This is a genomic window from Citrobacter sp. KTE30 (assembly GCF_000398825.1).
Lineage (GTDB): Bacteria > Pseudomonadota > Gammaproteobacteria > Enterobacterales > Enterobacteriaceae > Citrobacter > Citrobacter freundii.
This window is the reverse complement of record NZ_KB976055.1, coordinates 880716-938386: the sequence shown is the minus strand read 5'-3', so window position 1 is coordinate 938386 and position 57671 is coordinate 880716. Positions and strand designations below refer to the sequence as shown.

58 protein-coding genes (2 of these 58 cut by a window edge) are annotated in these 57671 nt (G+C 52.7%); 21 read left to right on the top strand and 37 right to left on the bottom strand.

Going from position 1 to position 57671, the window contains the following annotated elements; genetic code table 11:
• On the top strand, positions 1-329 hold the end of the coding sequence (locus tag WC1_RS18395; protein WP_016149700.1) for an MFS transporter. 1036 nt of this gene lie to the left of the window's left edge; only the last 329 of its 1365 coding nucleotides appear in the window; the start codon falls outside the window, past its left edge; the stop codon is at positions 327-329.
• An 80-nt stretch (positions 330-409) separates the two neighbouring features.
• On the opposite strand, the gene WC1_RS18400 is transcribed toward WC1_RS18395, so the two are convergent.
• A complete protein-coding gene (locus WC1_RS18400; protein WP_003831002.1) occupies positions 410-901 on the bottom strand; it encodes a YajQ family cyclic di-GMP-binding protein in 492 nt (163 codons plus the stop codon).
• Between the two features lie 174 nt (positions 902-1075).
• Between WC1_RS18400 and panE the strand changes: the two genes are divergently transcribed.
• Genes panE through WC1_RS18415 form a run of 3 tightly spaced genes read left to right on the top strand, consistent with a single transcriptional unit; the run spans position 1076 to position 3664 of the window.
• Positions 1076-1987: a 2-dehydropantoate 2-reductase gene (gene panE / locus WC1_RS18405; RefSeq protein ID WP_003021593.1), complete on the top strand. Its 912-nt coding sequence runs from the start codon at positions 1076-1078 to the stop codon at positions 1985-1987.
• Positions 1950-2549 (top strand): protein deglycase YajL, encoded by a 600-nt coding sequence (gene yajL, locus WC1_RS18410; protein WP_016149699.1) that lies wholly within the window; start codon positions 1950-1952, stop codon positions 2547-2549. The genes panE and yajL overlap by 38 nt, the downstream gene beginning before the upstream one ends.
• A 32-nt stretch (positions 2550-2581) precedes the next feature.
• A complete protein-coding gene (locus tag WC1_RS18415) occupies positions 2582-3664 on the top strand; it encodes a hypothetical protein (RefSeq protein WP_016149698.1) in 1083 nt (360 codons plus the stop codon).
• Between the two features lie 65 nt (positions 3665-3729).
• Here the strand turns inward: WC1_RS18415 and thiI are convergent, their stop codons facing one another.
• Positions 3730-5178, bottom strand: a complete 1449-nt coding sequence (thiI, locus tag WC1_RS18420; protein ID WP_016149697.1) for a tRNA uracil 4-sulfurtransferase ThiI — start codon at positions 5176-5178, stop codon at positions 3730-3732.
• Positions 5179-5374: 196 nt separating this feature from the next.
• Between thiI and xseB the strand changes: the two genes are divergently transcribed.
• From xseB to yajO, 4 genes are read left to right on the top strand one after another with little or no spacing between them, the layout of a single operon-like run.
• Positions 5375-5617: an exodeoxyribonuclease VII small subunit gene (gene xseB / locus WC1_RS18425; RefSeq protein WP_003021586.1), complete on the top strand. Its 243-nt coding sequence runs from the start codon at positions 5375-5377 to the stop codon at positions 5615-5617.
• Positions 5618-6517 carry a (2E,6E)-farnesyl diphosphate synthase gene (gene ispA / locus WC1_RS18430; RefSeq protein ID WP_003021584.1) on the top strand — a complete coding sequence of 300 codons (900 nt, stop codon included), beginning with the start codon at positions 5618-5620 and terminating at the stop codon, positions 6515-6517.
• 24 nt (positions 6518-6541) lie between these two features.
• Positions 6542-8404, top strand: coding sequence for a 1-deoxy-D-xylulose-5-phosphate synthase (gene dxs / locus WC1_RS18435; RefSeq protein ID WP_016149696.1), 1863 nt, complete (start codon positions 6542-6544; stop codon positions 8402-8404).
• Between the two features lie 56 nt (positions 8405-8460).
• Positions 8461-9435: a 1-deoxyxylulose-5-phosphate synthase YajO gene (gene yajO / locus WC1_RS18440; protein WP_003847594.1), complete on the top strand. Its 975-nt coding sequence runs from the start codon at positions 8461-8463 to the stop codon at positions 9433-9435.
• A 103-nt stretch (positions 9436-9538) separates the two neighbouring features.
• Here yajO and pgpA read toward each other — a convergent pair whose 3' ends face one another.
• From pgpA to nrdR, 6 genes are all read right to left on the bottom strand, one after another.
• Entirely contained in the window at positions 9539-10057 is a 519-nt protein-coding gene (gene pgpA / locus WC1_RS18445; RefSeq protein ID WP_003021578.1) for a phosphatidylglycerophosphatase A, read from the bottom strand.
• Entirely contained in the window at positions 10035-11012 is a 978-nt protein-coding gene (gene thiL / locus WC1_RS18450) for a thiamine-phosphate kinase (protein WP_003835968.1), read from the bottom strand. Before thiL ends, pgpA begins: the two co-directional genes overlap by 23 nt.
• 77 nt (positions 11013-11089) lie before the next feature.
• The gene (gene nusB, locus WC1_RS18455; RefSeq protein ID WP_000801129.1) at positions 11090-11509 is read right to left on the bottom strand and encodes a transcription antitermination factor NusB; all 420 of its coding nucleotides are present in this window, start codon (positions 11507-11509) and stop codon (positions 11090-11092) included.
• 19 nt (positions 11510-11528) lie between these two features.
• A complete protein-coding gene (gene ribE / locus WC1_RS18460) occupies positions 11529-11999 on the bottom strand; it encodes a 6,7-dimethyl-8-ribityllumazine synthase (protein ID WP_003021575.1) in 471 nt (156 codons plus the stop codon).
• A 90-nt stretch (positions 12000-12089) separates the two neighbouring features.
• On the bottom strand, positions 12090-13193 hold the full coding sequence (gene ribD / locus WC1_RS18465) for a bifunctional diaminohydroxyphosphoribosylaminopyrimidine deaminase/5-amino-6-(5-phosphoribosylamino)uracil reductase RibD (protein ID WP_003021573.1): 1104 nt from the start codon (positions 13191-13193) through the stop codon (positions 12090-12092).
• Between the two features lie 3 nt (positions 13194-13196).
• Positions 13197-13646, bottom strand: a complete 450-nt coding sequence (gene nrdR / locus WC1_RS18470; protein WP_003021571.1) for a transcriptional regulator NrdR — start codon at positions 13644-13646, stop codon at positions 13197-13199.
• A 153-nt stretch (positions 13647-13799) separates the two neighbouring features.
• Here nrdR and WC1_RS18475 point away from each other — a divergent pair, with 153 nt between their 5' ends.
• Together WC1_RS18475 and WC1_RS18480 are read left to right on the top strand one after the other, a co-directional pair.
• Positions 13800-14339, top strand: a complete 540-nt coding sequence (locus WC1_RS18475; protein ID WP_003835973.1) for a SadB/YajI family lipoprotein — start codon at positions 13800-13802, stop codon at positions 14337-14339.
• Positions 14340-14637: 298 nt separating this feature from the next.
• A complete protein-coding gene (locus WC1_RS18480; RefSeq protein WP_003021561.1) occupies positions 14638-15501 on the top strand; it encodes a nucleoside-specific channel-forming protein Tsx in 864 nt (287 codons plus the stop codon).
• A gap of 45 nt (positions 15502-15546) precedes the next feature.
• On the opposite strand, the gene WC1_RS18485 is transcribed toward WC1_RS18480, so the two are convergent.
• The 7 genes from WC1_RS18485 to queA form a co-directional block, all read right to left on the bottom strand.
• A complete protein-coding gene (locus tag WC1_RS18485; RefSeq protein WP_003835974.1) occupies positions 15547-16239 on the bottom strand; it encodes a helix-turn-helix transcriptional regulator in 693 nt (230 codons plus the stop codon).
• Positions 16240-16262: 23 nt separating this feature from the next.
• Positions 16263-16628: a VOC family protein gene (locus tag WC1_RS18490; protein WP_003835976.1), complete on the bottom strand. Its 366-nt coding sequence runs from the start codon at positions 16626-16628 to the stop codon at positions 16263-16265.
• Between the two features lie 168 nt (positions 16629-16796).
• Positions 16797-17768: a protein translocase subunit SecF gene (gene secF, locus WC1_RS18495; protein WP_003021550.1), complete on the bottom strand. Its 972-nt coding sequence runs from the start codon at positions 17766-17768 to the stop codon at positions 16797-16799.
• 10 nt (positions 17769-17778) lie between these two features.
• Complete coding sequence (gene secD / locus WC1_RS18500; RefSeq protein ID WP_003021547.1) at positions 17779-19626, bottom strand: protein translocase subunit SecD; 1848 nt, start codon at positions 19624-19626, stop codon at positions 17779-17781.
• A gap of 27 nt (positions 19627-19653) precedes the next feature.
• On the bottom strand, positions 19654-19986 hold the full coding sequence (gene yajC, locus WC1_RS18505; protein ID WP_003021544.1) for a preprotein translocase subunit YajC: 333 nt from the start codon (positions 19984-19986) through the stop codon (positions 19654-19656).
• A gap of 22 nt (positions 19987-20008) precedes the next feature.
• Positions 20009-21136, bottom strand: a complete 1128-nt coding sequence (tgt, locus tag WC1_RS18510) for a tRNA guanosine(34) transglycosylase Tgt (RefSeq protein ID WP_003021535.1) — start codon at positions 21134-21136, stop codon at positions 20009-20011.
• 55 nt (positions 21137-21191) lie between these two features.
• Positions 21192-22262: a tRNA preQ1(34) S-adenosylmethionine ribosyltransferase-isomerase QueA gene (gene queA / locus WC1_RS18515; RefSeq protein WP_016149695.1), complete on the bottom strand. Its 1071-nt coding sequence runs from the start codon at positions 22260-22262 to the stop codon at positions 21192-21194.
• Between the two features lie 90 nt (positions 22263-22352).
• Between queA and acpH the strand changes: the two genes are divergently transcribed.
• Both acpH and WC1_RS18525 read left to right on the top strand, forming a co-directional pair.
• Positions 22353-22934 (top strand): ACP phosphodiesterase, encoded by a 582-nt coding sequence (acpH, locus tag WC1_RS18520; protein ID WP_016149694.1) that lies wholly within the window; start codon positions 22353-22355, stop codon positions 22932-22934.
• A gap of 168 nt (positions 22935-23102) precedes the next feature.
• A complete protein-coding gene (locus WC1_RS18525; protein ID WP_003021524.1) occupies positions 23103-23705 on the top strand; it encodes a peroxiredoxin in 603 nt (200 codons plus the stop codon).
• Between the two features lie 121 nt (positions 23706-23826).
• Here the strand turns inward: WC1_RS18525 and WC1_RS18530 are convergent, their stop codons facing one another.
• The 3 genes from WC1_RS18530 to WC1_RS18540 all read right to left on the bottom strand — a co-directional run bounded on the left by WC1_RS18530 (position 23827) and on the right by WC1_RS18540 (position 27077).
• Positions 23827-25695 carry an amidohydrolase gene (locus WC1_RS18530; RefSeq protein ID WP_003021520.1) on the bottom strand — a complete coding sequence of 623 codons (1869 nt, stop codon included), beginning with the start codon at positions 25693-25695 and terminating at the stop codon, positions 23827-23829.
• Positions 25696-25716: 21 nt separating this feature from the next.
• On the bottom strand, positions 25717-26262 hold the full coding sequence (locus tag WC1_RS18535) for an antibiotic biosynthesis monooxygenase (RefSeq protein WP_003021516.1): 546 nt from the start codon (positions 26260-26262) through the stop codon (positions 25717-25719).
• Positions 26263-26435: 173 nt separating this feature from the next.
• A complete protein-coding gene (locus tag WC1_RS18540; RefSeq protein WP_003021513.1) occupies positions 26436-27077 on the bottom strand; it encodes a hydrolase in 642 nt (213 codons plus the stop codon).
• A 273-nt stretch (positions 27078-27350) separates the two neighbouring features.
• Between WC1_RS18540 and WC1_RS18545 the strand changes: the two genes are divergently transcribed.
• Entirely contained in the window at positions 27351-28253 is a 903-nt protein-coding gene (locus WC1_RS18545) for a LysR family transcriptional regulator (protein WP_003835993.1), read from the top strand.
• On the opposite strand, the gene malZ is transcribed toward WC1_RS18545, so the two are convergent.
• The 5 genes from malZ to phoB all read right to left on the bottom strand — a co-directional run bounded on the left by malZ (position 28247) and on the right by phoB (position 35418).
• On the bottom strand, positions 28247-30064 hold the full coding sequence (gene malZ, locus WC1_RS18550; RefSeq protein WP_016149693.1) for a maltodextrin glucosidase: 1818 nt from the start codon (positions 30062-30064) through the stop codon (positions 28247-28249). The two genes, WC1_RS18545 and malZ, sit on opposite strands and share 7 nt — an antisense overlap.
• A 138-nt stretch (positions 30065-30202) precedes the next feature.
• Entirely contained in the window at positions 30203-31576 is a 1374-nt protein-coding gene (gene proY, locus WC1_RS18555; protein WP_003021504.1) for a proline-specific permease ProY, read from the bottom strand.
• Between the two features lie 81 nt (positions 31577-31657).
• Positions 31658-32977, bottom strand: coding sequence for a branched-chain amino acid transporter carrier protein BrnQ (gene brnQ, locus WC1_RS18560; protein WP_003021501.1), 1320 nt, complete (start codon positions 32975-32977; stop codon positions 31658-31660).
• Between the two features lie 405 nt (positions 32978-33382).
• Positions 33383-34678, bottom strand: a complete 1296-nt coding sequence (gene phoR, locus WC1_RS18565) for a phosphate regulon sensor histidine kinase PhoR (protein ID WP_016149692.1) — start codon at positions 34676-34678, stop codon at positions 33383-33385.
• A 50-nt stretch (positions 34679-34728) separates the two neighbouring features.
• Entirely contained in the window at positions 34729-35418 is a 690-nt protein-coding gene (phoB, locus tag WC1_RS18570; RefSeq protein ID WP_003021496.1) for a phosphate response regulator transcription factor PhoB, read from the bottom strand.
• Between the two features lie 190 nt (positions 35419-35608).
• Between phoB and sbcD the strand changes: the two genes are divergently transcribed.
• From sbcD to araJ, 3 genes are all read left to right on the top strand, one after another.
• On the top strand, positions 35609-36811 hold the full coding sequence (gene sbcD, locus WC1_RS18575) for an exonuclease subunit SbcD (RefSeq protein WP_016149691.1): 1203 nt from the start codon (positions 35609-35611) through the stop codon (positions 36809-36811).
• Positions 36808-39951, top strand: coding sequence for an exonuclease subunit SbcC (gene sbcC, locus WC1_RS18580; RefSeq protein ID WP_016149690.1), 3144 nt, complete (start codon positions 36808-36810; stop codon positions 39949-39951). The genes sbcD and sbcC overlap by 4 nt, the downstream gene beginning before the upstream one ends.
• Positions 39952-40143: 192 nt before the next feature.
• Positions 40144-41316: an MFS transporter AraJ gene (araJ, locus tag WC1_RS18585; RefSeq protein WP_032948050.1), complete on the top strand. Its 1173-nt coding sequence runs from the start codon at positions 40144-40146 to the stop codon at positions 41314-41316.
• Positions 41317-41323: 7 nt separating this feature from the next.
• Here the strand turns inward: araJ and mak are convergent, their stop codons facing one another.
• Positions 41324-42232 carry a fructokinase gene (gene mak / locus WC1_RS18590; RefSeq protein WP_003836005.1) on the bottom strand — a complete coding sequence of 303 codons (909 nt, stop codon included), beginning with the start codon at positions 42230-42232 and terminating at the stop codon, positions 41324-41326.
• 91 nt (positions 42233-42323) lie between these two features.
• On the opposite strand from mak, the gene rdgC reads away from it, so the two are divergent.
• Entirely contained in the window at positions 42324-43235 is a 912-nt protein-coding gene (gene rdgC / locus WC1_RS18595; RefSeq protein ID WP_003021479.1) for a recombination-associated protein RdgC, read from the top strand.
• Between the two features lie 49 nt (positions 43236-43284).
• Here the strand turns inward: rdgC and ppnP are convergent, their stop codons facing one another.
• The 5 genes from ppnP to WC1_RS18620 all read right to left on the bottom strand — a co-directional run bounded on the left by ppnP (position 43285) and on the right by WC1_RS18620 (position 45970).
• Positions 43285-43569, bottom strand: a complete 285-nt coding sequence (gene ppnP, locus WC1_RS18600) for a pyrimidine/purine nucleoside phosphorylase (protein ID WP_003021477.1) — start codon at positions 43567-43569, stop codon at positions 43285-43287.
• A gap of 71 nt (positions 43570-43640) precedes the next feature.
• The gene (locus WC1_RS18605) at positions 43641-44318 is read right to left on the bottom strand and encodes an AroM family protein (RefSeq protein ID WP_003021474.1); all 678 of its coding nucleotides are present in this window, start codon (positions 44316-44318) and stop codon (positions 43641-43643) included.
• Positions 44319-44564: 246 nt separating this feature from the next.
• Positions 44565-44756 (bottom strand): protein YaiA, encoded by a 192-nt coding sequence (gene yaiA, locus WC1_RS18610; protein WP_003021472.1) that lies wholly within the window; start codon positions 44754-44756, stop codon positions 44565-44567.
• A 26-nt stretch (positions 44757-44782) separates the two neighbouring features.
• Positions 44783-45328, bottom strand: a complete 546-nt coding sequence (gene aroL, locus WC1_RS18615) for a shikimate kinase AroL (protein ID WP_003836009.1) — start codon at positions 45326-45328, stop codon at positions 44783-44785.
• 186 nt (positions 45329-45514) lie between these two features.
• Positions 45515-45970, bottom strand: coding sequence for a YaiI/YqxD family protein (locus WC1_RS18620; RefSeq protein WP_003021467.1), 456 nt, complete (start codon positions 45968-45970; stop codon positions 45515-45517).
• A 189-nt stretch (positions 45971-46159) separates the two neighbouring features.
• On the opposite strand from WC1_RS18620, the gene proC reads away from it, so the two are divergent.
• Positions 46160-46969 carry a pyrroline-5-carboxylate reductase gene (gene proC / locus WC1_RS18625; protein ID WP_003021462.1) on the top strand — a complete coding sequence of 270 codons (810 nt, stop codon included), beginning with the start codon at positions 46160-46162 and terminating at the stop codon, positions 46967-46969.
• 17 nt (positions 46970-46986) lie between these two features.
• On the opposite strand, the gene adrA is transcribed toward proC, so the two are convergent.
• The 5 genes from adrA to WC1_RS18650 form a co-directional block, all read right to left on the bottom strand.
• Positions 46987-48102 (bottom strand): diguanylate cyclase AdrA, encoded by a 1116-nt coding sequence (gene adrA, locus WC1_RS18630; RefSeq protein WP_085951537.1) that lies wholly within the window; start codon positions 48100-48102, stop codon positions 46987-46989.
• A gap of 91 nt (positions 48103-48193) precedes the next feature.
• Positions 48194-48514 (bottom strand): phosphate starvation-inducible protein PsiF, encoded by a 321-nt coding sequence (gene psiF / locus WC1_RS18635; RefSeq protein ID WP_003021454.1) that lies wholly within the window; start codon positions 48512-48514, stop codon positions 48194-48196.
• Between the two features lie 97 nt (positions 48515-48611).
• The gene (phoA, locus tag WC1_RS18640; protein WP_003021451.1) at positions 48612-50027 is read right to left on the bottom strand and encodes an alkaline phosphatase; all 1416 of its coding nucleotides are present in this window, start codon (positions 50025-50027) and stop codon (positions 48612-48614) included.
• A 104-nt stretch (positions 50028-50131) separates the two neighbouring features.
• On the bottom strand, positions 50132-50374 hold the full coding sequence (locus WC1_RS18645) for a sigma-S stabilization anti-adapter protein IraP (protein ID WP_003021448.1): 243 nt from the start codon (positions 50372-50374) through the stop codon (positions 50132-50134).
• Positions 50375-50622: 248 nt separating this feature from the next.
• Positions 50623-51819 carry a multidrug efflux MFS transporter gene (locus WC1_RS18650; RefSeq protein ID WP_003021445.1) on the bottom strand — a complete coding sequence of 399 codons (1197 nt, stop codon included), beginning with the start codon at positions 51817-51819 and terminating at the stop codon, positions 50623-50625.
• Positions 51820-52120: 301 nt separating this feature from the next.
• Here WC1_RS18650 and ddlA point away from each other — a divergent pair, with 301 nt between their 5' ends.
• The gene (gene ddlA, locus WC1_RS18655; RefSeq protein ID WP_003847629.1) at positions 52121-53215 is read left to right on the top strand and encodes a D-alanine--D-alanine ligase; all 1095 of its coding nucleotides are present in this window, start codon (positions 52121-52123) and stop codon (positions 53213-53215) included.
• Between the two features lie 23 nt (positions 53216-53238).
• Here ddlA and WC1_RS18660 read toward each other — a convergent pair whose 3' ends face one another.
• Entirely contained in the window at positions 53239-53457 is a 219-nt protein-coding gene (locus WC1_RS18660; protein ID WP_003021440.1) for a DUF2754 domain-containing protein, read from the bottom strand.
• Between the two features lie 264 nt (positions 53458-53721).
• Between WC1_RS18660 and WC1_RS18665 the strand changes: the two genes are divergently transcribed.
• A complete protein-coding gene (locus WC1_RS18665) occupies positions 53722-54045 on the top strand; it encodes a DUF2755 family protein (RefSeq protein ID WP_016149687.1) in 324 nt (107 codons plus the stop codon).
• On the opposite strand, the gene WC1_RS18670 is transcribed toward WC1_RS18665, so the two are convergent.
• Positions 54030-55133 (bottom strand): DUF1615 domain-containing protein, encoded by a 1104-nt coding sequence (locus tag WC1_RS18670; RefSeq protein WP_003847631.1) that lies wholly within the window; start codon positions 55131-55133, stop codon positions 54030-54032. The two genes, WC1_RS18665 and WC1_RS18670, sit on opposite strands and share 16 nt — an antisense overlap.
• Before the next feature lie 15 nt (positions 55134-55148).
• On the bottom strand, positions 55149-56369 hold the full coding sequence (gene sbmA, locus WC1_RS18675) for a peptide antibiotic transporter SbmA (RefSeq protein ID WP_016149686.1): 1221 nt from the start codon (positions 56367-56369) through the stop codon (positions 55149-55151).
• A 384-nt stretch (positions 56370-56753) separates the two neighbouring features.
• Between sbmA and ampH the strand changes: the two genes are divergently transcribed.
• On the top strand, positions 56754-57671 hold the 5' portion of the coding sequence (gene ampH / locus WC1_RS18680; RefSeq protein WP_003021428.1) for a D-alanyl-D-alanine-carboxypeptidase/endopeptidase AmpH. It continues 240 nt past the right edge of the window; 918 of the gene's 1158 nt are visible here — the first part of the coding sequence; its start codon is at positions 56754-56756; its stop codon lies beyond the right edge, outside the window.

Below are 57671 nucleotides of genomic sequence, written 5' to 3'. Positions count from 1 at the left end.
GCCAGTTCCTCGGCGTGGCGATTGGCGGTTCACTCGGCGGTTGGGTGGTCGAAATGTTTGATGGTCAGGGGGTATTCCTGGCTGGCGCGCTGCTGGCAGCAGTTTGGTTGATTGTGGCAAGCACAATGAAAGAGCCGCCGTATGTCAGCAGCCTGCGTGTGGAAATTCCACCAGAAATTGCCGCAGATGACACGTTAAAGCAGCGCCTGCTGGCAAAAGAAGGAATAAGCGAAGTGTTAATTGTGGCGAAAGAGCATTCGGCCTACGTGAAAATCGACAGCAAAGTCACCAATCGATTTGAGGTTGAGCAGACCATCAGCCAGACGTGATGATTACCGGATGGTAACTAACGTCTCGTCCGGCCTACAAATAGCGTGTGCGACCTGTAGGCCGGATCAGGCATTACGACTTAATCACGGAAGTTTTTAAACTGGAACGGCTGGCCGAGATCACCACCGCGAACCAGCGCCATGACGGATTGCAGATCGTCACGCGCCTTACCGGTCACACGAATTTCTTCACCCTGAATCTGCGCCTGCACCTTCAGCTTGCTGTCTTTGATCAGCTTAACGATTTTCTTTTGCACCGCGCTTTCAATGCCCTGCTTCAGCTTAGCTTCAACAAACCAGGTTTTACCGCTGTGCACGAAAGTTTCTGGTACGTCCAGCGAGGTGCCTTCAATACCGCGTTTCAGCAGCTTGGCACGCAAAATATCCAGCAGCTGATTAACCTGAAAATCAGACTCGCTCAGCACCTTAATCGTCTTATTTGACTCATTCAGCTCAAAAGTGGCTTCAACGCCACGAAAATCAAAGCGTGACTCGACTTCACGGCTGGCGTTATCCACCGCGTTACGGGCTTCCTGAAGATCAACTTCAGAGACAATATCGAAAGATGGCATCTTTTCCTCTCCCTTCATTTTTGATGCGAAGCATAATACCTGCAAAGTTACTCAACAGACAGCGCTATACTAGGCTGTATCCTTTCATTGTACGTGGTAGCGACATCTGCGAACAATAATAGGGTGCGGTCGATATGGATTAACACCTGGTGCTGTTGCAGGTGAGGAGGAAGAATGAAAATTACCGTACTGGGATGTGGAGCGTTAGGACAGCTATGGCTTACAGCGCTGTGCAAACATGGACATGAGGTGCAAGGGTGGCTGCGCGTACCGCAACCCTACTGCAGCGTAAACCTGATCGACACGGATGGCTCAGTTTTTAATGAATCCCTGACGGCAAATGACCCCGACTTTTTGGCAAAAAGTGACCTGCTGCTAGTCACCCTGAAGGCCTGGCAGGTTTCTGATGCGGTAAAAGGCCTGTCTGCAATTCTGCCTGAAACCACGCCCATTCTGCTTATTCACAACGGCATGGGGACGATTGAAGAGTTACATAACATTAAGCAACCCTTGCTGATGGGAACCACCACCCACGCAGCACGCCGTGACGGGAACGTCATCATTCATGTCGCTCAGGGAACAACGCGTATTGGGCCGGCACGTGAGCAAGACGGCGATTTCAGCTATCTGGCTGAAACCCTGCAAGAGGTGCTGCCGGACGTCGCCTGGCATAACACTATTCGCGCCGAGCTTTGGCGCAAGCTGGCCGTCAACTGCGTCATTAACCCGCTGACCGCATTATGGGATTGCCCAAACGGTGAGTTACGCCATCATCCGGAAAAAATAGCGCTCATCTGCGAGGAAGTAGCAGCGGTGATCGAACGCGAAGGCCACCACACATCAGCGGATGATTTACGCTATTATGTCGAGCAAGTGATTGACAGTACGGCGGAAAATATCTCATCTATGCTGCAGGACATTCGCGCCATGCGTCATACCGAGATCGACTACATTACCGGTTATTTGTTAAAACGTGCACGCGCGCACGGCATCGCCGTTCCGGAAAATGCCCGCCTGTTTGAAATGGTTAAAAGAAAGGAAAGTGAGTATGAGCGCTCAAGCACTGGTATGTCTCGCCCCTGGTAGTGAAGAAACCGAAGCGGTTACTACTATCGATCTACTGGTTCGCGGCGGAATTAAGGTCACAACCGCCAGCGTCGCCAGCGTCGCCAGCGATGGCAACCTGACGATCGTGTGCTCGCGCGGTGTGAAACTGCTGGCGGATGCGCCATTAGTCGAAGTTGCTGACGGCGATTTCGACATTATCGTACTGCCGGGCGGTATTAAAGGCGCCGAGTGTTTTCGCGACAGCCCTCTGCTGGTCGAAACCGTGAAGCAGTTTCATCGCTCCGGACGCATTGTCGCGGCAATCTGTGCCGCGGCTGCCACCGTCCTCGTCCCGCACGATATTTTCCCCATCGGTAACATGACCGGTTTTCCGGCGCTGAAAGACCAAATCCCCGCTGATCAATGGCAGGACAAGCGCGTCGTATGGGATCCGCGCGTCAACCTGTTAACCAGCCAGGGACCGGGAACCTCAATCGATTTCGGTTTGAAAATCATTGATCTTCTGGTCAGTCGTGAAAAGGCTTACGAAGTTGCGTCACAACTGGTGATGGCAGCGGGAATCTATAACTACTACGAATAAATCTTCAGGCCACTCCCTTATAAGGAATCATAATGAAAGGATATCTGAGTGGAGTGGCTTTACTGCTCCTTTCCGGTTATGCCACTGCGACGCAACTCGACATAAAGAGTATTGAGTATCGCTATCCCGCAAGCACTGAAATGCAATATCGCGTGCCATGGTTTTCCTCGACGGATAACCCCAAGGTTGCGAAACGTATTAACGATTATATTTTCGCAAGCTTTATCAATCAGCTACCGGGTAATAATCCACAAACAACAGTGAACCAGTTTGCGAAATCAGAGAGAAACCCCACCGCAAACCTTGACTACACGGTTGAGTATCGCGACGCCAAAGTTCTAACTCTGAACATGTTTGTCGAAGGCTGCGGAGCGTATTGCGAATCGTACAATGTACCGCTCAGCTTCGATTTAGCCAACGGCGCGGCAATTACCCTCAACGATCTCTTTTCCCGCTCTACGATGGCCGAATTAAATACCCGCATCAGAAAAGATATCCGTGGCCAAATCGATACCTTTGTTGATGCGCATAAATCGCAGACGTCGGCGCAAATAAAAGAAGAGAAAGGCGATGATTTTGACTATGCCGAATTCTACGCATCATGCGCAACCTACACCGACGGTTTGTACTACATCGACAAATTCTCTCTGCAAAAAGACCATTTGGCCTTCCTGAACGGACGCTGTAGCAACCACGCCAGCCGCGCACTCGACGAGTTGGGTGATTTCACCACGAAAATCCCAACCGCAGAACTGCATAATCAGCTCACGCCATACGGCCAGTATCTGACTGGCGCAAAGAGTACAACACCGGTTTCGCCAGCGCCCGGCATTGACGGCAAAGTCATGTACGGCACGCTGGGGAAAAGCATGCGTATTGTGTTGAAGGTGGAGTGCAAATACGGTGATTTTTTTGACGGGGCTTACTTTTACCAGAAATTTGGCGCACCGATTGAATTAACCGGTAAGTGCGATACAGCCGATAATCAACATTATGAACTGAAGACGTCTGCAGCTGAACAATCGCAAGAGAAAATAACACTGGATTTAAAAGACGGGGTTTATCAGGGCGTCTGGGAGTCGAACGGGAAGACGCTTCCTGTGCGTTTTGAATAATATCGTTATATTGCCGGATGGCGGCGTAACCGCCTTATCCGGCCTACAACACGGTGTTTACTCAATTACGGGCGATACACCTTCACGTTCTCAAAGCCCTGCTCGCGCAGATACAGCGCCTGCAGGCGGCTCATCACCCCGCGTTCACACCACAGCAGCCAGGTTTTGCTCTGGTCCAGATCGCCGAATTTGGTGCTCAGCTTGTAGAACGGCAGAGAAACGACGTCCACGCCGTCAACCTTCAGCGGTTTATCATCCTGTTCATCCACAGAACGGATATCCAGGATCATATCGTTCGGGCCGAAACCGCTCACGGTTTCTACTTCTACCACGGTTTGCTGCGTCTGCTGGGCGATATCGCGAATATCAATATTGTTCGCTTCTTCAACCACTTTATCGAGGATAGAGAAATCGAAGTTTTCTTCTTCGGCCTCAATCTTCGATTTGATCGCTTTCACCGTCGGGCTTTTTGAAATTACACCGCAGTATTCCGGCATGGTACGAGCAAAATCCTCGGTGCCAATTTCACGCGCCAGATTGATGATGTGCTCTTTATCATGGGAGATAAGTGGGCGCAGGATCAGGGTGTCTGATACGTTATCGATCAAACGCAGGTTGGTCAGCGTCTGACTGGACACCTGGCCCAGTGCTTCACCGGTTACCAGCGCCTGTACGCCGTAGCGCTCAGCGACTTTCGACGCCGCGCGAACCATCATACGCTTGAGAACCACGCCCATCTGGCCGTCATCAACTTTCTCCAGGATCTCACCAACCACCGGTTCAAAGTTGATAGCAACAAAACGCACGCGATGCGAACTACCGAAGCGATTCCACAGGTAATGCGCCACCTGGCGAACACCGATTTCATGCGCTGCCCCGCCAAGGTTGAAGAAGCAGTAGTGCACGCGGCAGCCGCGACGCATCAGCATGTAGCTGGACACGCCGGAGTCGAAACCACCGGAGATCAGCGACAGTACGTCTTCCTGCGTACCAATTGGGAAACCGCCAATACCTTCATAGCGGCCTTTAACCAGCAACAGACGGTCGTTTTCGATTTCAAGATTAACCGTCACGTCCGGCTTCGTCAGCTTCACGCGCGCGGATTCAATATGCTGGTTCAGTCCACCGCCAACATAACGTTCCACCTCAATGGAGCTAAACTCATGCTTACCACGACGCTTAACGCGTACGCAGAAGGTTTTACCTTCCAGTTGATCGCGATACTGCACCAGTGCTTTCTCGAAAATATCGTGCATATCGGTAAACGGCACGTCTTCTACTTCAAGAATGTGGTGGATCCCCGGAATACGGGTCAGCGCGTCGCGAATGTCCAGGCGCTGGCTTTCATCTTTAGCGCGAACCTCAACGTGATCCCAGTGACGGACAACGGCAAGGTCTTCATCATAGTGCTTTAAAACGTTACGAATGTTCCCTGTCAGAATTTTTATAAAGCGCAAACGCACAGATTGGCTTTTGATGGTGATTTCTGGGAACAATTTAATGATAAACTTCATGGCGGCAATGGTTCTTAGGCAAGTCTGAATGACTTGTAATGGAAAAAAATACAGCAGCCCATACCCGCGACTGCATCCAGGCGCGCAAGTATATCACCATCACGCGGCTACTGTGCACATTGCGCGTTATTTGCTTATCAGTGCGAGTCCGTTACCATAGTCTTGTGCTGCCAATACAGAGAGTCAGACATTCATTATGCCGAAGAAAAATGAAGCGCCCGCCAGTTTTGAAACCGCGCTGAGCGAGCTGGAACAAATTGTTACCCGTCTGGAAGGCGGCGACCTGCCGTTAGAAGAAGCGTTGAACGAATTCGAACGTGGCGTACAGTTGGCGCGTCAGGGACAGGTCAAATTGCAACAGGCTGAACAGCGCGTACAAATCCTGCTGTCAGATACTGAAGACGCGGCCCTTACGCCTTTTACACCGGATAATGAGTAAATGGATTTTACGCAGCAGTTACAGGCTTGCGTTGAGCAGGCCAACCAGGCACTGAGCCGTTTTATCGCGCCACTGCCCTTTCAGAACACTCCCGTGGTCGAAACCATGCAATATGGCGCATTATTAGGCGGTAAACGCCTGCGCCCGTTTCTGGTGTATGCGACCGGTCAGATGTTTGGTGTCAGCCTGAGTACGCTTGATGCTCCCGCTGCCGCCGTCGAATGCATTCACGCCTATTCGCTGATGCACGATGATTTACCCGCGATGGACGACGACGACCTGCGCCGCGGTCTGCCGACTTGCCACGTAAAATTTGGTGAGGCAAACGCGATCCTGGCCGGAGATGCGCTGCAAACGCTGGCATTCTCCATTATCAGCGACGCTCCAATGCCGGAAGTATCTGACCGTGACCGCATCGCGATGATCTCTGAACTGGCTCAGGCCAGCGGTATCGCCGGTATGTGCGGCGGTCAGGCGCTGGATCTGGAAGCTGAAGGTCATCAGGTTGAGCTGGATGCGCTGGAGCGTATTCACCGCCATAAAACCGGGGCATTGATTCGCGCCGCCGTACGTCTGGGAGCATTAAGCGCAGGCGATAAAGGGCGAGAATGCCTGGCAATACTCGACAAATACGCAGAAAGCATCGGTCTGGCCTTCCAGGTTCAGGATGACATCCTGGATGTGGTAGGCGATACTGCAACATTGGGTAAACGTCAGGGTGCTGACCAGCAGCTTGGCAAAAGTACCTATCCTGCACTTCTGGGTCTTGAGCAAGCCCAGAATAAAGCCCGGGATTTAATCGAGGATGCCCGCCAGTCGCTAAGTTTGCTGGCCGCACAGTCACTCGATACCTCGGCACTGGAAGCGCTAGCGGACTACATAATCCAGCGTGATAAATAAACCAACATATCCCATGAGCTTGCGATGAGTTTTGATATAGCCAAATACCCGACCCTGGCGCTGGTCGACTCCACCCAGGAGTTACGTCTGCTGCCAAAAGAGAGCCTGCCAAAGCTTTGCGACGAACTGCGCCGCTATTTGCTCGACAGCGTAAGCCGTTCCAGCGGGCACTTCGCCTCTGGTCTGGGCACGGTGGAACTCACCGTCGCGCTGCACTATGTCTACAATACCCCGTTTGACCAGTTAATCTGGGATGTAGGACATCAGGCTTACCCGCACAAAATACTGACCGGCCGCCGTGATAAAATCGGCACCATTCGTCAGAAAGGCGGTTTGCATCCGTTCCCGTGGCGCGGTGAGAGCGAGTATGACGTACTGAGCGTTGGGCACTCTTCAACCTCCATCAGCGCAGGTATCGGTATTGCGGTTGCCGCTGAGAAAGAAGGCAAAGAACGTCGTACCGTATGTGTGATTGGCGACGGCGCTATCACCGCCGGGATGGCGTTTGAAGCGATGAACCACGCAGGCGATATTAAGCCCGACATGCTGGTTATCCTCAACGACAATGAAATGTCGATTTCAGAGAACGTTGGCGCGCTGAACAATCATCTGGCGCAACTACTCTCTGGCAAACTCTACTCCTCGCTACGCGAAGGAGGGAAAAAAGTCTTCTCCGGCGTACCGCCGATTAAAGAGCTGCTCAAACGTACCGAAGAACACATCAAAGGCATGGTTGTGCCGGGTACGCTGTTTGAAGAACTGGGATTTAACTATATCGGTCCGGTGGACGGTCACGACGTGCTGGGGCTTATCACCACACTGAAGAACATGCGCGATCTGAAAGGCCCGCAGTTCCTGCACATCATGACCAAAAAAGGTCGTGGTTACGAGCCGGCAGAAAAAGATCCAATCACCTTCCACGCGGTACCAAAATTCGATCCATCCAGCGGATGCCTGCCGAAAAGCAGCGGCGGCCTGCCGAGCTATTCAAAAATCTTCGGTGACTGGCTGTGCGAAACCGCGGCGAAAGACAATAAGCTGATGGCAATCACCCCGGCGATGCGCGAAGGCTCCGGTATGGTGGAATTTTCACGTAAGTTTCCGGACCGCTACTTCGATGTGGCGATCGCCGAACAGCACGCGGTGACGTTTGCTGCCGGTCTGGCGATTGGCGGCTATAAGCCGGTCGTGGCTATTTACTCGACCTTCCTGCAGCGCGCCTACGATCAGGTGCTGCATGATGTCGCCATCCAGAAACTGCCAGTTCTGTTCGCCGTTGACCGGGCAGGAATTGTTGGCGCAGATGGCCAAACCCATCAAGGGGCGTTCGATCTTTCCTTCCTGCGCTGCATCCCGGAAATGGTCATTATGACCCCGAGTGATGAAAACGAATGCCGCCAGATGCTGTTCACCGGCTATCACTACAACGACGGTCCAACGGTCGTGCGCTACCCGCGCGGTAACGCGGTGGGCGTAGAGTTGACCCCGCTGGAACAACTGCCTATCGGGAAAGGTATAGTGAAACGTCACGGGGAGAAAGTGGCAATTCTCAACTTCGGTACCCTGATGCCGGAAGCCGCTCAGGTCGCAGAGTCGATGAACGCCACGCTGGTCGATATGCGTTTTGTGAAACCCCTGGATGAAACGTTGATCCTTGAAATGGCTGCCCAACACGAGGTGCTGGTTACCATTGAAGAGAACGCCATTATGGGTGGTGCTGGCAGCGGTGTAAACGAAGTGCTGATGGCCCATCGTAAGCCCGTCCCGGTGCTGAACATTGGCCTGCCAGACTTCTTCATCCCGCAGGGAACTCAGGATGAAGCTCGCGCCGATCTGGGTCTGAATGCCGTCGGAATTGAGACCAAAATCAAGGCCTGGCTGGCATAAACCCCTCCCCGCTCCTGCTATGCTTAATTCATCACGAGCTAAGCAGGAGTGGATTGATGAAATACAACATCTTAGGAAAAACCGACCTACGGGTCTCCCGCCTTTGCCTGGGCTGCATGACGTTTGGCGAGCCTAATCGCGGCAATCACGCCTGGACGCTACCTGAAGAAAGCAGCCGCCCGATAATCAAACACGCCCTTGAGGGCGGCATTAACTTTTTCGATACCGCCAACAGCTACTCCGCTGGCAGTAGCGAAGAGATTGTCGGTCGCGCGCTGCGTGATTTCGCCCGCCGCGAAGATGTCGTGGTCGCTACCAAGGTTTTTCACCAGGTTGATGATTTAGCAGAAGGATTATCCCGCGCACAAATCCTGCGCTCAATCGACGACAGCCTCCGACGTCTGGGTATGGACTATGTCGACATCCTGCAAATTCACCGCTGGGATTACAACACACCTATTGAAGAAACCCTGGAAGCGCTGAACGACGTCGTGAAAGCCGGTAAAGCGCGCTATATCGGCGCCTCATCCATGCACGCTTCGCAGTTTGCTCAGGCGCTGGCCTTACAGAAGCAACACGGTTGGGCACAGTTCGTTAGCATGCAGGATCACTACAATCTGATCTACCGCGAAGAAGAACGCGAAATGCTGCCACTGTGCTATCAGGAAGGCGTGGCAGTGATCCCCTGGAGTCCACTGGCACGTGGACGCCTGACGCGCCCATGGGGAGAAACGACAGCACGTCTGGTTTCCGATGAAGTCGGTAAAAATTTGTACAACGAGAGCGATGAAAACGACGCGCAAATTGCCGCACGACTGACCGGGGTCAGTGAGGAGTTGGGTGTTACACGGGCGCAGGTTGCGCTGGCCTGGCTGCTGAGCAAACCGGGTGTGGCAGCGCCGATTATCGGTACATCGCGCGAGGAACAGCTGGATGAGTTGCTCAATGCGGTGGATTTAACGCTGAAGCCGGAGCAGATTGCCGAGCTGGAAACACCGTACAAACAGCATCCGGTGGTGGGATTTAAATAAGTATTGGCGATGGCTAATTGTAGGCCGGATAAGCATAGCGCATCCGGCACTGATTGCCCGATGGCGCGACGCTTATCGGGCCTACAACAGCCCCCCAAAAGGGTTAAATGATACCTACCGGCCAGTGATGACCGATAAAATACAAAATTCCGGCAGAGAGTATTCCGGCCACAATATCATCGATCATGATCCCCGTCCCGCCATGCACGTTGCGATCGAACCAACGAATCGGCCACGGCTTCCACATATCCAGAATACGGAAAATCACAAATCCGGCGGCAACCCACTGCCAGTCATTGGTCGGCAGCGCCATCAGGGTAATCCACATCCCGACAAACTCGTCCCAGACAATGCTACCGTGATCGTGCACACCCATATCTTTCGCCGTTTGATGGCACAGATAAACGCCGATACAGATAGATAACATCACCACCAGTGAATACAGCTGCCACGGTAGAAAGGTCATTAAATACCAAAAAGGGATCGCCGCCAGCGATCCCATCGTGCCAGGAACAATTGGGCTCAACCCGCTGCCAAAACCGGTGGCTAGCAGGTGCCACGGATTGCGCATACTCAGGCGGCTTTTGGCGACATCTTTTTTAAGGCGCGGCAAAATGGTCATATCCTTTCCAGTCAAACGTGACGGATTTTCCATCGCGCGTAAAGTGAATGCCTTCCACGTCTGCGCTCATCTGCCCAATGCAGGTAAACGCTGCGCCGAGATTTCCCAGCGCCACATCCAGCGCACCACGGTTAATTTCCGGTACGGTAAAGCATAACTCATAATCTTCACCGCCCGAGAGCGCCCAGCGTAGTGCCTGTTCCGGCTCAACGTGCCGGGCGAATGCCGTGGAGTAAGGCAGCGCATCGACGTTAACCCGCGCGCCACAGCCGCTGGCATTAACGATATGCCCCAGATCGGAAATCAGGCCATCGGAGATATCGATAGCCGCACTGGCCAGATCGCGCAGGGCTTGTCCCTGCAAAATACGCGGCGTGGGACGCAGATGGCGTTTAAGCAGATAGTCTGCGTCTTTTGCATCTCCAACCTGCAACCGATTCTGTAAAATCGCCAGCCCCGCCGCGCTGTCTCCCGGCGTACCGGTAACATAAATCCAGTCCCCCGGCTTCGCACCAGAGCGTTTTAAGGCCCGTCCTACAGGAACGTAGCCATGGATACCCAACGTCATCGACAGTGGCCCACGCGTGGTGTCACCGCCAATCAGCTGCATATCATAGTAATTAAGCAGTTCAAACAGGCCATCACTGAAGGCTTCAAGCCAGGCTTCATCAACGTCAGGTAACGTGAGTGCCAGCGTCAACCACGCAGGATCGGCCCCCATCGCCGCCAGATCGCTCAAATTCACCGCCAGTGCTTTCCAGGCGAGATCGGTGGGATCAATGTCGGGGAGGAAGTGATTGCCTGCCACCAGCGTATCGGTACTGATCGCCAGCGTCTGTTTTTCAGGGATATTCAGGAGTGCGCAGTCGTCACCAATACCGGTTTCGACATCAAGACGAGACGTTCTTACGCGGTCAAAATAACGGGCAATCAGGGAAAACTCGCCGCATGCCATACGTTATGCCTCAGCAGAAAAAAAAGAAAAAGCCGGGGACAGCGGAAACAGGTTCCACCATCCAGCCGGCCTCGGGATTACTTTTTGTTGGGGCGAATCACAGGTGCTGCTTTATCCAGTACGCCGTTCACGAATTTATGGCTATCTTCAGCGCCGAAGGTTTTCGCCAGTTCAATCGCTTCGTTGATGGCCACTTTGTACGGCACATCACTACGTTTAGACAGTTCAAACAGCGCAATACGCAGTACGGCTTTTTCTACCTGACCCAGCTCTTCTAACAGACGAGACAGGTAAGGCTTCATTAATCCATCCAGGTACGCGCTGTTAGTCGCCACCCCGGACAGCAGTTCACGGAAATACAGAACGTCGACATCTTTAACGTCCTGTTCCGCCAGGAACTGGTATTCAACATCAGCGATGTCGTTCTGGGACAACTGCCAGGAGTAGAGCGCCTGGACGGCACACTCACGGGCGCGGCGACGAGCAGCAGGTTTCACGGATTTCCCCTTACAAAAATCAGGCCTTAATGGCTTTCAATACATTAATCATTTCAAGCGCAGTCAGTGCAGCTTCTGCGCCTTTGTTGCCGGCTTTAGTGCCAGCACGTTCGATGGCTTGTTCAATACTTTCGGTGGTCAGAACACCGAAGGCTACCGGAATGCCACTGTCCTGAGCGACATGCGCCAGGCCATTGCTTGCACCGCCAGCCACATATTCGAAGTGCGCGGTACCGCCACGGATCACCGTACCAAGCGCAATTACCGCGTCGTATTTACCGGTTTTTGCCAGTGCGTCAGCGGCCAGCGGCAGCTCATATGCACCTGGAACCCAAACAACGGTAATGTTTTCATCTTTAACCTGGCCAATACGTTTCAGGGCGTCGATAGCCCCTTCCAGCAGGCTGTCATTGATAAAGTTGTTGAAACGCGCAATGGTGATGGCGACGCGAGCGTCCGGGGTAGCAACGTTAGCTTCAATAATGTTCATATTCTTCCTTCGGGTTCGATTTATGGCCCCGTAAGGGGGGCGGATTTTATCATAATATTCTGTGCGCTGCTTCCTCTAAATCAGAAAGCCTCACGCAGTCGTTAAATGCAGGCAAACGTCCGGGCCCACCTGGCGTATCTCATTGAATTTAAAATGGGGTGCGTCAGCCAGTTTCTCAAGGCCTGGAAGCACACATAATCCTCGCGCATCGCTGCCTAACAGTTTAGGCGCAACATACACGATTAGCTCATCGACCAAACCGGCCTGTAATAATGCCCCCGCGAGCGTTGGACCTGCTTCAACCCAAATACTGTTAATTTGCTGTTTGCCCAGTTGCATCATCAGCACCACCAGATCCAGATGCCCGTTATGTTCCGGCACCTTCAGGCTACGAACCGTCTCCGGCCAGCTACGGGGGTCGTCTTCAGTCCGGACAATCCAGGTTTCTCCAGGCTGTTGCACAATACGATGCTCCGGCGTGACCTGATTCTGGCTATCCAGAACAATGCGGATTGGCTGGCGCAGCTCTTCCTGCGGGTAACTCGCCTGAGTTGACTCCCCAAGCTCCGACCAACGCACGGTAAGCTGAGGGTCGTCTGCCAGCACCGTAGCACTGCTGGTTAAAATGGCATGGCTTTGCGCGCGCAAACGTTGCACATCGCGGCGCGCCTGCGGTGAGGTAATCCACTGGCTTTCACCGCTGGCCATCGCCGTACGGCCATCAAGCGACGCGCCAAGCTTAAGCTGCAGATACGGGAATCCCGTACGCATGCGCTTGAGAAAGCCTTTATTCAGTTGCTCAACTTCGCTCATCATCAGCCCGTGGCTGACGTCGATGCCCGCCTGCTGCAAACGGTAGAGCCCACGTCCTGCGACCTGCGGATTGGGATCCTGCATCGCCGCAACCACTCGCGATACACCCGCCGCAATCAGCGCATCGCAACACGGCGGCGTGCGACCATGATGACTACAGGGTTCAAGCGTCACATAGGCCGTTGCCCCTTGCGCTTTTTCTCCAGCCATCCGCAGAGCATGAACTTCGGCATGCGGTTCGCCCGCACGGTGATGATATCCTTCACCGACGATCTCCCCATCCTTCACAATCACGCAGCCTACGTTGGGGTTGGGGTGAGTGGTAAAACGTCCGCGCGCAGCAAGCTTCAGCGCACGCGCCATGTACAATTCATCCTGCATGGCTTAGTCCTGTAGGCGAGCAATCTCTTCGCCAAATTCTTTGATATCTTCGAAACTCCGGTAGACAGAGGCAAAGCGGATGTAGGCGACTTTATCGAGCTTTTTCAACTGCTCCATCACCAGGTTGCCAATCATCTTGCTCGGCACCTCACGCTCACCAGTCGCACGCAGCTGTGATTTGATATGGTTTAACGCCATTTCGACGTCATCCGCGCTCACAGGCCGTTTCTCAAGCGCTCTGAGCATGCCGCTACGCAGCTTTTCTTCATTAAAGGGTTCACGCACGTCGTTGCTTTTCACAACGCGCGGCATGACAAGTTCAGCCACTTCAAAAGTGGTGAAACGTTCGTTACAGACCAGACACTGCCGACGGCGGCGTACCGAGGAGCCCTCGCCTACAAGACGAGAGTCAATTACCTTAGTGTCTACGGCGAAACAGAATGGGCAATGCATACGGCGTCCTGTACCTCAGTGGTTAACAGAATCTATTTTACCCTGAACTGCCGTGACAACAAAGGCACTGCGCTTTTGAGACAAAGGATCGATGCCTTCGTGCTCAGTCCACACTACCATTATGCTATCGCGACAATGAAGGAAGTAATCACAATGACAAGACGTTACCTAAGAATTCTCCTGGTGGGAAGTCTCTTTAGTCTTAGTGCCTGCGCACAGCAAAGCGAAGTACGCCAGATGCATCAAAGCGTTAGCACATTGAATAAAGAGATGGCGCAGCTTAATCAGGAAACAGTAAAAATTACGCAACAAAATATGTTGAATGCAAAATCAACCAGCGGCGTCTATCTGCTACCGGGTTCCAAAACCCCGGCACGACTGGACAGCCAGATTGGCACTTTACGCATGTCGCTGGTAAACATTGCACCGAACGCGGATGGTACGCGCCTGACGCTACGGATTCAGGGTGAATCCAACACGCCTTTACCCGCCTTTAGCGCCACCGTCGAATACGGGCAAATTCAGGGCACCACGGACAACTATCAGGAAGTGAACGTTCACAACCAGTTGGTCAACGCTCCGGCGAGTATTCTTGCTCCCAGCGACGTAGACATTCCGTTGCAGATAAATGGCCTCACTCCAGAGAGGTTAGGATTTGTTCGCATCCACGATATCCAGCCTGTTAGCCAATAAACTTTTTTGCGGAACGTTTTGTGCGTTCCGCAACATCACTCCGCTCCATTTTGTTACTCCCCTGACATAACCGATATTTCTGGTAAAACTTGGCAACATTCATGAGAGCCAGTACAATTCGCCGCCTAAAGTACGCAAACGTGAACGCAATCGATTACGTAAATGATAGAACTGTGAAACAAGACATATTTTTGTGAACAATGATTTTTATAATAGGCTCCGAAGAATTACGAAATATTTAGAAACGCAAATTGCGCATTTTTCACTCCCGAAAGGGATTTCAAACAGTGGCATACATATGAAAAAAACATTACTTGCAGCCGGTGCAGTGCTGGCGCTCTCCTCGTCTTTTACTGCCAACGCAGCAGAAAATGACAAACCGCAATATCTGTCCGACTGGTGGCACCAGAGCGTTAACGTGGTGGGTAGCTATCACACCCGTTTCTCTCCGAAACTGAACAACGACGTGTATCTGGAATACGAAGCATTTGCCAAAAAAGACTGGTTTGATTTCTATGGCTACATCGATATTCCGAAAACCTTCGACTGGGGTAACGGCAACGATAAAGGTATCTGGTCTGACGGTTCCCCGTTGTTTATGGAAATCGAACCGCGTTTCTCCATCGACAAACTGACCGGCGCTGACCTGAGCTTTGGTCCGTTCAAAGAATGGTACTTCGCCAACAACTACATCTACGACATGGGTGATAACAAAGCCAGCCGCCAGAGCACCTGGTATATGGGTCTGGGTACCGATATCGATACCGGTCTGCCGATGGGTCTGTCCCTGAACGTCTATGCTAAATACCAGTGGCAGAACTATGGCGCATCCAACGAAAACGAGTGGGATGGCTACCGTTTCAAAGTGAAATACTTTGTGCCGATCACCCAGGTTTGGGGCGGCCAACTGACCTACATCGGCTTCACCAACTTCGACTGGGGCTCAGATTTGGGTGATGACCCGAACCGCACCAGCAACTCTATCGCTTCCAGCCACGTCCTGGCGCTGAACTACGATCACTGGCACTACTCTGTCGTAGCGCGTTACTTCCATAACGGCGGTCAGTGGAAAGGTGGGGATACTCTGAACTGGGGCGAAGGCGATTTCAGCGCGAAATCTACCGGTTGGGGTGGTTACCTGGTCGTAGGTTACAACTTCTAATCCAGATAATTTATCGCAAACAAGCCAGCTTAACCGCTGGCTTTTTTATGGCTGGTCTTCACAGCGTACTTTACGTAAAAAGTCACTTAGCGAACGCTCCGCAGATTCGCGAAAGTGCCTGTCGAGTGGCGTGATCTTCAGACATCGATCAACGCGAAAGCAACGATAATCATCACGCTTCTCGCACCAGCCAACCAGCAGCCAGTGCTCGCCCCAGAAAAATAAACCCAGCGGCTGAACGTCGCGCCACGAGAGGTTCCCGGACTCATCGCGATAATGCAGCGCCAGCACCTGCTGAGCTGAAACCGCGCGATGTATGAGATCGAACGCACTGCGTGAATGCGGCTGATTACCAAAATCTGGCGCGAAAATCCGCGTTTGCTCGGCTCTGCGCCGACTCTCTGGCGGCAATATCGCCAACACTTTTTCCTGTGCTGATTCCAGCGCCTGTGAGAGTGAATCCCCGCCCCATGTTTTCAGCAACCGAATCGCTACCATCAACGCTTCTGATTCGTGCTGAGTTAACATCAACGGCGGCAGATCAAACCCCGCCATTAAGCGGTATCCACTACCCACTTCGCCTTCAATGGGCACGCCGGATAAAGAGAGATCGCGGATATCGCGATAAATCGTCCGTTCAGAAACTTCAAGACGTTCTGCCAGCAGCGCCGCCGTTGTCACTCGCCTGCCACGCAGGATTTGTACAATCTGAAACAAGCGGTCGGCGCGTCTGCTCATTTTAATCCTCAGTGCTGAAAATATTACGCGGGTTGATGTAAACCAACACGATTGCCTTCGCTGTCAGTAAATAGCGCAATCGTACCAATGTCCTGCCCCAGTTCGAGTGGGCCAAACACACACTGACCGCCAGCAGTGGCGACGCGTTCAAGCGTTGCAGTCAAATCGTCCGTATGCAGATAAATAATAGCGCCCTGCGCTGAAGGAGTAATACCGTCAAATTTAGCCAGCGCCCCGCCGGGAGCGGGATCCTGATGCGGAAATACGGCCAGCTCAGCGCAGTCCATATTTTCCCGACGCAAAGAAACCTGCATCACTGGTTCATAAAAAGCGATGGCGCGATCCATTTGTGCTACAGGGATTTCAAACCAATTAATTACGTTGCTCATACTTCCTCCTGCCTGTGTGGGTAATCTCAGAAGGACTATAAGACAGGGCTACTGACAGCATACTGTCAGTAGTGTGGCGGCAGGAAAAGATAATTGCCTGTCGCTAATTCACAGGCAAAAAAAATCCCGACCTTACGATCGGGATTCCAGTATCTTCACTCTTAATGGTTAAGGAAGAATCGACGGTTGATCCGCCCCTTCTTTCTCGACCTTCTGCTGCAGCATGTGCTCACGCTTCATACCCAGCTTCAGCGCCAGCGCCGATGCCACGTAGATAGAGGATGCGGTACCGATGGAAACACCGATCAGCATCGTCAGCGAGAAGCCTTCCAGTACCGGACCACCGAACAGGAACAGCATCAGAATAACCATCAACGTTGTACCGGACGTAATCAACGTACGGTGCAGCGTTTGAGTCAGTGACACGTTAAAGATTTCGTAAGGCGTACCGCGACGAATTTTGCGGAAGTTTTCACGAATACGGTCAGATACAACGATACTATCGTTCAGCGAGTAACCGATTACCGACATCAGTGATGCGACGATAGTCAGGTCAATCTCGATATGGAACAACGACAGGATCCCAAGTGTGATAATCACGTCGTGCGCCAGAGCGATAACCACCCCCGCCGCCAGTCGCCACTCAAAGCGGAAACCGACGTACACCAGGATGGAGATCAGCGCCGCCATTAGCGCCATCGCACCGGTTTGCGCCAGATCAGCCCCCACGCTCGGACCCACGAATTCAATTCGCTTCACCGCGGCGTTTTGGTTGGTGGATTCGTTAATCACACTCAACACTTTGCTGCCCAGCACCTGACCGCCGTCTGCACCTTCAGTTGGCGGCATACGTACCATAATGTCGTGGCTGCTGCCGAAGTTCTGCAGAAGCGGATCAACGAAGCCCGCTTTCTCCAGCGCATCGCGCATCACGTCCATATCGGCCGGTTTTTCCAGCGTGATTTCAATAACCGTACCACCGGTGAAATCGAGCCCCCAGTTAAACCCGCGTACGCCCATCACCACGATGGCCGCAATCAGCAGGAAACCTGAAATGCCGAAAGCCCAGTAGTCCCAGCGCATAAAGTCCCAGACTTTACGGCCGTGGTTTAATTGTTCAACAGTATATTCCTGTGCCACTTCGCACTCCTCAGATTGACAGCTTTTTGACGCGCTTGCCGCCATACAACAGGTTTACGATGGCACGTGTACCGACAATCGCGGTAAACATCGACGTCGCCACACCAATACCGGTAGTAATCGCGAACCCTTTAATTGCCCCGGTGCCAACTGCGTACAGGATGATGACCTTGATCAGCGTCGTAATGTTCGCATCAAAGATGGAGCTAAATGCGCCCGCATAACCTTCGTTGATGGCCTGCTGCACCGAACGCCCGTTACTCAACTCTTCTTTGATACGTTCGTTGATCAGTACGTTCGCATCGACCGCGACGGCAAGGGTTAAGACAATCCCCGCAATCCCCGGCATACTTAGCGTAGCGCCCGGCAGCAACGACATAATACCGACAATCAATACCAGGTTAGCAATCAGCGCACTGGTCGCAATCAGACCGAACTTCTTATAGAAGAAGATCATGAACAGGATAGACACCACCAGACCGGCCAGACACGCTTCCAGACCCTGTTTAATGTTCTGCATACCCAGGGTTGGGCCGATGGTACGTTCTTCCACAATCTGAATCGGCGCAATCAACGCACCGGCACGTAACAGCAGAGAAAGCTGACGCGCTTCGTTCGGGTTGTTGATACCGGTGATACGGAAGCTGTTACCCAGGCGAGACTGGATATTGGCAATGTTAATCACCTCTTCCTGTTTCACCAGTACTGCACGACCGTTAGCATCTTTCTTACCGCTGTCTTTGTACTCCACGAACAGGGTCGCCATCGGCTTACCGATGTTGTCCTTGGTGAAGTTGGACATGATGTTACCACCCGCGCTATCCAGCGAGATGTTAACCTGCGGCTGATTGTATTCGTCCTGGCTGGAAGTGGAGTCGGTGATATGGTCACCGGTCAGGATCACGCGCTTGTACAGCACAACAGGCTGACCTTCACGAGACTGTTTCACTTCCGAATCACCCGGAACACGACCCGATGCTGCAGCGGACTGGTCAACGTTGGTGTTTACCAGACGGAACTCCAGCGTCGCGGTTGCGCCCAGAATTTCTTTCGCACGCGCGGTATCCTGAATACCCGGCAGTTCGACCACGATGCGGTCAGCACCTTGACGTTGTACCACCGGCTCAGCAACACCCAGTTGGTTAACACGATTACGCAGAATGTTGATGTTCTGCTGTACCGCGTACTCACGGGCTTCACTCAGGCGCGCATCGGTCATTACAGCGCGCAGTGCATTGCTGCCCTGGCTGGAAATAACCAGATCCTGGTGACGTTTGCTCAAGTAAGAGATAGCTTCATCACGGGCGCTGCTATCACGGAAAGTGATGCTCAGACCGTAGTTATCTTCTTTGCGAACGGTAGTATAAGGAATGCCTTTTTCACGCAGATCGCTGCGCAGGCTATCGATATTTTGTTCCTGCAACTTACTCAGCGCGGTATCCATATCCACTTCCATCAGGAAGTGAACGCCGCCACGCAGGTCAAGACCGAGTTTCATCGGTTCTGCATGAATGGCAGCCAGCCAGCGCGGGGTTGCCGGAGCAAGGTTAAGCGCCACGACGTACTGATCGCCCAGTACGCCCATTAATACTTCACGTGCGCGCAGTTGGGTATCAGTGGAGTCGAAGCGCGCGAGAATAGCACCCTCTTCCAGAGCCACAGACTTAGGTGTGATTTTATCTTCTTGTAACGTTTTCTGGACCTGGATCAGCGTTTGCTCACTGGCGGCGGCACCGCGCACGCCAGTGATTTGAACAGCCGGATCCTCACCATACAGGTTGGGAAGCGCATAGAGCAGACCGACGACAATAACGACGATCAGCATGACATACTTCCACAAAGGATAACGGTTTAACACGGCAGTTCCCTTTGGGAAAACAATAAATTACAGCGCCTTCATGGTGCCTTTCGGCAGAACGGCAGCTACGAAATCACGTTTAATAACCACTTCGGTGGTGTCGTTCAGCGCGATAGCGATGTAGCCAGATTCTGCTACTTTGGTCACGCGACCCACCAGACCACCGTTAGTCAGCACTTCATCGCCTTTCGCAATGGAGTTCATCAGATTTTTGTGTTCTTTGGTACGCTTTTGCTGCGGGCGCAGGATCATGAAGTAGAAAATCAGACCAAACACCACCAGCATCAGAATCAGAGACATCGGGCTGCCCTGCGCCGGAGCACCTGTTGCCGCTACCGCATCAGAAATAAAAAAGCTCATTCAAATTCCCTCATTATTAAAATTAATCAACGTTCACAGGTGGAACTGGTCTACCCTGACGTTGGTAAAAATCGGTCACGAAGCTCTCTAATTTACCCTCTTCAATAGCCTTGCGTAAACCCGCCATCAAACGCTGGTAGTAGCGAAGGTTATGAATCGTGTTGAGACGCGCGCCCAATATTTCGTTGCAACGGTCGAGATGATGCAAGTAAGCGCGCGAATAATTGCGACAGGTGTAGCAATCACACTCAGCATCGAGCGGACTGGTGTCGCTTTTATGTTTCGCGTTACGAATTTTTACCACGCCGTCAGTCACAAACAAATGACCATTACGGGCATTTCGCGTTGGCATCACACAGTCAAACATATCGATACCGCGACGCACGCCTTCAACCAGATCTTCTGGTTTACCGACGCCCATCAGGTAACGCGGTTTATCTGCCGGAATCTGCGGGCAAACATGTTCCAGAATGCGGTGCATATCTTCCTTCGGCTCACCGACAGCCAAACCGCCGACAGCGTAGCCATCAAAGCCGATATCTACCAGACCTTTGACGGAGATATCACGTAAATCTTCGTAAACACTGCCCTGAATGATGCCAAAAAGCGCATTTTTGTTGCCGAGGCTATCAAAACGGTCACGGCTGCGCTTCGCCCAACGCAGAGACATCTCCATCGAGCGTTTAGCATAGTCCCAGTCGGCCGGGTACGGTGTACATTCGTCGAAGATCATCACGATATCGGAACCGAGATCGTATTGAATCTCCATCGACTTCTCGGGATCGAGGAAAATCGGATCGCCGTTGATCGGGTTACGGAAATGCACGCCTTGTTCGGTTATCTTCCGGATGTCGCCCAGGCTGAACACCTGGAAGCCGCCGGAATCGGTGAGGATCGGCCCTTTCCACTGCATAAAATCGTGCAGATCGCCGTGCAGTTTCATGATTTCCTGCCCCGGGCGCAGCCACAGGTGGAAAGTGTTGCCGAGGATGATCTGTGCGCCGGTCGCTTCAACTTCTTCCGGCGTCATGCCTTTTACTGTGCCGTAAGTACCGACCGGCATAAAAGCAGGCGTTTCTACTACGCCACGATCAAAAACCAGGCGGCCGCGGCGAGCGCGACCGTCTGTGGTATCCAGTTCAAATTTCATCTTCACTCCTGCGTCAGAAAAACAGTCCGACGTTTTAAACACTCATGCCGGAAACTTATTCCCCGACACGCTCAGAAATAGCCTGCGGATTGTACGTGATAAACATCGCATCCCCGTAACTAAAAAAGCGATATTCCGCTTTTACCGCTTCATGATAGGCGTGCATGGTGTTTTTATAACCAGCAAATGCGGAAACCAGCATAATCAGTGTCGATTCCGGCAGGTGGAAGTTGGTGACCAGAGCATCAATCACCTGATATTTATAGCCTGGATAAATAAAGATTTGTGTATCGCCGAAGAACGGCTCGATTAGATCGTTTTTGGCCGCCTGCGCCGCACTTTCCAGTGAACGTACGGAGGTGGTGCCCACCGCAATCACGCGGTTACCGCGCGCTTTCGCCGCCAGCACCGCGTCCACCACATCCTGCGGCACTTCCGCATATTCGGAGTGCATAATGTGGTCTTCAATAGTGTCTACGCGCACCGGCTGGAAAGTGCCCGCTCCAACGTGCAGGGTGACGAACGCCATTTCAATGCCTTTATCGCGCAGTTTAGCCAGCAGCGGATCGTCAAAATGCAGACCCGCGGTCGGCGCAGCGACGGCACCCGGTTTTTCGCTGTACACGGTCTGGTACAGCTCGCGGTCGGCGTCTTCATCCGGACGGTCGATATACGGCGGCAACGGCATATGGCCAATCGCGTTGAGGATATCCAGCACGCTGCGTTCGTCGTTAAACTCAACTTCAAACAGCGCGTCATGGCGCACCACCATCGTTGCTTTAATGCTTTCGTCATCGCCCAGCAGCAGCTCGGCGCCCGGTTTCGGCGCTTTCGAGGCACGAATATGCGCCAGAATACGTTTGTCATCCAGCATACGCTCGACCAGCACTTCAATTTTACCGCCGCTGGCTTTACGACCAAACAGACGCGCAGGAATGACGCGGGTGTTGTTAAAGACCAGCAAATCGCCAGGGTTGAGCTTATCGAGCAAATCGGTGAAAGTACCGTGCGTCAGCGCGCCCGTCGGCCCGTCCAAAGACAGCAAGCGACAGCTACTGCGCTCAGCTTGCGGATAGTGGGCAATCAGGGATTCGGGTAGTTCAAAGGTGAAATCGGTAACGCGCATGACACTGACTCAGACTAAAATAAGAGGCGGGTAGTCTAGTGCCGGGGCGTTCTCCCTGCAACCTTTACCCCTCTGGATAAACATTTAACTATGAATTTTCTTGCACATTTGCATCTCGCTCACCTTGCCGACAGTTCGCTTTCCGGCAATCTGCTGGCCGATTTTGTCCGGGGTAATCCGGAAACGCACTACTCGCCTGATGTGGTAGAAGGCATCTTCATGCATCGTCGTATCGACGTGATGACAGATAACCTGCCGCAGGTGCGTGAAGCCAAAGAATGGTTTCGTAGCGAAACGCGCCGCGTCGCGCCGATTACGCTGGATGTCATGTGGGATCATTTTCTGTCGCGCCACTGGTCGGAGATCTCCCCTGACTTCCCGCTGACGGACTTTGTGCGCTATGCCCGTACCCAGGTAACCACTATTTTGCCGGAATCGCCGCCACGCTTTATCAATCTGAATAACTATATATGGTCAGAGAAATGGCTTGAGCGCTACCGGGACATGGATTTTATCCAGAACGTCCTGAACGGCATGGCCAGCCGCCGTCCACGGCTCGATGCCCTACGCGACTCATGGTATGACCTCAATACGCATTACGATGCGTTAGAAGAACGATTCTGGCAGTTTTATCCGCAAATGATGGACCAGGCGCGGCGTAAAACCCTTTGATTGCAACCCGCATTCCCCGCCGGATAAGCCGTAGCCGTCATCCGGCAAAAGATTGATAGACAAAACCTGTCTCATTGATTGCCAGCGCCTCTTTGTCTTATTCACGAACACTCTCTATACTGGCCCGCGTTGCGTTCCAAAAACCCCTTAACATTGCAGGAGAATTATATGGTACTGGTAACTCGTCAGGCTCCGGATTTCACAGCAGCTGCGGTACTGGGTAGCGGTGAGATCGTTGAAAACTTCAACTTCAAACAGCATACCAACGGTAAAACTACCGTTCTGTTCTTCTGGCCGATGGACTTCACCTTCGTTTGCCCGTCTGAACTGATCGCATTCGACAAACGTTACGAAGAATTCCAGAAGCGCGGCGTTGAAGTTGTTGGCGTTTCCTTCGACTCTGAATTTGTCCACAACGCATGGCGTAACACCCCTGTCGACAAAGGCGGCATCGGTGCAGTGAAATACGCAATGGTTGCTGACATTAAACGCGAAATCCAGAAAGCCTACGGCATCGAGCACCCGGAAGCTGGCGTTGCTCTGCGCGGTTCTTTCCTGATCGACGCTAACGGCGTTGTTCGCCACCAGGTGGTTAACGATCTGCCGCTGGGCCGTAACATCGACGAAATGCTGCGCATGGTTGACGCGCTGCAGTTCCACGAAGAGCACGGCGACGTATGCCCGGCACAGTGGGAAAAAGGTAAAGAAGGTATGAACGCGTCTCCGGACGGCGTAGCAAAATACCTGACCGAGAACGTTTCCAGCCTGTAATTGGCATGAATCGACAAAAGGCCCGCTAGTGCGGGCCTTTTTTATTGTTCGTAGGTCAGGTAGGTGATTGCGTCACTCTCTGTAAGTATCACCAGCGACAATACGCTTATCCAAACCACAATTAAAACGCGAAGCAGGAACAGCCAAGCGCCCCCCAGAAAGCCCGGTCATCTGACACCGGAATGCCTGATTGACGCGCAATATCATGCTGATGACCGTGTACGCCGCAGCTACCACAGCACTGATGCATCTGCACCATTGCGCCAATTTTTGCCGCAGCAGGCGGTGCTGAGCGATAGTGCCCCGGCACCTTCACCACCGGCGACCAGTCCGGCACAACCGGGATGGCTGGCGGTGCCAGCGGGGTGAAATGCCCTGCCGCATACACGACTTTGCCATCGACAATGGTCATCACTGACTCAATGCCTTTGATCTCTTCTTCCGCCACGTTGAAGTAATCTTTAGACAGCACCACCAGGTCGGCCAGTTGATCTTTCTCGATTCGCCCTTTCTTACCCTGCTCGCTGGAGAACCAGGCGCTGCCAGCGGTCCACAGTTCCAGCGCCACGTCGCGCGGCAAGCGGTTGTTATCATCGTACATCGCCATACCGCCAACGGTGCGGCCCGAAACCAGCCAATAGAGCGCGGTCCACGGGTTGTAGCTAGCCACACGGGTGGCGTCAGTCCCCAGCCCTACCGGAACTTCAGCCGCCAGCATTTTCGCCACCGGCGGCGTGTGTTTGACCGCATCTTTGCCATAACGATCGACAAAATATTCGCCCTGGAACGCCATTCGGTGCTGAACAGCAATCCCGCCGCCCAGCGCTTTAACGCGCTCGATATTCCGTTCAGTAATGGTTTCGGCATGATCGAAGAACCAGTGCAGGCCATTGAACGGGATATCACGATTCACCTTCTCAAACACGTCCAACATGCGGCTGATAGATTCATCGTAGGTGGCGTGCAGGCGGAACGGCCAGCGGTGCTCCACCAGGTGTCGCACCACGCGCTCCAGCTCATCTTCCATACCCTCCGGCAGGTCCGGGCGCGGCTGGAGAAAATCTTCAAAATCCGCTGCCGAAAAGACCAGCATTTCCCCGGCCCCATTGGCGCGGTAGAAGTCGGTTCCCTGCCCCGGTTTGAGCATATCGGTCCAACGTTCAAAGTCTTCAAGTTCCTGTTTTGGACGCTGGGTAAACAGGTTGTAGGCAATACGCACCGTCATCTGCTTGTTGGCGTGTAACTGCTCAATGATCTCGTAATCTTCCGGATAGTTCTGGAAGCCGCCGCCCGCATCGATGGCGCTGGTCAGCCCCAGGCGGTTCAGTTCACGCATAAACTGGCGGGTCGAGTTAACCTGCATTTCTAGCGGCAGTTTGGGTCCTTTTGCCAGCGTCGAATAAAGGATCATGGCGTTTGGTTTAGCGATCAACATCCCGGTCGGGTTGCCGTTGCTATCACGCACAATCTCACCGCCCGCCGGATCCGGCGTCGCTTTGGTGTAGCCGACGGCTTTCAGCGCAGCGCGGTTCAGCAAAGCCCGGTCATAGAGATGCAGAACAAAAACCGGGGTATCCGGAGCAGCTTCATTCAGTTCTTCCAGGGTTGGCATGCGACGTTCGGCAAACTGGAATTCGCTCCAGCCGCCCACCACGCGTACCCATTGCGGCGACGGCGTTCTGTCCGCCTGGTCTTTGAGCATACGTAGGGCGTCCGCCAGCGACGGCACGCCTTCCCAACGTAATTCCAGGTTGTAATTCAGTCCACCACGAATAAGGTGCAGGTGCGAATCGTTCAGGCCCGGGATCACCGTATGTCCTTGCAGATCGACAACCTGCGTCCCTTCGGCAGCAAAGCTCATTACCCGCTCGTGGCTACCGGTCGCCAGGATCTTTCCGTTGGCAATCGCCACCGCCTCGACCTGCGGGCGTTGCCTATCGAGAGTATGAATTTTTCCGTGAGTCAGAATCAGTGTGGCAGTTTGAGACATAACAATCTCCTGAGATACCGGTCAGGCTTTTTTCAGCCATCCGGCAAACAGACGGGTTACGATGGGCATCCAGAACCAGACCACCAGCGCAACCACACAGGCATCATTGATGAGATGCAGGAGTAACGAGCCCTTCATTGCAGGCAGCACAATGCCGGTCAACCACGGCACCAGATTGGTGCTAGGAAATATCACCAGCAGGGTTATCAGAAACTGTTTCCAGCGTTTGGGCTGGCGTACATGTGGCGCTGGCGGCGTAAACCAGAATGCCGCTTCGGTACGAATTTCGGTTTTATCACCTTCCGCCAGCAGTGGGACGATCTCTTCCACCAACACGCGGCGCGTATCAGACTGGGTCCAGTTATACAGATGCTCAAGCGTGTCGAAGCGAATAATGATATTCCACAGGTTGTCGCCATCCGCAGGGCGAATCACGTTCGCCCCGAGATGACCGGGAAACTCGGCCGCCACCGGCATAATTTTCCCCAGCCATTGCTCATACCGCTGCGCCTGCTCAGGCAGCAGGGTGTGGGTAATCACCAACGTCACATGTTTGTTCTGCGCCATGAAAGGTTCCTTGTTGAGAGGAAACAGGCCGCTTAGGCCAGGAAAGCAATACACAAAATCATTCATGGTGCATCGAGGCGGCAAGGTTGTGGATCCCCGGGAGCTTTCATAAGTAAGTGACCGGGGTACGCAAGCGAAGCCAACAAAGATGCAACATGAAGGATGACGTGTATTTAGGCTTTACGTTCTGGCGCGCCATGCACCATGGTATAGGCATAATCCACGCCCATACCGTAGGCGCCGCTGTGCTCGCGTACCAGATCCATGACGGCGTCGTAGGTTTCTTTGCGGGACCAGTCGCGCTGGTACTCAAGAAGAACCTGTTGCCAGGTTACGGGTACGGCACCAGCCTGTACCATGCGGTCGATAGAACGCTCATGGGCATCCACGGACGTGCCGCCGGAAGTGTCGGTCACCACATATACTTCATAACCCGCTTCCAGCGCCATCAGTGCCGGGAAAGTCAGGCAGACTTCGGTCCACAGCGCGGAGATAATCAGTTTTTTACGCCCAGTCGCTTCCACGGCCTTCACAAACGCCGCATCTTCCCAGGAGTTCATCGAGGTGCGTTCAATGGGTTTTACATCAGGATGAACCGCTAACAATTCTGGCCAGATATATCCGCTAAAACTTTTCGTTTCTACAGAAGTATAAATCACCGGAACATTGAATATTTTCCCGGCTTTCGCTAATGCCACGGTATTATTTTTTAAAGTCTGGCGATCGATATTCGCTACACCAAATGACATTTGCGGCTGATGATCAATAAAAATAAGCGTAGAGTTTTGAGGGTCAATCAGTTCCCGAATAGACATATCACACCTTCTTAATCAATAAGTTAAAAGGCAACGGTCTGTATCTGCCGTCAGCAGCAGGATCCTGAATCAGAAAGCTTGTTGAGTATAGCGGGAAATTTCTAACGAGTTATTAAAGAAAACTTACCATCCTGTGAAACTATTAATTCTGTGTTGCGATATATCCTAAACAACATCAAAAAAATGCGCATGATTCATCTAATTTATTCACTGGCATTGTTTTTCTTCATTCGGTACAACAGAAGGGTTTAATTTTCAGGATCTTTTCTGCTTATGCGCATTAATCTGGATGTTTTGCTTATTCTCGACGCACTCGACAAACAGGGTTCATTTGCCGCGGCGGCCGAATCGCTGTTTAAAACGCCTGCGGCACTCAGCTATATGATTCAAAAGCTGGAAAGCGACCTGAATATCGAGTTGCTTGACCGTTCCGGACACCGGGCTAAATTTACCGACACCGGACAGATGATGCTGGAAAAGGGACGTTTATTGCTAAGTGCGGCAAAAGATCTCGAAAAACAGGCGGTACAGCTGAGTTCAGGCTGGGAAAAAGAGCTGGCGATTGCGCTGGACGACTCCTTTCCTTTCGCCTCGCTGTTACCCATTATCGATGAATTTCACGCGCTGAATAAGCAAACCCGCCTCAGTTTTACCCATCATACGCTGGCGGGTTCCTGGGAGGAGCTGACCCATAATGGAGCAGATATTATTCTGGGGGCGATTAATGAACCACCAACGTCAGCGGCCTGGTCCTACAAAATGCTCGGTACATTGGACAATGTATTTGTCGTGGCACCTGAGCATCCGCTGGCCGCAGCACCTGATGGCCTGACCAACGAGCAGTTGTGCCTGCATCGGGCGATTGTTATCAGCGACAGCGCCCGCTTCTGCCATCCGTTACAAACCAATCTGATGGAGGAGCAGGCGCAGATCCGTGTCGATGACTTCCACAGTAAAGTGATGCTACTGCGAGCCGGCATGGGCTGCGGATTTCTCCCCCGCCATATTGCCAGCCCGTGGCTTGCTACGGGCGAGCTGGTGGAAAAAACGGTTATCTCATTTCGCCAAAAAGACGTGGCCTATATGGCATGGCGTAATAACCGTGATGGGCTGGCGCAGCGCTGGTGGCGAGACGCGCTGCTGGCAAGCCCGGCGATTGCGCACTTATATCAATGACCTGACCATACCGAGGCGGAAATCGCCGGCAACGTCAGGATATCGTCGGCAAGCACACCTGTGCCCTCTTTGTGCTGCCAATGACTCACGCTCAGTAATGGCGAGGCTGGCAGGACCACTTCACAAGCCTGGCCACGGTTAATCGCCACTAACACGCGCTGGCGGTTTAGCACCCGTACAAACACCACCACGTTATCCTCGGCGTAAATCACCTGACAACCACCGTGGCGTAGCGCCTGGCTCTGGTGGCGTAATTTTGCCAGCCGCTGGTACAACGCCAGCAGGTTAGCGTCCTGTTTTTCAGGCTGCCATGGGAAAGGTTTGCGGCAAAACGGATCGTTGTTGCCATCCAGCCCCACTTCGTCGCCGTAGTAAATACAGGGCACGCCAGGCCAGGTAAATAGCCACACCACCGCCAGCGGTAAACGTGCGACGTCTTTACCGAGCAGAGACTTAAAGCGAGCGGTATCGTGGCTGTCGAGCTGGTTAAACATGCGCAATTGCTGTTGATGCGACAACCCCGCGCGGTAGTTATCCATCCAGGCCATACAGGTCTGAGCGTCAATAGATTGTGGGTCGTATGAAATATCGGTATTGGCGAGGAATCCCCAGAGAGGGAAAGTAAAGCCGCGATAGTTCATGGCGGCATCTTTCGCGTCGGCCTGCAACCACTGGCGAGCATCGCCAAAATGTTCACCCACCACATACGCCTCTGGCTGGGTTTCTTTTGCCGCCTGCGTAATGCCGGCCACGTGTTGTAGGTTGTTACGTGCGCCTCCTGCTTCTCCCAGCATGTGCACCACATCAAGACGCCAGCCGTCCATACTCCACGGCGCTTTCAGCCAGTGACGGACGATACTGTCTTCGCCGCGATAAATTTCATTTACCAGGCTTTCCGAAGAAAAGTCCAGCTTGGGCAGGCTGGAATACCCCAGCCAGTCGAGCGCAACGCCGTCGGCTGAAAAATGATACCAGTCGCGCCAGGGGGATTCTGGGTTATGGCACGCCCCATCCGTTCCCCTACTATGCCGGTCAAACCAGGCGTGCGAATCGCCGCTATGGTTAAAAACACCGTCCAGAATCAAGCGCATGCCCTGCTGTTGGGTGTTGTGCCGCAGGCGTAGCAGCGCCGTGTCGCCGCCAAATTGCGGATCAACATGACGGTAATCTTCGGTATCGTATTTATGCACGCTCGGCGCGGTAAATACAGGATTCAGGTACAGCGCCGTGACCCCTAACGTTTTCAGGTACGGTAGCTTTTCGCTGATGCCGTCCAAATCGCCGCCATAGAACGTGGAGCCACCGGCCTGAGCCGTAAGCGGTTCGTCCCATTCGCGCCGCACGATGTCGTGCCCGGCCGCGTGGTGATAATAGACGTTATCCTGGCCCGCTTCACGCGACTGGCTGCGGGCAAAACGGTCCGGGAAAATTTGGTAAAAGACCTGGTCAGCGACCCACTGCGGACCGTTATCCGGCACATCGACGGCAAACTGCTCCAGACGAGCAGGCGGAAAACGGCTGAATCCCTGTGGGGTGAACCACAACTGACGATCGAGCCAAAGTAATTTAAAGCTATAGCGTCGACGAGGCTGCCCGCTGGAGAGATCGATCGCCGCTCGCCACGCGGTCACACCCGGCTGCGGCTGGCTGCGCTGCTTGTGCATAGCTAGCGAAATCTCTTCGTTATCGTTTTCTGCGCGTAGCGTCACCCGCTGGGGTGGATTTTCCCCCGCCAGCCATAATGTAATCGTCAGTTGATCTTTGTTTTGCTTAACAAATGGGGCAACCGGAAGGTGCCAGGCGTTCAACATCACGTATCCCCTTTGATGATAATGACGTCACCTTGCCATAGCGAAGTGCAGGATCACTCATCATCTTAACGTTTATTGGGGGAGGAGTTCGGGGGAGGAGAAAATTGCCGGGTAACGCAAAGCTACCCGGCAAAAATATTACTGTGCTTCAGCAAGTTGGCGCTCGCGACGGCGCTTGAATCCCCAGCCGACCAGCAGCAGGACAATCCACGCAAAGCCGACGTACAGCGAAATGCGGGTATCCGGATGATAGCCGATAAGCGCGATGATAAAGACCAGGAAAATCAGGCCAACAACGGTCGTAGTTACCCCACCCGGTACTTTAAATTTCAGCGCTTTGACCTCTTCTGGCGGCAGACGACGACGGAAAGCAATCTGCGACAGCAGGATCATAATCCACACCCAAACCGTGGCGAACGTTGCCAAAGAGGCGATCACCAGGAAGACGTTTTCCGGCATGATGTAGTTAAGATAAACCGCAAACAGCAGCGCGATGGTCATCACCATCACCGTAACCCACGGCACGCCACGACGCGACGTCTTGGCAAACATTTTTGGGGCACTGCCCTGTTCCGCCATGCCGTGTAGCATACGTCCCACACCGAAGACGTCAGAGTTAATTGCCGACAGCGACGCAGTCAGAACCACAAAGTTGAGGATCCCGGCAGCAAAGGTAATGCCCATATGCTGGAACGTCATAACGAACGGGCTACCGTCGGTACCCACCTGGTTCCACGGGTAGATAGACATAATGACGAACAACGTCCCCACATAAAACACCAGGATACGCATTGGTACGGAATTGATAGCGCGCGGAATAGATTTTTCCGGGTCTTTGGCTTCGCCTGCGGTAATCCCGATAATCTCAATCCCGCCGTAAGCGAACATCACCATTTGCAGCGACATCACCATGCCGAGCCAGCCGTTGCTGAAGAAGCCACCATTGCTCCATAAGTTATGGATACCGGTCGGTTGCCCGCCGTTGCCAATCCCCCAAATGATGATACCGAAACCGGCGACAATCATGATGATAATGGTGGCGACTTTGAAGAACGAGAACCAGAACTCCAGCTCGCCAAACACCTTCACGCTCATCAGGTTGATGGCGCAGATAATCAGCACTACGCTGAGTACCCAAATCCAGTGCGGTACGGCCGGGAACCAGACGCCCATGTAAATACCAAAGGCAGTCACATCGGCAATGGCGACAATCAGGATTTCAAAACAATAGGTCCAGCCGGTGATATAGCCTGCCAGCGGTCCGAGGTTTTCCTGCGCATAGCGCGAGAAGGAGCTGGCTGCAGGGTTATGAACAGACATTTCGCCCAGCGCGCGCATAATAATATACGCCGCTACGCCGCCGATAATATAGGCCAGCAACACGCTTGGCCCCGCCATTTTGATGGCATCGGCCGAGCCATAGAACAGCCCGGTACCAATTGCTGAACCTAATGCCATAAAGCGGATGTGCCGGGTGCTCAGCCCACGCTTTAGCTTGTTATTACTTTCCATCGATTCCTAACCTGTTAACACAATAAAAAAACCACGGGGCCATGTTAATAGCCCCGTGGTTAAAACTTATTGTCAGTGATATTAGTGTGCGCTGGAGGTCACTTGTCGACCCGCGGCGCGATCCCAGATAACTGCCAGGACCACCATCACGACTGTTGGCATCAACCACGCCAGCCCCTGCTCCGCCAGCGGTAAACGCTGGGTCCAGGCCGGTAACACGTCGCCAATTGCAGAAGCTTTAATGCCATCAAGGATACCAAAAATCAGGCTGATAAACATCGCAGGTGCAATGACGCGGGAAGAATTATGCCACCATGAGCGGGTAAAGCTTAATACAACCAGTGCGATACATGGCGGATAGATAGCCGTCAGCACCGGAATAGAGATCTGAATCAGATGGCTCAGACCCAGGTTAGAAACCACCATCGAGAAGCCGCCGAGGATAAATACCAGCGTACGATAAGACAGTGGAACGTACTGGGCAAAGAACTCTGCGCACGCACAGGTCAAGCCAACCGCGGTGACCAGACAGGCGATGAAAATCAGCGCCGCCAGCAGGAAGCTTCCTGCACCGCCAAAGGTGTGCTGAACATACGCATGCAGAATCGCCGCGCCGTTAGCAGACTGATCGACCAGAATCGCGCTATCTGAACCCAGACGGAACAGCGCGAGATACAGCAGCGTTAAGCCCACACCCGCCATTAAACCCGCCCAAACGGTGTAACGGGTCAGCAGACGCGCTTCAGTAACACCACGCGAGCGAGCGGCGTTAACGATAACAATACCAAACACCATCGCGCCCAGCGTATCCATGGTCAGATACCCGTTCACGAAGCCATTAGAAAATGCCGCAGTTTGGTAGGCTTCCATCGCATTACTGATCGGGCCTGCTGGCCAGACGATTGCGGCGACAGACAGAACAACCAGCGCCAGGATTTTCAGCGGTGCCAGGAAATTACCCACCGTATCCAGCAGTTTGCCCGGATACAGCGAAACCAGAATCACAATCGCGAAATAGATAACGCTATAGATAAACAGCGGCAGCGCAGAGTCACCGGTCAGCGGTGCAATCCCGACTTCGAAAGAGACCGTCGCGGTACGCGGGGTAGCAAATAACGGCCCAACGGCCAGATAGCAAACAGTCGCCAGTAGCAGACCAGCAACTTTACCGATAGGTGTGCTCAGTCGGTCCACACCACCACCGACTTTCGCCAGCGCGACAACGGTAAGTACCGGCAGGCCAACGGCGGTAATCAAAAAGCCAAAAGCCGCAGTCCAGACGTGTTCACCTGCCTGCAAACCAACCATTGGGGGGAAGATGATGTTACCTGCACCAACGAACAGTGCAAATGTCATAAATCCCAAAGCGATAATATCGCGCGATTTTAACTGATGGGTCATAAAGTCTTACTGCCTGTGGATGTGGTGTTGAAAATAGTAAATTTTTGCCTTTCCCTGGGGGACAATACAGCGGCATTTTTGCTCAATTCCAGCGGGAAACACTCCCGACCTGGCGCGGCGAAGAATAGTTTTTCGATTTACCGCGTAAATGCAGTCGGTATGACAGCACCTGGAGCGCAATTTAAACGCTTATAACGTTTTAAAGCAAGGTGGGATCCAAAAACCAGAACAATATAGCGATATGAAAAATGGGGTTAGCACAAAACACCATTTCATGGAAAAAGGTATGGGTAATAGTTCGAACAAAAAACAATCAAGCGTCGTAAAATTCAGGAGTCATATATTGACCGCATAGAAAAAGCCAGCTTGTGCTGGCTTTTGGAAAGATAATCTTACGAATGTGCTTTAACCGTTACTTTTGGCAATCAAACGTTCCGGGATCACGAAACTAAATCGCGTCCCTTTGCCTGGTTCGCTTTCGATATTCAAACGGCTGTCGTGATGATGCAGCGCATGTTTCACGATGGCAAGGCCCAACCCGCTACCGCCCGTTTGCCGCGATCGCGCCTTATCTACCCGATAAAAACGCTCGGTCAGGCGTGGAATATGCTCGGCGGCAATGCCTGGACCGTTGTCTTCCACACAAAACTCCGCTCCCGAGGCCACATGCCTCCAGCGTACGGTAATGTGCGTTCCCGCAGGGGTGTGGTTCACCGCGTTATAGACGAGATTCGAGATAGCGCTACGCAACTGCTCCTCGTTGCCCCGCACGTTCAGGCTGTTATCGACATCAAAGGTAAACGTATGTTTATGCTGGCTCAGGGTTTGCGCTTCGTGCTCGATCACGCGCAGCATCATGGGCACATCGACTTTCTCATTCAGTTGCAACGTCGGAGCAGCTTCAATTTTTGACAGCGTCAGCAGCTGTTTCACCAGGCCTTCCATACGGTACGTTTGTTCGCGCATGGTATGCAGCGCTTTTTCGCGAGTTGTCCCTTCCAGCGGATGCTCCTGCATCATTTCCAGATAACCTTGCAGCACCGTCAGCGGTGTGCGCAGCTCATGGCTGGCGTTGGCGAAAAAGTTTCGCCGTGAACCTTCCAGTTGGTGCATCTGGGTAACGTCGCGCGCCACCATCAGCAGTTGCTTATCCGTGTAGGGCATCACGCGAATTTCCAGATGCCGTCCGGTATTGAGCACCAGATTGATAGGCCGGCTAAAGTCGCGCGTTTTCAGATATTGAGTGAATTCCGGGTATCGCAGCAGGTTAAGAATATTTTGCCCGCTATCGTCCGGCCAGCGCAGTCCCAGAACCTGCTGAGCCAGTCCGTTACACCAGAAGATACCGCCTTCTTCGGTGGTCAATACCACCGCGTCGGGTAGTGATTCCGCCCCGCTGCGAAAACGTTTGATCAGGTTACCCAGTTCTCGACGGCGCTTTTTGTTGCGCAGCTGCATTTGATGCAGCCCATATAACAACGGCTCCCAACTGCCTCGCCCCGGCGGCGGCGTCATGCTTCTGTCGACCCATAGCCACCAGGACAAACGTAATAGATTCCAGAAATGCCAGATAAGCAGGCCCGTTACCGACGCCAGTAAAAACCAGGGCAGGTAACCGAAAAAAGCGCTAAGGATAAATGCCGGTATGCAGCACAGGATCAGCTCCAGTACCAACCTTTTCCATGACAATCGTTCTAGCAAACGTCTTACTCCATAAACGGCCTAATCCATCAGGCCCTGATTCTTGTCAGTCAGAAGCGGGTCGAAAAACGATATCCCGTCCCGCGAACTGTCTGCACCATTCGATCATGTCCGCTGTGCTCCAGCGCTTTACGTAAGCGGCGGATATGCACATCCACTGTCCGGTCTTCCACGTAGACATTGGTTCCCCAGACATGATTGAGGAGTTGTTCACGGCTGTAGACGCGCTCAGGGTGGGTCATAAAGAAGTGCAACAGTTTGAATTCGGTCGGCCCCATATCCAGCGGATCCTCGCCGGTCATCACGCGATGCGAGGTCGGATCAAGGCTTAGCCCCTGCATCTCAATAACCTCTTCCACCGCCATCGGTGAAATACGACGCAGAACCGCTTTAATACGCGCCACCAGCTCCTTGGGAGAAAACGGCTTGGTAATATAATCATCCGCACCGGTTTCCAGACCCCGGACGCGGTCTTCCTCTTCACCTCTCGCCGTCAGCATCATCACGGGGATATCCCGCGTCATAGCTTCGCGCTTGAGATGTTTAATAAACTGCAGACCCGAGCCGCCGGGAAGCATCCAGTCAAGCAGGACGAGGTCCGGCCAGGGTTCATTGAGTTGGTTCACAGCACTGTCATAGTCTTCGGCTTCTACGGGTTGAAAACCGTTTTGCTCGAGCACGAAGCAGACCATTTCACGAATTGGAGCTTCATCTTCTACGACCAGAATACGTCTCGCCATGATTTGCCCTGTTTATAATTAAATCGTTTGCCATCAATACGGTGCCATTATGCGTCAGTTTTATGACAGATTTATGAAAAGATAGCCCAGGTTTAACGCAGCCCGGCGAATTATGACAGCCCGGAGACAAGATATTACCGTCCTTGAAAGGTTATAATCCCCACCACTGTTTTATCGTCATGGAACTCTTATGCGCATCCTTCACACGTCTGACTGGCATCTGGGCCAAAATTTCTACAGCAAGAGCCGCGCCGCTGAACATCAGGCCTTTCTCGACTGGCTGCTGGAAACGGCACAATCCCATCAGGTGGATGCCATTATTGTGGCGGGTGATATTTTCGATACCGGCTCACCGCCAAGCTACGCCCGTGAGCTGTATAACCGTTTTGTCGTTAATTTACAGCAAACCGGGTGTCATCTGGTGGTGCTGGCAGGCAACCACGACTCCGTCGCCACACTCAACGAATCCCGCGATATACTGGCGTTTCTCAACACCACGGTCGTTGCCAGCGCCGGCCATGCGCCGCAGGTACTGTCGCAACGTGACGGCACGCCGGGGGCAATTCTGTGCCCGGTTCCTTTTTTACGTCCACGCGACATCATTACCAGCCAGGCCGGGCTAACCGGGCAAGAAAAACAGCAACATTTGCTGTCAGCCATCACCGACTATTACCAGCAGCAGTATCAGGATGCCTGCACGCTGCGTGGTGATCAGAATCTGCCCATCATCGCGACCGGGCATTTGACCACCGTCGGCGCCAGTAAAAGTGACGCCGTCCGAGACATTTATATCGGTACGCTGGACGCCTTCCCTGCACAAAACTTCCCTCCGGCGGACTACATCGCGCTGGGCCATATTCACCGGGCGCAGGTTATCGGCGGCACGGAGCATATTCGCTACTGCGGCTCGCCGATCGCTCTCAGTTTTGACGAGTGCGGCAAAAACAAATGCGTGCATCTGGTGAGCTTTGAAGCAGGGAAACTCAACGCCGTCGAGAATCTCACCGTACCGGTCACCCAGCCGCTTGCGGTACTGAAAGGCGATCTCGCCGCCATTACCGCCCAGCTTGAGCAGTGGCGCAACGTACAGCAAGAGCCGCCGGTGTGGCTGGATATTGAAATTACCACCGATGACTATCTGCATGATATGCAGCGTAAAATCCAGGCCTTGACCGAAGATTTACCGGTAGAGGTGTTATTGGTGCGCCGCAGTCGCGAACAGCGCGAACGCATTATGGCCAATGAACGTCGTGAAACATTAAGCGAGCTGAGCGTGGCGGAGGTTTTTGACCGCCGCCTGGCGCTGGAAGAACTCGAAGAACCGCAGCGCGAGCGGCTTAATCAGCTGTTTAGCGCAACCGTACAGACGCTTGCCGGGGAGGCTGAAGCATGAAAATTCTCAGCCTGCGCCTGAAAAACCTCAACTCCCTGAAGGGAGAATGGAAAGTCGATTTCACGGCAGAACCTTTTGCCAGCAACGGGCTGTTCGCCATCACCGGGCCCACAGGCGCGGGGAAAACCACCCTGCTGGACGCAATTTGCCTTGCGCTGTACCACGAAACGCCGCGCCTGAATACTGTGTCACAGTCGCAAAACGACCTGATGACCCGCGACACAGCGGAGTGTCTGGCCGAGGTGGAATTTGAAGTGCGGGGCGAAGCCTACCGCGCATTCTGGAGCCAGAACCGGGCACGCAACCAGCCTGAGGGCAACCTGCAGGTCCCGCGCGTAGAGCTGGCCCGCTGCGCCGACGGTAAAATCCTCGCCGATAAAGTCAAAGACAAGCTGGAGATGACCGCCGAGCTTACCGGGCTGGATTACGGTCGTTTTACCCGTTCCATGCTGCTCTCTCAGGGCCAGTTTGCCGCATTTCTTAATGCCAAACCAAAAGAGCGCGCCGAACTGCTGGAAGAGCTGACCGGCACAGAGATTTACGGTCAAATCTCCGCTATGGTGTTTGAAAAGCACAAATCAGCGCGTACGGAGCTGGAAAAACTGCAGGCCCAGGCCAGCGGCGTGGCGCTGTTAGCGCCAGAGCAGGTGCAATCCCTGACGGAAAGTTTGCAGGTACTTACTGACGAAGAAAAACAATACCTTACCAGCCAACAAACCCAGCAACAGCACCTCAACTGGCTCATTCGGCAAAATGAGCTACAAACGGATATAAACCGTCACCAGCAGGCATTACAGGCAGCGCTTCAGGCGCAAGAAGACGCGCAGCCGCAGTTGGCGGCACTGAGTCTGGCACTACCGGCCAGGGCGTTACGCCCGCACTGGGAGCGAATTCAGGAACAAACGGCTACCATCGAGCGTACGCGCCAGAAGATTCAGGAAGTGAATGCTCGCTTACAAAGCAGCTTAACGCTACGCGGGCGTATTCGTCAGCAGGCGCAAATGCAGTCGACCTTGATGCTAGCCGAACAACAGACGTTAACCGACTGGCTTAATGAGCATGATCGCTTCCGCTTATGGAGTAGCGAACTGGCAGGATGGAAAGCGCTGCTGGCCCAACAGTCCGACGCCAGCACCCAGCTACGCCAATGGCAGCAGCTGCGAGAGAACGACACGCGTAAGCTCAATGCACTAACGCTTCCCGCGCTGACCCTTTCGCCGCAGGAGGTAACGGATGCGCTGGCGCAACATGTGCAGCTTCGTCCATTACGCCAGCGGCTGAGCAATTTACACGGACAAATCACCCCGAAGCAAAAACAACTGGCACAGTTACGCGCCACGCTTGTACAGCGTCAACAAGAGTTGACCCAGCGCAACGCGGTGCTTGCCGAAAAACGTCAGCGCTATAAAGATAAAAATCAGCAACTTACCGATGTGAGAGTCATTTGCGAGCAAGAAGCCCACATCAAAGATCTGGAAAGCCAACGGGCATTGTTGCAATCCGGCATGCCTTGCCCGCTATGCGGCTCCACCGCACATCCGGCGATTGAACGCTATCAAACGCTCGAACTGAGCGTGAATCAGACGCGGCGTGAGGCACTGGAAAAAGAGGTCAAAACGCTGGCCGATGAGGGTTCAACGTTACGCGGCCAGCTTGAGGCGATAACCCAGCAACTTCAGCGGGATGAACGCGAAGCACAGACGCTTTCTCAGGAGGAGCAAGCACTTACTCAAGAGTGGATGACCGTCACCGCCAGCCTCAACGTCACGCTACAACCGCAGGATGACATTGCCCCGTGGCTGGCCGCTCAGGAAGAGCACGAACAACAGCTTCACCAGTTGAGCCTGCGTCATACCCTGCAGGCGCAAATCACCGCGCATACCGAGCAGATTACCCAGCTCCAGCTGCATATTGACCAGCGCCAGGCGACGCTAACCGCCGAGCTTTCCCGTTATGGTCTGGCCCTTCCACCCGAGGATGACGTCGCCTCATGGCTAAGCGAACGGGCGAACGAAGCACAAATGTGGCAACAGCGTCAGAATGAACTGACCGAGTTACAGGCCCGGATTGCCCAGCTTGCGCCGCTGCTGGAAACGTTGCCTGAAACCGAGGCGCTTTCTGAAAACATTGAGGATTTGTCGCTGGAAAACTGGCGGCAGGTGCACGACGATTGCCTCTCTTTACAGGGACAGTGGCAAACCTTGCAACAGCAGGAGGCGCAGGACGTTCAGCGCGCCACGGAAATCCAGGCGCAGTTTGATGCCGTATTAAAGGCCAGCATCTTTGCCGATCGCGACGCCTTTATTGCCGCCCTGCTGGACGAAGAGACCTTTAATCGCCTGGAGCAGTTGAAGCAATCACTGGAAGGCCAGCGACAGCAGGCGCAAACGCTGGTTAATCAGGCCCAGCAGGCACTGGCGGCTCATCAACAGCAGCAACCAACAGAAGTGGATCTCACGCTGACGGCGCAGCATCTGCACGACGCGCTGGCGCAGCTCACCCAACTGCTACGCGATAACACTACTCGTCAGGGCGAAATTCGCCAGCAGCTCAAACAAGATGCTGAAAACCGCCAGCAGCAGCAGGCGCTGATGCAGGAGATTGAAAAAGTCGCGCAGCAGGTCGAAGACTGGGGGTATTTGAATGCGCTGATCGGCTCGAAAGAGGGAGATAAGTTCCGCAAATTTGCCCAGGGGCTGACGCTGGATAACCTCGTCTGGCTTGCCAACAACCAGTTAACCCGTCTGCACGGTCGCTATTTGTTGCAGCGCAAGGCCAGCGAAGCGTTAGAGCTGGAAGTGGTTGATACCTGGCAGGCCGATGCCGTACGTGATACGCGTACGCTTTCCGGCGGCGAGAGCTTCCTCGTGAGTCTGGCGCTGGCGCTGGCATTATCCGATCTGGTCAGCCACAAAACGCGAATTGACTCCCTGTTCCTCGACGAAGGTTTCGGCACGCTGGACAGTGAAACGCTGGATACCGCCCTGGACGCGCTTGATGCGCTCAACGCTACCGGTAAAACCATTGGCGTGATCAGCCACGTCGAAGCGATGAAAGAGCGCATTCCGGTACAGATCAAAGTGAAAAAAATCAACGGTCTGGGCTACAGCAAACTCGACAAAATGTTTGCGGTGGAGTAATCGGCCAGCGGATATGGTGTCACAGGCCGGATAAGCGCTAACGCTATCCGGCACGCTATGTAGCACAATATTGCATACTCAGGGACGGATATGAAATGGCATTCCACTTCGCTTATCCGCAAGCTATCGCTATTGGCGGCGAACGTTCGTCGCTATGACGCAAATCCTGCGTCTTTCTTGTTGGCAGGTGGTATGAAAAAAGTCATTTTCTCTTTAGCGCTCGGAACATTTGGGCTGGGCATGGCCGAGTTTGGCATCATGGGTGTCCTCACTGAGCTGGCGCGGGACGTGGGAATTTCCATTCCTGCCGCTGGCCATATGATTTCATTTTACGCCTTTGGCGTAGTGCTTGGCGCGCCCATTATTGCGCTCTTTTCCAATCGCTTTTCGCTCAAACATATTTTGCTGTTTCTGGTCACCCTGTGCGTGATTGGCAACGCCATCTTCACCCTCTCTTCCTCGTATTTTATGCTGGCGGTGGGCAGGCTGGTTTCCGGCTTCCCTCATGGCGCATTTTTCGGCGTGGGCGCGATTATCCTGTCGAAGCTAGCCCGTCCAGGAAAAGTCACCGCCGCCGTCGCGGGCATGATTTCGGGGATGACCGTTGCCAATCTGGTTGGCATTCCCGTCGGCACCTGGCTGAGCCAGGAATTTAGCTGGCGCTACACGTTTCTGCTGATAGCCGTCTTTAATATCGCCGTAATAGTCTCGGTCGCTTTTTGGGTCCCCAACATTAGCGATGAGGTAAAAGGGAAACTGCGCGAACAATTTCACTTTTTGAAAAGCCCCGCCCCGTGGTTCATTTTTTCCGCCACCATGTTTGGGAACGCCGGGGTTTTCGCCTGGTTCAGCTACGTCAAACCGTACATGATGTATATCTCCGGCTTCTCCGAGGCGCTAATGACCTTCATCATGATGCTGGTGGGATTGGGAATGGTGTTAGGAAATCTGCTAAGCGGTAGGCTGTCAGGCCGTTATACGCCGCTGCGAATTGCGGTAATAACCGACTTCGTGATTGTGCTGGCTCTGCTGCTGCTCTTTGCCTTTGGCGGCATCAAAACCGCGTCGCTGACCTTCGCTTTCATTTGCTGCGCGGGTCTGTTTGCTCTGTCGGCGCCGTTGCAAATTTTGCTGCTGCAAAATGCTAAAGGGGGAGAACTACTGGGCGCGGCTGGCGGGCAAATTGCCTTCAATCTCGGCAGCGCGATTGGCGCGTACTGCGGTGGCATGATGCTGACGCTGGGATTTGCCTACAACTACGTGACGCTGCCGGCTGCACTGCTGTCGTTTTCTGCAATGTCCTCGCTGCTGCTCTATGGCCGCCTGAAGCGCGGCGTGCAACAACAGGTTGCACCCGCGACATAACAACCGTTTATACGTGCGGCCACAGCCAGGCAGCGCCACGCACGCCGCTGGAGTCACCGTGCAACGCCTGGCGTAGAGGCGTTTCACACTCGCCGCCAAAAACAAATTGCTGCATCAACGTCGGAACGTTTTGATACAGTCGATCGACATTGCTCATTCCGCCACCCAGCACAATGACGTCCGGATCGAGAATATTCACCACATGTGCCAGTGATTTCGCCAGACGAAGCTCATAGCGGCTCAACGCTTGCTCCGCAAGAGTATCCTGCGCATTAACAAGGCTGATAATTTCACTGCCTTTGAGCGGCTTACCGCTCAGGCGCTGGTAGTCGGTGGCAAAACCGGTCCCGGAAATGAAGGTTTCAATGCAGCCTTGTTTGCCGCAATAACAAGGTACTTCCTGCCGATAACGCAGCTCATCTTCGTCCATCCACGGCAGCGGATTATGCCCCCACTCCCCTGCGGTACCGTTACCGCCCGTGTGCGCCCGACCATTCAGCGCCACGCCTGCGCCACATCCGGTGCCGATAATCACCGCAAACACGGTTTGCGCCCCCGCCGCCGCACCATCCACCGCTTCAGAAACCGCCAGACAGTTGGCATCATTTGCCAACCGCACTTCGCGATTCAGACGCGAACTCAGGTCTTTGTCAAAAGGTTGCCCGTTAAGCCAGGTCGAGTTGGCATTCTTTACTACCCCGGTGTAGGGCGAGATTGAACCGGGAATGCCCATTCCCACGGTTCCCGTCTGCCCGGTAGCGTTTTCCGCCATCTCCACCAGCATGGCGATGGTTTCTATCGTTTGCCAATAATCATCACGCGGCGTGGGCAGGCGATGGCGAAAAAGCTGTTCGCCCGCATCGCCAAGCGCAATAACTTCCGTTTTCGTACCGCCCAAATCGATACCTATACGCACTGTTTGCTCCTCTTCCCGATTAACAATGCAAGCATAGCGACAATTCGCTATCATGCCCGCTGGATTTAACGACAAGGCCGTGGAAATTATCATGCTGTGGTTCAAAAATTTAATGGTTTACCGTCTTAGCCGCGATGTTTCTTTGCGTGCCGAAGAGATGGAAAAACAGCTGGCATCAATGACGTTCACCCCTTGCGGTAGCCAGGATATGGCAAAAATGGGCTGGGTTCCGCCGATGGGATCGCACAGCGATGCATTAACGCATACCGCCAATGGCCAAATTATTATCTGCGCCCGCAAAGAAGAAAAAATTCTGCCGTCGCCGGTTATCAAACAGGCGCTGGAAGCCAAAATATTCAAACTGGAAGCTGAGCAAGGTCGCAAACTCAAGAAGACCGAAAAAGACTCACTGAAAGATGAAGTTCTGCACTCATTGCTGCCGCGCGCCTTTAGCCGCTTCAGCCAGACAATGATGTGGATCGACACCGTCAACGATCTGATCATGGTCGACTGTGCAAGCGCGAAAAAAGCGGAAGATACGCTGGCGCTGCTGCGTAAAAGCCTCGGTTCGCTGCCGGTCGTTCCGCTGACGATGGAAAACCCTATTGAGCTGACGCTGACCGAATGGGTTCGCTCCGGCACAACAGCACAAGGATTCCAGTTACTGGATGAAGCTGAACTGAAAGCGATCCTTGAAGACGGCGGTGTGATCCGCGCGAAAAAACAGGATCTGGTCTGCGACGAAATCGCCGTGCATATCGAGGCGGGCAAACTGGTCACCAAGTTGGCCCTCGACTGGCAGCAGCGTATTCAGTTCGTTATGTGTGACGACGGCTCCATTAAGCGTCTGAAGTTCAGCGATGAGCTGCGCGATCAGAACGAAGATATCGACCGTGAAGATTATGCTCAGCGTTTTGATGCCGATTTCATCCTGATGACAGGTGAACTGGCGGCGCTGATTAAAAGTCTGGTGGAAGGATTAGGCGGCGAAGCGCAACGTTAGCCCTGTTTAGCGAATGGCGACACAATATCGCCATTCGTCATTTTTACGCTTACAAATAGCGGCAAAGATAGGAAGTTGGCTCTGCTACTTGCAGATGAAACTCACTGTTGCCCGGTACGTTAAACACGTCTCCTGCGGCATAGACTTTCCACTCGGTTTCCCCTGGCAGCAGCACGTTCAGTGCGCCACTAACCACCGTCATCTCTTCAGGCGCCGCAGTACCAAAGGTATATTCACCTTCAGCCATCACGCCTACACTGGCGCGGCCAGTACTGCTGCTGGTAAAACCGATCGATTTTACTTTGCCGGAAAAGTATTCATTACTTTGAAGCATACAACTGGCCCTATCTCGTGATTAAGTTAGGAACCAATATAGGGGGCTGACATTCCACCTGTCACGCAAAATTACGCCAGCAATTCCGAAGCTAGTCGGGCAATCAACACATTGGACAGCAAAACCGGGACATCCAGCGACTTTTGCAGTAAATCACGATGGCGTTGATGAAAACCCAGGCAGTCCAGCATGAGAACATCAGCGCCTTGCTCAAGGAGATATTTCCCGGCATCAATCAGCTGTTGTTCAGAACCTTCTACTGGATTCGCTACGGCATACACTGGCGGCGTTTGTAACACCTGCCACTTTTGTGTCTGGGCTTTGAGCAATTCAGCAACAGGTACTATGACCCCAACCTGATGCCCTTCGACAATCGAAGCCACTAACGGGGGAATAATGCGTATGGGTTCCAACAAGATGCTATTGCGGGCGGTCAGACGGGTGATTGAAGCGGTACTCATCAGCAGGATCACGTCAAAGCCCTGATTATCCAGCACCTCCACGATACTTTGTAGCGAGCGTTCTACCTTCAGGCGCGAGACATGTGCAAGCTGATGGTCGCTAAGCAGCGTTAATAACAGCTCATCACCGGGTGAAGCTCCGTACTCAGCCATCACATCTTCTCGCTGCATCTGCCCCAGCAGACTGTGGTGAGTAATGTGCTGTTCATCAATATATTCCGTCAGGAGCGGTAACACCTCACACATCGGCACAACGCCAATCGTGAGGATAGCCAACGACGTACTCATTTGTTGCTCCACCGTTTTCTTACTTTGCTGTGAAATCCCGGACACGTGCCGGACGCTAACCTGTGCTACAAATGCTCAAAAGCGTAGCAGTAGATCGGCGGTGTATTGTGTAAAGATTCCAGATCATTCCAGTACTGGATTGTTATTGTTTAATTTTCAATTTTTACTGTATACAGCGAAATTTAAAAAAATGTGATGCACGCCCGGACTGGCACTTTTAAGACTCGTGCCAGGGCGGTCTTCATATCAGGTTTTATCGGGGTCTTCGTAGCGTTTTTTAGCATCCATCGCTTCCTGAGCCGAAGGATGCTCACTGATCAACGAATTCGGTTTAGGGTGATCGGCACGAAGTTGATACCAGGTTACCGTCTGGCCTGGCGTCCCTTTTTCAACCGTAACAATGGTCGCTTGACGTGGGTAAGGTGGTTGTGTCGGCATAGTTCTTCCTTTTCACTGGATGAACATTAAGTATAGACACCGCCCTGCAACCGTGGCGCTGCCTGCGCCAGTATCCCAAGAATGTCTTCCACCACCTGCGCAGGCGCATTGGTGGCATCAACGATATAGTGCGCGGCTTCGCGATACAAAACATCTCGCTGGGCGAGCACTTCCTGCACTTCTTCAGTCAACGGCTTGCCGGTTAAGGTCGGTCGTAATCCTTCTTCAGGCGTCGCCTCCAGACGATCAACCAGTACCGATACCGGTGCGCTTAAATAGATAACCACGCCGTGGCTGCGCATGTAGTGACGGTTAAATTCGGTAAGAATAATACCGCCGCCGGTCGCAACAACCGTTGCTGGTGCTGTGACAGCCTGCAGAGCGGTCGTTTCCTGGGCACGAAACCCTTCCCACCCTTCTCTTTCGACGATTTCCGCCACGGTCATTTGCACGTGCGATTGCAACCAGCGATCGGTATCAACGAACTGGAAATCAATAGCCTTTGCCAGCGCCATACCGGTTGTCGTCTTACCACACCCCCGGGGGCCAACAAGAAAAAGAGGTTGCGTCATCACAGAATTTCCCCAGAGAGCCGCCAACAAGCGGGATCTGATGCGGTTAAAAATATAATCATATCATCAAACTAGTACATCGCCAAAATCGTAAAGAAAAAATTACAGAAAGAATGGCGAGATGAGTTAACCCCTACTATAACAAGAATTCACAATGAATAAAGTGTAAACAATAAATTACACATACTATTTTCTACGCTGAACTTCCAGCCACCACTTATCCAGTTCAGCCGCAAAATGCTGTCTGTCGCGGGACGAAAGGCTGTCCGGCCCCCCGGTCTGAATACCGCTGGCGCGTAGCGTATCCATAAAATCACGCATCATCAGACGCTCGCGGATCGTGGCTTCGGTATAACGTTCGCCACGCGGGTTAAGCGCCGCCGCACCTTTTTCAATCACTTCAGCCGCCAGCGGAATATCTGCCGTTATCACTAAATCGCCGGCGCTACACTGACGCACAATCTCGTTATCAGCCACGTCAAAGCCCGCAGGCACACGTAATGTGCTGATGAAACGCGAAGGCGGGACGCGCAGGCTTTGGTTGGCCACCAAAACAAGCGGCATTTGCATGCGCTCAGAAGCGCGGTACAAAATGTCTTTAATCACATTCGGACACGCATCGGCATCTACCCATATTGTCATAACTTCTCCTCACTGGTGTGCTGCCGCACATTGTCGCGTGCTTTTACTTTCAGGCAAAGTGCTGTTTCTCCTTCTGAACATATTCATTCCGCGCTAAGCTTAGCTTTCCCAGATTTACCCTAAATAATTCAAGTTACTTAAACTAATTAGGGTATAAAACAATGAATATCATCCATAGGGAGTGACAAGATGGACAAGAAAATTGGTTTTATCGGCTGCGGTAATATGGGCAAAGCCATTCTTGGCGGCATGATCGCCAGCGGTCAGGTTCTCCCCGGACAAATCTGGGTCTATACCCCTTCCCCCGATAAGGTCGCCGCGCTACACGACCAGTACGGCATTAATGCGGCGCAGTCTGCACAAGAAGTCGCGCAGATCGCTGATATTGTTTTTGGGGCCGTAAAGCCAGGCATTATGATTAAGGTGCTGAGCGAAATTACCTCCAGCCTGAACAAAGACTCCCTGGTCGTCTCAATTGCCGCAGGCGTCACCCTCGATCAGCTTGCCCGCGCGCTGGGTCACGACCGTAAAATCATTCGCGCAATGCCAAACACGCCGTCGCTGGTGAACGCCGGAATGACCTCCGTCACGCCAAACGCCTTAGTCACGCCGGAAGATACGGCTGACGTGCTGAATATCTTCCGCTGCTTTGGCGAAGCTGAAGTCATTGCGGAGGCAATGATTCATCCGGTCGTTGGTGTCAGCGGTTCAGCACCGGCCTATGTATTTATGTTTATCGAAGCAATGGCAGATGCCGCCGTTCAGGGGGGAATGCCCCGCGCGCAGGCTTATAAATTTGCGGCACAAGCGGTAATGGGTTCGGCGAAGATGGTACTGGAAACGGGAAAACATCCTGGCGAATTAAAGGATATGGTGTGCTCGCCAGGTGGAACCACCATTGAGGCGGTACGCGTCCTGGAAGAACGCGGTTTCCGTTCATCAGTAATTGAAGCGATGATTAAGTGCATGGAGCAATCGGAAAAACTCAGCCGCTCCTGAGTTAACACCGCCGGACGTCATGCCGCCGCTTCAGTGCGGTTACGTCCGGAATTCTTTGCTTTATAGAGCGCCATATCTGCTGATTTTAACCATTCTCTATAGTGTTCAGTTTCAGATGTCAGCGGCGCAACGCCCACGCTAATGCGCAGGTCAACCTGCGGCGCGCAAGATAAACGCAGTTGGGTAAGCCGTTCGTGAACACGAGACATCGCTGCAATCGCGCTGCTCGCCGACGTGCCACACATGATTACCGCAAACTCATCACCGCCAAAACGCCCAATCACATCGCTACCGCGTAAGGTCATCTGTAACTGGCGGGTCAGTGCTACAATGGCCTGATCCCCTACGTCATGGCCCCAGGTATCATTGATACTCTTAAAATGGTCGATATCGATGATAAGAAGCGTGGCATCACGCTGATGGCGGCGGCAATTATCAAATTCATTACGCAGCAACAGCTCCCAATGACGTCGGTTATACACACCGGTCATCCCATCTCGCGTACTCATAACCTGTAAGCGACGTTTATGTTCTGCCAGCCGGATGAGCGTCTTATAACTCACCCAGGCAAACAGCAACGGGTAAACCACTAACACTGGCAGTGACAGCAGCACGCTCAGCTGCGTACTGCTAAAAGCCACGGGGATATCCGTTAACTGTAACGTCACCAGGCAGGAAACCACCATCAACACGGCGCCTGCGATGAAGACTCGCATACCTCCTGCGCCCATCAGGTTGATACAGATAATCATCAACAGCGCCGTGGATGGCAGCAAGTTTATCCCCATAATCCCCATCCACATCCCGGCGAGGATGGCATCGGCTTTTAAGTTGGTATATTCGCTATGCAGTGGATCGACAGCTTTACTTGCCAGTTGCCATGCCAGATGTGGCCAGACAAATGCCCATCCCACCAGCAAAAGCCACCAGCCTCCGGTTATTGGCTGAGAAACTAATACCGACGCGATAGGGAAAAACATTCCCCCCAGTCCCACCGCTCGCGGCAGCCTGATTCGTCGGGCAAATCGCAGACCGGAACGTTGGTGGTCATTTTGATGAAGCAATATAAATGCTTCATTCGGGACGACCTTCTTTTGATAAAAATTTTCATCATTCATCGTATTTGGGAATATTCTGAAACAAATTTCCCAAATTATAGGAAGGGGTCTGGCGGCGGAAGTATGATATTTCGGGTGAGCGATTTTATCTGCTCACCCGGAAGTGCTAAGCAGATTTTTTCAGGCAAGCACTCATAAACTTATTACGATCATCGCCTTTCAGAGACTGCTCCGTCGCCTTGACGTTGCATTCACGCATTTTCTGCTGCTGCGGCGTCAGACTCTTTTCCTCAGGCCCAGATTTACTGTTTTTCAGGCAATCACTCATATACGTCTTACGCGCATCCCCTTTTAAGGTTTGCGCCGTTGCCTGCTGATTGCAGGTGGTCATACGTTGTTGTTGCGGGGTTAATGTCTTCTCGGCAGCACCGACGGTAGTTAAAAAAATAAGACCAAAAAGCAACGTCATTAATAATGTAATTTTCATAGCACCATCCTTTTCTGAACGACGACACACAGGTAAGTTTGGCTGCTAACGATAAAAATACCACCCGACGGCAAAAGTATTGCCGCCGGGCGTCGGGTTATTTCAGTCCTAACGCCGCTTTCATGGTGTAGAACAGGTCGGTTTGATCGGTCAGGCCAACCACATTCGCCGCATGAGGGCCATAGGCTGCAATACGCAGTTGGCTGCCGGTGTGCTCCTGGGACTCTTCTTCAGAGTTGCCATAGCTAATGACCATCACCGCGCCATCTTTGGTGTTCAGCGCTTGCGTTAAACCGGGTGCTTTAGTATCCGGCGCGACTATCTGGCTGGCATGCGCGTGGTCAGCGGTTACCACGACCAGGGTGTTGCCATCTTTCTTCGCAAAAGCAAGCGCACGCTGCACCGCTTCATCCAGATCGACAGTTTCACCAATTTGTCCACACGGGTTAGCGGCGTGATCTTGTTTGTCGATTGACGCGCCTTCCACTTGCAGGAAGAAGCCTTTCTCATTTTTGCTTAACAGCTCAATCGCTTTATCCGTCATCTGTGCCAGAGTCGGCACGCTGTCGTTACGTTTTGGATTTGGCGTGCAGGTCACTACCGGCTTATCCAGATTTCCGTGATAAGACGCTTTCGGGCCTTCCCAACGCACTGGCATATTACCGTCAGAGAACAGACCCAACAGCGGTTTATCCTGATTCGCTTCGGTAATCGCCGCCAGCGTCGCGGTATCACTCACCATCTGGTAACCACGGGCCTGTGCTTGTTCACGCAGCGTTTTACCCTGCCACTCACCTGCCGTAGCGGTTTCAGTAAAAGTCTTTGCCCCGCCACCTAACGTAACATCCGCACGGGCATTCAATAATTGTTCGGTAATCGACCCTTTACCGCCTTTTTCCAGCGCGTTCGTCGGGCATTTTTCAGCCGTCACGCTCGGGCCATAGCATTTACGCGAAGTGACATGGGCAACCAGTGCGGCAGGCGTGGCATCCTGCAATTCAGCCGTGGAAACGTTGCCTGTCGCCAGACCCGCCGCTTTGGCCATTTCCAGAATAGTAGCGTGATCTTTCTCATGAATATCAACGCCCAGAGCACCATTGTAAGTTTTAACACCGGTCGTCCACGCCGTCGCCGATGCTGCAGAATCTGTCACATAATCGGGCTTGCCGGTTTTCTTATCCAACGCATAATGTGTGTATTGTCCGGTCAACGGTAAAGCATCAATACCTTTAAAAAAGCCGCCCGCGCCTTCAGCATAATTTCGCGCTGCCGTTATTTCGGAATCACCCATCCCATCGCCAATCAGTAAAATAATATTTTTGGCCGGTTTGTCGTTCAGGGATTCGCGCAGAGCCGCGGTTTGGTCGGCAGACAATCGGCGAGCGCCACCCGGCGTGGAGATATCACCTTGAGCGGCACGATTATCCAAAACCGCTACAGTAGATGTTTCTGCATTAATAACCGGGGTAAACAGCAAAGGTAACAGGGCAATAGCGAGTGCGCTTTGTTTCACTTTATATTCTCCATGTATAAATACGGTAAAATTAAAACAAAGCGACTATAAGTATTTGATGTGACACTTTTATGATAATTTGTGGGTGCCCCGCCACAGATGGTTCAAAACGCTTTTGGTACGATCTCGCAAGCGTTATGTATGTTCGTGAGAAACGCGGGCATGCGGTTTACATCAGCCAGCGCCCCCTCAATTTGACGAATAAATATTTGCCGATCGTTCCACGCCATATTGCGCAGCATTTCGATGATTACCCGCTCTAACGTTTCGACCTGTACCGCCAGATCTTGCGACTCTTCTTCTTTTTGCGCGAGTTTAAGTAACAACTCAGTGACGAGGTTTTTCATTTGCCTATTCCCTTAACAAAATATGGGTCACGTTATCATTAAGGCTCACGACTGCCTAGAGGATGAAAGTTGTATTTTTATAAGTAATAAAACGATTTGCGAAAACAATCACAACACAAAATAAGGGTAAATGCGTCTTGACGCAGAATGATTCAATATAAAAAGGTAAGAAAATTAATAATCACACAAATATATAATACACAATTATGGATTAACAACGCTGACAGGCAGCGTTGTTAATCAGGAGCTCAACGCCCCCCGCGCCGACGTCGCAACGCAATAGCCAATTGCCAGATATTGATAAGCACAATGCTTGCTGTAGCAATGAACACCCAACGGAACCCCGCCATTGCCGAAACCGTCGCCCCCATTAATGGCCCGGCGACGTTGCCGAGATACATAAATGACTGGTTATAACCAAAGATGCGCCCGGTTATCTGATCGCTGGAGTATTTCACTAACAGCGTCTGCACCGCCGGCAACATCGCACCGTCGGCAAAGCCAAGCAGAAAACGGAGAACTCCCAACTGCAACGGCGTGGTGACCCACGACATAGCGAAAAACAGCACCACCGCGAAGATTAACGTCGCCATTAAAATCCGCTCAGTACCAATACGGTCGCCTAATTTACCAAGTCGAGGCGCGGAAATCAGAGCAGAAATGCCCGGTACTGAGGCTATCAGCCCGCTGAGAAAGGCAATATTCGAACTATCTGGGACCATTGATTTAATAAACAGCGCCAGAATTGGCCCAATTGAACCGTTACAAAGTTGAATCACCATGGTGGTAAAAAACAGGCTGATCACCAGCGCCGGATGTGAAAGCGAGGCAAATACGGCCTTCCCACTCAGACGTTCGCTTTTTTTAATCGTCGGACGAACGCCCTCTTTGATCAAAAACAGTGTGACCAGAAAACTCACCACCAGCAAAGCGGCGGTAATACAGAATACCGCCCGTAAGCCAACGTGATCGGCAATAAAGCCCCCCATTAACGGTCCACCAATGACACCGCTAATTTGCGCCGTCGACAGCGTACTCAGCGCCCAACCGCTGCGTTCACGCGGAACCTGTGACGCGACCAGCGCCATCGCATTAGGAATATAACCGGAGGTTAACCCCATCACCCCGCGCAGCAGAAAAAGCTGCCAGACGTTAGTAGCAAATGCCTGTAGCAAAATCGCAATGGCCATACCCAGTGAGGCCCGCAGCAGCATTAGCTTGCGTCCTTTGCGGTCGGCTAAACTGCCCCACATTGGAGAGACAATAGCTGAAATCAGGAAGGTGACGCTGAACGTTAATCCGGACCACATTGAGAGCGCTTCATGCGAGGTCACGCCCAGTTGGGAGATATAGAGTGGTAAAAAAGGCAAGATTTGGCTAATCGCCAGTCCGGTAAAAAAGCACCCGAACCAAACGGAAATAAGGTTAACTCTCCAGGATTCCATAAGGACTCATAACGATAAGTAGCTGAAAACTGCGAGCAGCTTAACAAATTACTTAGCTGAATAAGGGTCCACAGGTGCGATAAATCACAGTTTAGTATTTTATCTTCCCGCTCATCATATTTGTGATACAGCTCACATCAAACCCATAATATAAGCAGGGGATTATGCTTCGCGTGCGGGCCGTTTGTTTGTTCTGTTCTATTCCCCTGTCGTCAGCCAAAACAATCTGCCAGAAGCCGAGGAAACCTGCGTTTTGTCGTGGTAATGTATGTGCTTTGCATTCATGGAATGGGTTTTTAAGATGGCAAAGTTGCGGGTAGGAATCGTATTTGGTGGTAAATCAGCGGAACATGAAGTGTCATTGCAATCGGCAAAAAATATTGTCGATGCCATCGACAAGACTCGCTTTGACGTTGTGCTGTTAGGTATTGATAAACAAGGGCAATGGCACGTCAGCGATGCCAGTAATTATCTGCTCAATTCAGACGACCCGGCGCATATTGCGTTGCGACCTTCTGAGACCAGCCTGGCGCAGGTACCGGGTAAACAAGCGCACCAGTTGATCGATGCACAAAACGGTCAACCGCTGCCGACGGTCGATGTTATTTTCCCGATCGTGCACGGTACTCTGGGTGAAGATGGCTCTCTGCAGGGCATGCTGCGCGTGGCAAACCTACCGTTCGTAGGTTCTGATGTGCTGGGTTCTGCGGCCTGTATGGATAAAGACGTGACCAAACGTCTGCTGCGTGATGCCGGATTAAACATCGCGCCATTTATTACGCTCACTCGCGCCAATCGCAACAGCATCAGCTTTAGCGAAGTGGAATCCCGCCTGGGTCTGCCGTTGTTTGTAAAACCGGCCAACCAGGGATCGTCCGTTGGCGTCAGCAAAGTAACCAGCGAAGCCCAATACGATCAGGCCGTCGCGCTGGCATTTGAATTCGATCATAAAGTCGTGGTGGAGCAAGGGATCAAAGGCCGCGAGATCGAATGTGCTGTACTGGGCAACGATCATCCGCAGGCCAGTACTTGTGGAGAGATTGTGCTGAACAGCGATTTTTACGCTTACGACACTAAATACATTGACGATAACGGTGCCACAGTTGTCGTTCCGGCAGCAATTGCACCAGAGATTAACGACAAGATCCGCGAAATCGCCATTCAGGCCTACCAGACACTGGGCTGTGCCGGCATGGCGCGCGTGGACGTTTTCTTAACTGCTGAAAACGACGTTGTGATCAATGAGATCAACACGCTGCCAGGCTTTACCAATATCAGTATGTATCCGAAGCTGTGGCAGGCGAGCGGTTTAGGCTATACCGATTTGATCACTCGCCTGATCGAACTGGCGCTGGAACGCCATGCTGCGGATAGCGCGCTGAAAACCAGTATGTAAACCCGCCAGGATGCCTGATATAGCTATTGGGCATCCTTTACTTCATCATCTTCAACGCGGCGACGGATGATTAATCCGGCCAGCCAAAAGCTAATCACCCAGGTCACCAGCCCTACCGCATAGGTTTGCCACCCCTGCGCTTCAAAACCGAGTAAGCCCACCACGCCGTTGAGAATAAAGATAAGCCCAATAGCGAAGGCATAATAGTGCCAGTCTCGGCGGATTTTAACAGGCAGGTTCATAACGGCTCCGGTGGATATACAACATGAAAACGCATCCTCGCACATTTCCTCATACACGTCTGTGGCCTGTGCGGAATTTCTGAAATGTAAATTAATTTCACTTAAGGTTGCGTAATTGTGACGTTAAGCAAAAAACCGAAATCCAGGAATAATCTCTACCTGAAATTACCATCATTCTGATATTGACATTGCCGATCACCTGTCAGACTCACTTTCAGTTACAGGCATTACGTCAAAAAAAGCAGGTTATTTCCGGAGGTCTTTATGGCTGATTTTACGCTCTCAAAATCCCTTTTTAAGGGCAAGCATCGGGATCCCTCCTCCCTGCCCGGCAACATTGCGTATGCCGTATTTGTGCTGTTTTGCTTCTGGGCAGGCGCGCAGATTTTAAATCTGTTGGCCCACGCTCCCGGCATCTATGAGCAGTTGATGCAGTTGCAAATGCAAGAGACAGGGCGCCCGCGAGTTGAAATCGGCCTGGGCGTCGGAACCCTTTTTGGACTGGTCCCTTTTCTCGCCGGAAGCCTGATTCTTGGCGTCATCGCGGCATTCGCGCGTTGGCGCCGCCGTCATCATAACGATGACTGACCCATACATTTCGCCCGACGATCGTCCACGCGTTTAGCAAACCACGCGGTAGTCAGGTTACGTGTGATCTTCGGGCTTTCCAGTTGAATGCCAGGCAGCATTTCACGGGGAAGCGTTTTCCCCGCCTTCGCTTCCGCCAGCTTATAGACTTTCTCGTACAGCGCGGTCTCTTCAAAGGCCAGGCTGTCGCCTTTTTGCAGCTGACGGCGGATCTCACTCTCGCTCATGTCCAGCTTCCCGGCCAGTTTACGTACCGCCAGCTCCGTTTTGCCCGGCTCGCTGCTGCCATAGAGAATTAAATCACCGTCCATCGCCAGCTTCACGCCGCTGGCTTTACTGACCGCATTCTGGAAAGCTGCATTGCGGCTGGCATACCACCCGGCATTGAAATCGGCGAAGCGGAAAATTGGCGCACTGTAATTCGCCGGGTAGTTAAGCAGATGATACGTACCGAACCACAGCCCACCGCGGCGGCTAAATACTTCCTGGCGCACGGTTCCCGCCATTTTCCACGGGTAGCCGCTGGCATGCTGCTCAGCAAAGGCGATGCTAACCTGCATCGGCCCACCGGTATGCACCGGATTAAGCGAACCAAATAACGTCTGCCCCATCGGTACCATGTTGATAAAATCATCAAAGATCGCGCTAAGCTGTTTTTCGGTTTTCACCGTATCCAGGCGCTCGCTGTAGCTTTTCCCCGTTGGCGAGTTAATCTTCAGCGCGGTATGCACCACAAATAGCGGGATGTGCATACGCTCGGCACGACGATCGATCTCTTTCCAGGCGATTTTACTTAAGTTCGGCACGGCTGGATCCGCCTGGTAATTTGACTCCTGTTGCGCGACCGCCAGCACCGAACAGATATTTTCAACCGTCGGCGCCAGCTTCTGGCTTTCAAAAGTCTTTGCCAAATCCTGCGCCCATGCGTCCCGGTCTTTCACGCTGGCGGGCATTTTCTGGCGCACCACGCTCGCCACATCGACGGCTTTCTCCCCCTTTTTTAGCGGCTGCGCGGGTTGGCTACTACATCCCACCAGCACCAGTGCTGCCAGACCAGACAAGGGGTAAAGACGGGAAACCGTCGACATAACATCTCCTTATTATTAACTCAGTGTATGGGTAACTTCCTGAATATCCTGACCATCAAGCTCTCGTTCAAAGCTGCGCAGACGCTTATAAATAGACATCAGTTCCACTAACGTTGTCCAGGAGTTAATCAGATACTGGAACGAGCCGCGCACCTGGCCAAACACGTTGGTGATTTGCGTCATCAGGCCGAGCGTAATCGTACCGGCAACAATCGACGGAAACAGCAGGAACAAGCCGAAAACGTTATCAACCTGCAGGTAAAGAACACGGGCGATATTAAAATACATATAGTGGAAATAGAGACGGAAATAGTTTTGCCGCACCGCATGAAACAGCTCACGCACCGTCGGCGGTGTCGCACGATTAGCGTCATCTTCACCGTATACCAGTTCTTTACGATAGGCAGCTTCCACACGCTGGTTTTTAAACTCCAATCCCGGAAGTTTGATCCCAACGACCGCCAGCAAGCCGGTTCCCATCAGCGACCAGACAATTGCGGCAATCACCAGGCCATAAGGAACATGCCCAACAACCGGCAGTTCGGGCACATGCGCAGAAAGTTTTACCAAAATCGGCAAAAAAGCGATTAATGTCATTATCGCGTTAATGAAACTCACGCCCATACTTTCCAGGGTCGACGCAAATCTCATAGTGTCTTCCTGTACACGCTGTGCCGCACCTTCGATATGACGCAGATGCTGCCAGTTAGCCATGTAGTGTTCATTCATCGCGGTACGCCAGCGGAACACATAGTGACTGACAAAAAAGTAGTTCAATACACTGACAATCACCGCAATCACACCGATCCCCAGAAATACGCCCGTCTCTGTGTAAAATTGCCCCATGGTCACTTTATGAGGTGAACTCAGAGCCTTTTGGATCAAATCGTAGAATGGCGCGTACCAGGCGTTGACAGCGACGCCAACTTCAACCAGAAACCAGGTCACAAAAATAATCAGCGATGTGCCCAGAATAGACCAGTACTGCCAGCGGTGTGGGCTGTAGAGAAACCAGAACAGCGCGAACACCCCGACACAAAGAATGTAGTACGCATAAAAAATCAGATAATCCAACGACCAGAAACGCGCTGCGCTAATAGGTACGTCTCCCGACGCGCCGGTAATATGTGCAACCCAGGCTCCCCCACCTGCTTGCCAGAATACAACGGCGACAAGTGCCCAAATAAATGCCGAAATAAAGAACGGCCCCGGCTTTGGGAAAAAAGACTTAAACATAGTGCTCTCCTGCTAACTTCTTATCGTTATGACGACTGCTGTGCATTTGCCACCGTGGAGTGCGGAGGCCAGACGGCTTACGCCCAAAAACACAAGCTGAAACCGACAATTGTGACCAAAACCGAGGCACTTAGTTCGCACCTCGGTTATGAAGAATTGTTTCTGTGGTTTTCACACTCGACAACGTTCCAGTATGTGCAGATTATCACAGCGTAAGATCACAAAAGCGAACATCCGCAATCCAGGAAACTCCTACGTTTACTCATCGTTACGTTTTTCCCACTATCATTGGTTGATAAGCGCTTTGCAATACGCCGATGAGTAGTATAAATACGCATACGCACGACATCCTTTTTCACTTTCTCTAACTCATGGACACCACCGTTGAAACGTAGTCTGCTTTTTTCTGCCGCGCTGTGTGCGGCGTCATTGACATCAGTCCAGGCGGCACAGCCTATAACCGATCCGGTTTTCGCCTCCGATATCGTCGATCGTTATGCCGACCATATATTTTACGGCAGTGGTGCTACGGGGATGGCGCTCGTGGTGATTGATGGTAATCAGCGCGTATTTCGCAGCTTTGGCGAAACGCGTCCCGGTAACAACGTCCATCCACAGCTTGATTCCGTGATTCGAATTGCCTCAATCACTAAATTAATGACCAGCGAAATGCTGGTGAAATTGCTCGATCAGGGCACGGTCAAACTCAACGATCCATTGAGTAAATATGCACCTCCAGGTGCACGCGTGCCGACTTATCAGGGCACGCCGATTACGCTGGTGAATTTGGCGACGCATACCAGCGCGCTGCCGCGCGAACAGCCTGGCGGCGCGGCAAAGCGCCCGGTGTTTGTCTGGCCAACCCGCGAGCAGCGCTGGAGCTATCTCTCTACTGCCACGTTGAAAGCCGCACCGGGTTCACAGGCATCTTATTCCAACCTGGCGTTTGACCTGCTGGCCGATGCGCTGGGAGCGGCCTCTGGTAAGCCTTATCCGCAGCTGTTTGAAGAAAAAATCACCCGTCCGCTGGGGATGAAAGACACCACCTTTACCCCGTCCCCCGATCAATGCCGACGCCTGATGGTCGCGGAAAAAGGCGCCAGCCCCTGTAACAATACGCTGGCGGCAATGGGCAGCGGCGGTGTCTATTCTACGCCCGGCGATATGATGCGCTGGATGCAGCAGTATCTCTCTTCTGACTTTTATCATCGTAGCCAGCAGGCCGACCGGATGCAGACGCTGATTTATCAGCGTACGCAGTTAACTAAAGTGGTGGGAATGGATGTTCCAGGCAGAGCCGAT

Coding starts and splice junctions, on each gene's coding strand:
- WC1_RS18660 (WP_003021440.1), bottom strand. CDS start 53,457: ATGAACCTGCCTGTTAAAATCCGCCGAGACTGGCACTATTATGCCTTC.
- brnQ (WP_003021501.1), bottom strand. CDS start 32,977: ATGACCCATCAGTTAAAATCGCGCGATATTATCGCTTTGGGATTTATG.
- yaiA (WP_003021472.1), bottom strand. CDS start 44,756: ATGCCGACACAACCACCTTACCCACGTCAAGCGACCATTGTTACGGTT.
- proC (WP_003021462.1), top strand. CDS start 46,160: ATGGACAAGAAAATTGGTTTTATCGGCTGCGGTAATATGGGCAAAGCC.
- WC1_RS18645 (WP_003021448.1), bottom strand. CDS start 50,374: ATGAAAAACCTCGTCACTGAGTTGTTACTTAAACTCGCGCAAAAAGAA.
- thiL (WP_003835968.1), bottom strand. CDS start 11,012: ATGGCATGCGGCGAGTTTTCCCTGATTGCCCGTTATTTTGACCGCGTA.
- tgt (WP_003021535.1), bottom strand. CDS start 21,136: ATGAAATTTGAACTGGATACCACAGACGGTCGCGCTCGCCGCGGCCGC.
- ribE (WP_003021575.1), bottom strand. CDS start 11,999: ATGAACATTATTGAAGCTAACGTTGCTACCCCGGACGCTCGCGTCGCC.
- yajC (WP_003021544.1), bottom strand. CDS start 19,986: ATGAGCTTTTTTATTTCTGATGCGGTAGCGGCAACAGGTGCTCCGGCG.
- WC1_RS18535 (WP_003021516.1), bottom strand. CDS start 26,262: ATGGCGCAGAACAAACATGTGACGTTGGTGATTACCCACACCCTGCTG.
- WC1_RS18665 (WP_016149687.1), top strand. CDS start 53,722: ATGGCTGATTTTACGCTCTCAAAATCCCTTTTTAAGGGCAAGCATCGG.
- ribD (WP_003021573.1), bottom strand. CDS start 13,193: ATGCAGGATGAATTGTACATGGCGCGTGCGCTGAAGCTTGCTGCGCGC.
- WC1_RS18540 (WP_003021513.1), bottom strand. CDS start 27,077: ATGTCTATTCGGGAACTGATTGACCCTCAAAACTCTACGCTTATTTTT.
- WC1_RS18525 (WP_003021524.1), top strand. CDS start 23,103: ATGGTACTGGTAACTCGTCAGGCTCCGGATTTCACAGCAGCTGCGGTA.
- WC1_RS18530 (WP_003021520.1), bottom strand. CDS start 25,695: ATGTCTCAAACTGCCACACTGATTCTGACTCACGGAAAAATTCATACT.
- WC1_RS18475 (WP_003835973.1), top strand. CDS start 13,800: ATGACAAGACGTTACCTAAGAATTCTCCTGGTGGGAAGTCTCTTTAGT.
- acpH (WP_016149694.1), top strand. CDS start 22,353: ATGAATTTTCTTGCACATTTGCATCTCGCTCACCTTGCCGACAGTTCG.
- WC1_RS18485 (WP_003835974.1), bottom strand. CDS start 16,239: ATGAGCAGACGCGCCGACCGCTTGTTTCAGATTGTACAAATCCTGCGT.
- WC1_RS18670 (WP_003847631.1), bottom strand. CDS start 55,133: ATGTCGACGGTTTCCCGTCTTTACCCCTTGTCTGGTCTGGCAGCACTG.
- WC1_RS18480 (WP_003021561.1), top strand. CDS start 14,638: ATGAAAAAAACATTACTTGCAGCCGGTGCAGTGCTGGCGCTCTCCTCG.
- nrdR (WP_003021571.1), bottom strand. CDS start 13,646: ATGCATTGCCCATTCTGTTTCGCCGTAGACACTAAGGTAATTGACTCT.
- aroL (WP_003836009.1), bottom strand. CDS start 45,328: ATGACGCAACCTCTTTTTCTTGTTGGCCCCCGGGGGTGTGGTAAGACG.
- sbcD (WP_016149691.1), top strand. CDS start 35,609: ATGCGCATCCTTCACACGTCTGACTGGCATCTGGGCCAAAATTTCTAC.
- thiI (WP_016149697.1), bottom strand. CDS start 5,178: ATGAAGTTTATCATTAAATTGTTCCCAGAAATCACCATCAAAAGCCAA.
- WC1_RS18490 (WP_003835976.1), bottom strand. CDS start 16,628: ATGAGCAACGTAATTAATTGGTTTGAAATCCCTGTAGCACAAATGGAT.
- malZ (WP_016149693.1), bottom strand. CDS start 30,064: ATGTTGAACGCCTGGCACCTTCCGGTTGCCCCATTTGTTAAGCAAAAC.
- yajO (WP_003847594.1), top strand. CDS start 8,461: ATGAAATACAACATCTTAGGAAAAACCGACCTACGGGTCTCCCGCCTT.
- WC1_RS18620 (WP_003021467.1), bottom strand. CDS start 45,970: ATGACAATATGGGTAGATGCCGATGCGTGTCCGAATGTGATTAAAGAC.
- ppnP (WP_003021477.1), bottom strand. CDS start 43,569: ATGCTTCAAAGTAATGAATACTTTTCCGGCAAAGTAAAATCGATCGGT.
- ddlA (WP_003847629.1), top strand. CDS start 52,121: ATGGCAAAGTTGCGGGTAGGAATCGTATTTGGTGGTAAATCAGCGGAA.
- sbcC (WP_016149690.1), top strand. CDS start 36,808: ATGAAAATTCTCAGCCTGCGCCTGAAAAACCTCAACTCCCTGAAGGGA.
- pgpA (WP_003021578.1), bottom strand. CDS start 10,057: ATGACCATTTTGCCGCGCCTTAAAAAAGATGTCGCCAAAAGCCGCCTG.
- WC1_RS18400 (WP_003831002.1), bottom strand. CDS start 901: ATGCCATCTTTCGATATTGTCTCTGAAGTTGATCTTCAGGAAGCCCGT.
- sbmA (WP_016149686.1), bottom strand. CDS start 56,369: ATGTTTAAGTCTTTTTTCCCAAAGCCGGGGCCGTTCTTTATTTCGGCA.
- rdgC (WP_003021479.1), top strand. CDS start 42,324: ATGCTGTGGTTCAAAAATTTAATGGTTTACCGTCTTAGCCGCGATGTT.
- proY (WP_003021504.1), bottom strand. CDS start 31,576: ATGGAAAGTAATAACAAGCTAAAGCGTGGGCTGAGCACCCGGCACATC.
- araJ (WP_032948050.1), top strand. CDS start 40,144: ATGAAAAAAGTCATTTTCTCTTTAGCGCTCGGAACATTTGGGCTGGGC.
- panE (WP_003021593.1), top strand. CDS start 1,076: ATGAAAATTACCGTACTGGGATGTGGAGCGTTAGGACAGCTATGGCTT.
- ispA (WP_003021584.1), top strand. CDS start 5,618: ATGGATTTTACGCAGCAGTTACAGGCTTGCGTTGAGCAGGCCAACCAG.
- WC1_RS18545 (WP_003835993.1), top strand. CDS start 27,351: ATGCGCATTAATCTGGATGTTTTGCTTATTCTCGACGCACTCGACAAA.
- yajL (WP_016149699.1), top strand. CDS start 1,950: ATGAGCGCTCAAGCACTGGTATGTCTCGCCCCTGGTAGTGAAGAAACC.
- psiF (WP_003021454.1), bottom strand. CDS start 48,514: ATGAAAATTACATTATTAATGACGTTGCTTTTTGGTCTTATTTTTTTA.
- xseB (WP_003021586.1), top strand. CDS start 5,375: ATGCCGAAGAAAAATGAAGCGCCCGCCAGTTTTGAAACCGCGCTGAGC.
- phoB (WP_003021496.1), bottom strand. CDS start 35,418: ATGGCGAGACGTATTCTGGTCGTAGAAGATGAAGCTCCAATTCGTGAA.
- WC1_RS18605 (WP_003021474.1), bottom strand. CDS start 44,318: ATGAGTACGTCGTTGGCTATCCTCACGATTGGCGTTGTGCCGATGTGT.
- queA (WP_016149695.1), bottom strand. CDS start 22,262: ATGCGCGTTACCGATTTCACCTTTGAACTACCCGAATCCCTGATTGCC.
- WC1_RS18415 (WP_016149698.1), top strand. CDS start 2,582: ATGAAAGGATATCTGAGTGGAGTGGCTTTACTGCTCCTTTCCGGTTAT.
- WC1_RS18650 (WP_003021445.1), bottom strand. CDS start 51,819: ATGGAATCCTGGAGAGTTAACCTTATTTCCGTTTGGTTCGGGTGCTTT.
- dxs (WP_016149696.1), top strand. CDS start 6,542: ATGAGTTTTGATATAGCCAAATACCCGACCCTGGCGCTGGTCGACTCC.